Raw genomic sequence first — 50,346 nt, forward strand, 5'->3', positions numbered from 1 at the left:
GCATTTTCCTGACGCTACCCCGAAATAGACGAAATATCCCCTTTGAAATTACGATTTTATACCCTGTTAAAGATGGCTCGCAAGAAACGATTGCAAAGTTAGAATCAGTATATAATCAATACTTTAGCAATTTTAAAGTATTAATTATTGATATATCTCCAAATAGTACAGCCACCCCCTTACTGGCTGGAATTTCAGACCCTAGAGTTGCTTTTTTAAAGTTTCCTAACATAAGCGAACTAGAAGCAATAAAAATTGGTGCTAAGTCAGCAGATACTTTATTTACTATCATAGTGGATGATGGATGCTTTCCTTCTTCAGATGCTGTATTATTGAATCTAACTATTTTCCGCAAGCAGCTGGAAGCTCAATTCCAAGTAATTTCAACATTTGATGACGGTGAGGGAAAAGTTAGCTACAAAACCAGTCGTTCACCTTTGGAACCATTGTCTGGGCAATTATATAAAACAGCTACACTATTGAATATTTTAAACGAGTCGTAAAGCTCCATTTATTGTTGCCATAATTTAAAGTAATAACTATCATTAGTTAGTAGACAAACTATGTACTGTCTACTAACTTTCTTCAGTTAAAGGAATCTATTGTAGCGGATTACTTAATGATTTTCGATGATAAAATGAATGGCGAGATGATGAAAGCCCTATTCTATTAATTTAGAATAGGGCTTTCCAGTTTATATGTCTTCATTATTAGTCAGTTTCTCACGCTGATAAAATAGAATATCCTTTAAGGAAGACTCAAGAGGGATTTTGGCTGTCCAGCCTAATGCGTTTATTTTCTTAATTGGAATATGAACGCGCTCTTCTTCCTTGTTCATTACTAACGACTTTGCTCCAAATTCTATCTTAGTTAATGCTTGATAGCCGACAATCACTTCAGATAAAGAGCAACTTCTACCAGAACCTATTTCATATATTTCTCCAGACTTCCCCTTTAATAATAAAACTTCATATGCTTTAACTGCATCCCTAACATCCAAAAAGTCTCTCTGTGATTGTAAATTATTCACTTCGATTATTTTAGGTGAATCAACATGTTCCATTTCTGCTATTTTCTTTGCAAAAACTGAACAAACACCACTTGTAATTCCGGGTCCAATTAAATTCGAGGGCTTAGCAATTACAATATGCATATTATAAAGAACTTCCCATGATTGAGCGACTAAAACTTGAAGAGATTTACTTAAACTATAGGGGTGTAAAAGTGATTGAACGTTATCGGTGTCGAATTGAAGAGCGGAACCGACAATAATTGTTTTACAATTAGGATTCTCTTGACGAAGGGCTTCAATTAAATACAAAGTGGATAGGATATTTGTTTCTATTGTTTTTATAGGATCTCGCCATGATTCTTCCACACTATTCTGACCTGCTAAGTGAAGAAGATAATCTGGCTTTATCCTCTTCACCAATGAATCCACACTGCTTTTATCAGTTAGATCACATTGCTCCACACGTACTAGCTTATTCACAGGTTTTTTTCGAGTGACCGCAGTGACTTCAAAGCCAGCATTTACAAAATGACTGCACGCATGTTGACCGGTAAATCCGCTCGCTCCTGTAATTAATAATTTATTCATCACATTCAGTGCTTTCCATCCAACTTCTTAGTTCTTTCATCATTTCCATATATGTTGGAATTCGGTAATTATAATCACTTCTTGTGCTTTTGATTGTCCTATCAAGTGCAATCTTGGAATCTGCTATGATTTCAACGTCCTTTTTATTAAAAACGTTTTTAAATATGGTCAAAAGCTCATACTTTGAAACCTTTTGCACTGATCCAAGGTGATATAACCCTGTAACTTCGTTTCTAATCATGGAATGAATGACTTTTGCTAATTCTAGCGTTGTTACGCCATTCCAATATACTCTTTTATATCCTTTTATTTGCCCTGTTTGTTTCATAAACCATAGAAATAGACCAATACCATTATCTTTTTTTTCGGGGCCGATAATAGATGTTCGTATTGTTAAATGCTTATTGCTGATGATTTCTCCAAGTTGTTTAGATTGAGCGTAAAATGAAGTGCCATCAGGCTGATCAACTTCTGTGTAATCCCCTTTATTTCCTGAAAAAACACAATCTGTACTTATATGAATTAATTTTCCATTGTATCGTTCTGTCAATTTTGCTATTTGATGAGGTAAAACACTATTGACTTGAAAAGCTAGTTTAGGATATTTTTCAGCAGTTTCATTTAAAATTCCGATGCAGTTTATTGTAATTTCAGGTCTTAATTTAGCTATGACCTCTTCTAGCTTATTTGTATCTGTTACATCAAGGTATATCCCACGGCTGTCATCTGGTAGGCGTGTAGTATAGTAAACTTCATATTCATCTGTTTTTTTTTCGAAATAACCTTTAATCATATGTCCTGCCATCCCAGTTCCACCAAGAATCAGAACCTTCATTTTATATAAAACTTCCCTTCTTTAATATCTCTCGAATTTCGTCCTGGCTCATAAGGTCTCTGCTTGAATTATAGTTAACCAAATTAATAGGTTTATATTTTGAATAGTGCTCTCTTAATCCAGGGATAATAATAGGTGGCAATATAACAAAATATTCATCATCATAGGTAATTGTCATTGTACTTTCATACTCTGACAAAAGTAATTCATGGATTTTTTCCCCAGGTCTAATTCCAAGTATTTCTACTTCAACATTTTGTTTCTTCGATGCGTCAATTAAAACCTTTGCTAAATCGATAATTTTGCAGGTAGGCATTTTCATAACGAATATTTCGCCACCTAGACTTTCATGCGTTGCTTTAAAAACAAGCTTGATTGCATCTTCTAGAGTAAGGAAAAATCTAGTCATTTCCATATCAGTAATTCCAATCTTCCCTTTTTCTTGAATTTGCTTATTAAAAACGTGAATAACACTTCCATTTGTACCTAGAACATTACCTCCGCGAATACAAACAAACTTCGTATCAGTATTCAAAGTATTAGCATGAATAATGAGTTTTTCTCCCATTGCTTTAGATAAACCGTAAAAATTTGAAGGATTGGATGCTTTATCGGTTGAAATGTAGATCACCCTTTTGACATTGCTGCTCACGGCAGCATCGATGACATTCTGTGTTCCTAAAACATTCGTCTTCAATGCCTCAATAGGCTGATCCTCACATACTGGTACATGCTTTAATGCCGCTAAGTGAAAAATATATTGGACATCTTGGCAAGCCTGCATTAATATATCTTTCTCTTTAATATCGCCAATGACAAAATTCAACGCCGGATTTTGATCAAATTCCTGCTTCATTGTAAATTGATTTGATTCATTTCTGGATAGAATTCTGATTTCTTTAGGCTTAAATGTCAAGAGTTGCCGTACGAGTTCATATCCCCATGAACCTGTACCACCCGTCACTAAAATGGTTTTGTTTTCAAACAACTTTATGTCCTCCTAGTAATATTTTTATCACTACATCAGATACATTTTTATCAACATACCCTTCAGGAAATGCCCAGTTCCTTGGCAGATTACTCATGACTTTGACACAATTTAGGATTTGTGATGAATCAATCCCTGAGAGCATATTGCTACCACAATCTATTGTTTCAGGGCGCTCGGTTGTTTTCCTGATTGTCACTGCAGGAACATGAAATAAACAGCACTCTTCCTGAACTGTGCCGCTATCAGTTAACACACAATTCGCATTTTTTTCAAGCTGGACGAAATCAAAGAATCCAAATGGCTTATAAAATTCTACCAATGGATGAACATGAAGAGATGAGCTTGCTTCAATTCGTGATTTTGTCCGCGGATGAATACTACATATAATCCGCTTGTTGAATGTTTCAGCAACTTTATTTATCCCATTTATGATTTCAGCGAGCTTATCCTCATGATCAACATTTTCTGCTCGATGAATCGTTACTAAAAAGTAATTATTTTTTTCTAAAGATAATTGGTTGAGCACTGGACTACTTTCAATTGTATCCTCAAAATAAGTCAGTACTTCATAAATAGGATTACCAGAAGTAAAAACACGACTGCTTGGCAATCCTTCTTTCAAAAGATTTTCTTTACTTTGTGGAGTATATGGGAGATTAAAGCTTGAGATAGCATCGATGACTCGTCGATTTTTTTCTTCAGGAACTTCTAAATCAAAACAGCGGTTCCCTGCTTCCATATGAACAACTGGAATACTCATTCTTTCAGCTAAAATTGCACTTAAGCCACTATTTGTATCTCCGAGAACTAATACCTTGTCAGGTTTTTCTTTTATAAGAATTTTTTCTAATTCTTTATACATTGTAGATAATTGTATCCCTAAAGAATTCTGTTCATTTTTGATAGCATAATCTGGGTTCCTGACATTTAGGTCCTTAAAAAAAACGTCGCTAAGTTCAGCAGTAAAGTTTTGTCCTGTATGCACGAGAATATGCTTATCAGCTAGCCTGTCTAATTTTTTTATAATTAAACTTAATCTGATAATTTCTGGTCTTGTACCTAAAATCGTCATTATTTTCATTGTTCACACTCCTTGCTTCATGTTTTTAGAAATTTAATCATCGTGCCTTTAATTATTAAAATATGCTTGGTTTCTTTTATTGCCCTAGGCTTCTCTATTAGATTCTAATCTCTTCCAAAAATTCAACTGATGACCTATAAAATGAAAAAACACGATTGCAAACGGTTAATGACAATACGTGCACAATGAGCTTTCTATTATTCATTTATTAAGAATCTTTATCGAGAATGGCGTAACCCTTGTACTATAACTGATTAAATACATTGTTAGATGAAAGAAGACTAATGGATACTTTCATAATAAGAATGCAAAATTGACCGGTTCATTTTTAGATAATCAAATGTGAATAAAATAGAGAGGAGATGAGGATAAAAGTGTTATGTAGTAGGTTAAAGCTTAGCTGAATAAGCAAAGCAATTATGGCAAAAGTACATAAATTAACTTATTAGAATGAAAAGGACTTGTGTTATTACATTCATGGTTGTGGGGAAAATGCAAGCCATGAAAGCAGCCTGTTTGGAAAAAACTGCTTCTATATCTATTAGTGGTGATTAATATAATTAAAAAAATCACCATAGTAAATATTTTTTAATCGTCGTTTTGTATCACATTTATCACCAAGTATGTTTCTAGTTTTCCGCAAAAATAATACGGAAAATTGAGCTATAATTTCTCTATTTACTAATGTGTATTCATACAAGCACTTTAGAGCTTTAATAATAAAATATTTTATAAAAGTGAAAGGAGGATAATAATGACAAAGTTACTTGATGCAAGAACATCACAAAATGCGAGTTATGCGAATTCTATTAGTGATCCAATATCAACTACTCCAGAACTATTTGCACGTCTTTCTCTTAATGCTGCTAATGCAAATGGTATTGTACGTACTCAAATGAGCGGTACTGTAGCTGTTCAACTACCTCTTCTCCCTGTTATCTCAACTATTACTGTAACAATTGTAAGAGGTTCAAATCCTTCAGTATTAATTTATTCAGCCGAAAATGTGCTTGATACATCTATTTTAGGACCTCAAATCATATCTTTTACTGCTTCTGATTTTAATGTTCCTATTCCAGCTAACAATAACGTAGTTTATACAGTATATATACAATCTAGTATTCTAGGAACTATCAGGGTCGGTCCAGAGAGCTTCAATGCTGCCATTTACTCAGATTGATTAAAACTAAGAACCTCCTTACATGCTAAGGGGGTTTATTTTTATACTTATTTATTTAAAAAATCGCAATAATAAGGTTAGCTATGTTTTCATTAGAAAAGCGAATAAAGAAAAAGATAACAAGCTAAGAAAATTATTGTGATTTCCTCGGCTCTTTTCTTATAAATAGTTGCTTTTGTGCTAATGGTTGATTGGAGTTGCACGATAGGTCAGACCTTGGGCAGGCTCACAGCCAGCCGCGCGGAGAAGCGAACATTTAGGAGCGAAAGTCAACCGCCCCTAACTGCTAGGTAAAATAGCAACTAGGCATGCTCAAGTAGCTATTTTATCTAAAGACAAGAGTTAACAAAACATCATGAATGTTCAAAGTTTTGACAACTAAATAGATTCCTTTCTTTAAATACATATTAGAAAATGAAAAAAATTTATTGGGAGGCGCTATTATAAGGGGACATTCAATATGAAATCAAATCATGCTTTTCAACGCGTTCTTTATGCATGATAGCCAAAATCCCCCATATGGTGGCCATCGTAATGGAAATCTGATCCGCCAGTAATGATTTTTCCATATTTCTTAGCGATTTTCTTGTATCGTTTTATATCTTTTTTCTTATGTTTTCGGTGCCATACTTCAATGCCATCAAGTGGCAGCTGCATTAACTCCCTGACTATATTGTCATCACGTATCAGTGCTGGATGAGCGAGCACTGCTTGTCCACCAGCTTGATGGATTAGATTGATCGCTTGCATAGGGGACAAAAAGATTTTATCCATCGCACATGGCTTCCCATCACCAAGGTAGCGGTCAAAAACTTCTTGCTGGCTATTCGCGTAACCTTTTTCCACTACTGCTTTTGCAATATGCGGCCTGGCAATGACTCCACCTATACTATGCTTCTCGACATCTGCTTTCGAAATGACTATGCCTATTTGACAAAATTTTTCTATAATTTTATTTGCCCTGGTCATTCTATGTGTTTGGATTCGCTTCATTACTTCTTCAAGCTGTTGAGTAGCATGTACATTATAACCGAGAATATCAATGTTTCTGCCTTTATATTTTGTCGTTAGCTCTATTCCGCTTATAACTGTTATATTACACTCAATCGCTTTCAGCTTTGCTTCTGCCACTCCATCTATTGTATCATGGTCAGTTATAGCAATCACTTCTAGTCCCTTTTTTGCAGCTTTTTCAACAATTTCACTTGGTGTAAAACTCCCATCTGAAGCTGTCGTATGCAAATGAAGATCAAAAAAGTTTTGCTTAATGATTTCCCTTAAATCCATTTACCTCTCTCCTTTTTTTATTGCTATATGATATGTAAATTAATTTATTTCGCCTGTGACTTTCACATAGTTGAGAGCATATTTATAATAGAAATTATCTAATATTTTAAATATGTGATTTCCTTCTGTATGTAAAAAAGACTTTTTTCCTTATTGGAAAAAAGTCATTCACGTTCTGGCGGCCGTTTCCCCCGCTGCAGGTCTTTAATCGATAATCCAAAGTCATATTGAAGGTGGGGGTAATCCTTAAAATTCGCCCAATCTCCTCCCCATTTAAATCCTAAATCCTTAGCAATAGTAACAACTTCCATCCAATCAGGTGTGCCACTGCCATTTCCATCATACCCCATATCCCACACTAGATCGCCTTCTACCGTTAAAAGGGCAAAGTCAATTGCCAATCCGTAGTTATGATAAGACTCGCCGCCCTTTGCATGAGTAACAATATTTCCGTCAACTGATCGCCCCTTATCATACAATGCATCTTGATCATCTGCACTGCGGAAATCATCTGTAATAACGACATTTATCCCGCGTTCAGCTGCTCTTGAAATTAACTGATCGCTTTTTTCTTCTACAACCGGGTGCAATCCCGTCGGCATTGGGGCGTCCTCATCATATTGAATATTTATATATTGAAAGAATAATAGACCGATAATTAAAAAAATCAGTATAAATACGAAAAATCTGAATAACTTTACAATTTTCAAAGTATTAACCCTCTCTACGTAAAAATCTAAGGCTAGTATCTTTAGCATACCAATAAATATAACGAAAAAGCCATTCTAAAAGTTTCGTTTCGGAAATTAAATAACCGGGTATATACTAAACATCAGAACATAAGGAGTGTAAACTATGAATAAGACACAAACAGAAGCTACTAAGGATAAGTTAAAAGGAAATGTGAAAGAAAAATATGGCGCGTTAACAGGGAATGAAACGAAACAAGCTGAAGGCAAAATGGATAAAATAAAAGGAAATGTAAAAGAAAAAGTTGGAGATGCGAAAGAGGCGCTTTCTAAAGGGTTCAATGACAAATCAGAAAAGAATAAATAACTATACAAAAAAAGCTTGGTTGTTCCAAGCTTTTTCACCCATTAAAAGTTTATCTTCTTACCATGACTTTATAACCGATTAATGCACAATACTTCTATTAACAATATTACCGTTAATGCACGTTTTTATCATCTCCGCTACCAATTGCATTATTGCAGGAAATAAGCCATCAAAATTAAATCTTCATAATTTCCATCTTTGTATTTTACTTCTCTCCGTTTTATTCCTTCTCTTTCAAAGCCTGCACTTTCATAAAGTCTTAATGCACTCAAATTTTGTGACATTACCTCTAAGTTAATTTTTTCAATCATTTGATTCTGCTTACACCAATAAATTAAGCTTGAAAGCAAGGCCTTTCCAACACTTTTTGAACGATATGTTTTTGCTACACTCATTCCAAATGAACCTTGATGTTTCAATCTTTCCCGATTTCCATTACTAAAATCTAAAAAGCCGATTACTTCATCATCAACCTCTGCTAAAATAGCTAGTTTATTTTCATTATGAAAAAAATCTTCTAATCGAATTTTATTCTGATCGATCGTGAGGTTTAATTCTCCTTTTTCAAATAATAGAAAAGGAGAATCTTCTGTAATGTCTTTCGTATACAACAAAACTTTTTCAGCATCATCAGATGTGGCTGTCCTTATGGCGAACTTACGGCCATCTAGCATTCTAAAATTTTTATATACAAATTGCCCCATCACACTCACCCCTTGCGAGTAAATTAATATTCCTTATTATTTCGTGTTGGATTTTGTCAATTCCTTCTTAGCTTCATCAAAAAAAGCATTCCATGAGCGGAATGCTCTTTAGCAAAGGCTGATTTCGCATACTTTGTTGCTATTTGTCAAGGTTTTCCTATGAGTCAGCATTACATCAATATTCATAATTATTGCCATGTTTCTTCACCTTAATCGCCTGTGAAAATCAGCCGCAAAAGTTGCAATGATACTTGAAGCACAAGTGTGTACGTTGGTGAACTTACTCCCCAATGAATAAATTATTTTGCTTCAGGAACGCCGATTAGTTCTGGTACTGTTACAAATTTTGCCCCATCTTTCTTTAGTTTTGAAATGATTTTATTCAATGACTGTGCTGTGCCGGATAGATCCATTGACCAATCACCGCCATCGTGCATCAATATTATGGATCCGAAACCAACATTGCTTAGTACATTATCTGAAATAATGTCAGCACCTTGTTGTTTCCAGTCAAGAGAGTCAACATTCCAGCCAATCACCGTATTATTCTTTTCACCCAACATTTTTACCATCTCATCGTTTAATGCACCATATGGGGAACGAAAAAGACGTGGTTTAAATCCTGTGATACCCATGATCACTTGCTCCGTCTCTGTCAATTCCCAATGCAACCTTCCTAAATCCTCTTTCGGTAAATTTGGGTGCCAGTATGTGTGGTTTCCAATTGCATGTCCTTCATCATGGATTCGTTTCGTTATTTCTTTATGTGCCTTTGCTCTTGAGCCTATTAGGAAAAAAGTTGCTTTCACATCATGTTTTGCTAATACGTCAAGCACCTGAGGGGTAAACCGGGTATCTGGCCCATCATCAAATGTTAGAGCTACTTGATTTTTCATAGGAGAACCGTGCAATACGACGATGTTGGGATACTCCTTTTGTAACTTATTGTTTGAAACAGGGTGGGGTTCTCGAACGTCCCTTTCTGACCCTCCCACAAGCTGTGGCTGATCATCTAAATAATCATTATCACCCTCTTGGCTGTAATTTGTTTGTTCTAGTGATTGTGGCTGGAAGTTTCTTCCTCCTTGATTTGTATTCTGACAAGCAAACAGGATGGTAAAAAGCAAGAAAATACTAATTGATGTATAAATTCGTTTTCTATTTTTCAATGCAGATAACCTCCATTCTATAGATTAAAGTATAGGTTGCTTTAATTTACCTTATTTATCCTAAAAGACCGAAAAAAACTGTTTAGAATTCAGCCATTTGACGTTTGAAAGAAAAAAAAGAACCTTCTCTTAAAAAAGTTCCCTTCCGTTCTTAATATAAAAGTGTATTGTCATGGTGAATATAGGCTAGCTTCAGGAAAACGCGGTGATCTTAGCTTCGATGTGAGAACTATTGGAATTTCAATAGTTCTCACATCTTTTACATGTAATCAATGTAAAAATAATTTAAAAGTTTGAGCATTACCGGTGTTTTGTTAAATTAACTTACCCGATTTTGGATTAGTCAAATATGCTTTAATAATCATACTAGTTTATAAGAAATGTGAGCTTAAAGTAAGTTGTTTTCAGGAATTTTTCTCCTTTTTTTATTCCTACCGTCTTAAGAAACCCATTTTGTTAGATTACAAACCGAAAATGTTTAAGTTAAGCAAATTTACTCTAGAGGAGAAAATACTAGCGGTTTATTGAGAATGTTTTCTTATCCTAGGTTGCTGCATTTGTATGTGTAGAGTTGAACATAGGTACGATAATATCAATAGACCATTTTAGAATTTATAAAATTCCGGTTCACCTATACACCATTTTAGTTCTAGTTTCATCATCTATGAATATTTCCGATAAACCACGTCTCCTATCAAAGACTATGAATCTCATATTCAATCGTTAAAAATGGAAGCGAAAATATCCACATTTGATGTGTTGCTTTAAGTGTTCCTTTCCCCGTCTCTCTTATTTGAAACAGTTCCTCTAACGGCAAACGAAAATGATGGCTGCTTTTCCATGAAAGATAAATCCCGGCATCAGATTCGCTGCTGCTTGGCTTGCTCGTGAGTTCAAGCTCCGAACCTACCTGTTTGACTTCTAAAATCCCAGTCATCGTGGAAAATGGTAGGGGTAGAGCAATATTCATGAAAGTCCTGTTATTTTTGCAATGCCAGGAGTAGATAGCAACAAAAGCAATGTCGTCATCAATCTTCCTTATCCAAGCCCGTGGAGATGGTCTGCCATCGCGAAGTTCTGCAATAGAAATAAGGTCTCCGTTCATTTCAACCCTCTGCGCCGATAATGGCAAATTAATTTGCTGCATTCTTTTGCTGTACATCCGATAAATTGCAGCGAACGGCTTAAACCATAATTTCCACTTCACTTCTGCAAACAAGCGATAATTCAATGTATGCTCATAAAAGTCAGCTATTGCTTTAGGAAGACTTGCGGTTACTTCTGGCTCGTATTGACTTATCCGGTCGACTAAGCCTTGATGCACCGTGTCATCTTTAAAAGGCTTTATTATTCGCTCACCAATGGTTCCTTTTCCTCGAATGGCGCTAATTGGCATCCCCTCATTGTTATCTGCTGGCAGAGGTAAAGAAAGCGCCCACCCAATCACACCGATGAGTGCAAAGATAATACAATTGAAAAATCCATGAAACTGAAGCATGAATGGGATGCTCAAAGAGAAATCGCTCCATCTTTGGCCGAGCGCATACAGAAGAGAAAACAAAATCGTTATTCCTAAAGAACCGAATGAAGTGACAATGAGTATTTTTTGCAATGTATTTGAAAATGGTGCTTTTATCGATAAAATGATTACCCCATAAATACCTAATAAATAAAAAATGACAGATAAGATTTCTATCCATACGGAAAAAGTGATTCCTAATGCAAGCAGAATCGGAGCAAATAAAATGATCATTCCAATATACAGGTATCCTTCTGATTTATACACTCTTCCTAATAATCCGGCAAAGACAGGGAGTAAGAAGGCTGAATAATGAAAATGTATGCTTGTTAGCCAAGTAATGATTGGCGAGAACCCTGTATCAATATCAACAATATGAGCAAAATACCACATACCTCCGATCGCGAGGTACACCATGCCTGCATCAATCATAAATTCTTCAAAATAAATAAATCCCCGCTTTAAAAATCGAGTCACTCCATAATAGGCAACAATCATTGTATACAATAAATAAATCCCTGCTAATATTATGGTCATTACCTGACTTTGCGTAAAGTAAAGCAGAAGAACAGACACTAACGCAGGAATGATAAACAGAGGAAAATATTTAGAAAACCAATCTTCTTTTTTCTTTATATATAGCAATAAGATTGGAATATACAACATTTGTGCAGCAGTTAACAATAATAAAAAGTTGTTGGGCTTCGCAATTGCAATAGCGACAATAAATAGTAAAACATAAAAAAGAATCCACTTTTGCTGTTTACTCATATGTAAATTCTCCTTCATAAGCAAAGATTAATCCGATGATAGGGTTTTTAACGTGAACATTAATATGAAACTGCTTAGATTCTTCAATATACTTCTCTCTAACTTCAGCGATACCCTGAAACCACCTTGGCATAGGGATTTCCAGCTTCCCTAAGACTAGCCGTTGTTTACCGGAAGAAATCAATAGTGAACCATCGTCCATCACATAAAAATGCAAATCAGAATAAATGACAGCAGGATCACCTAAATAATCCTGGACTATACCACTAGCATCATTTAAGCTCATCGTGGCATTAAAGTATCTTGCTTTTCCATGAAAGTAAAAAATTCGTTCCCAATAGATATCATTTCCCGTATTTATAGATCGATTGGTTATTTGAAATGGAATATCCACACCTTGCTCCGGGAATAACAGTTTTCTTCTTATACCTAAATATAATAACGGCTTTAACCAGGATGCTCCGTGAATGATTTTTCTCATTTTCCCTTTTGCTATAAAAGTTTGTTGAATAAATGAATACCTTTTTTGAAGCATTGGATGGAGATGTTTGAAATCTTCACCTAACGCGCTTTTATAAATTGACATCGGCTATTTCCTCTTTCTTCTGCAATTTCTCGCTGACGGAAGTTCTTTATGAAGAAAAAACCCAATAATTGATAAAACCATTAAACTTAAATTGAAAGTTAGAGGATTAAATGGCGCTTGCAATGCTTGTGGATCAGCCGTAATAGCGACAATTGCTAACAAAGGAAATAATAATGCCATGGCAAAGAACAGCAGTCTTTTGCGGCTGAAAATTAGCAAGCATACCCCAAAAAATATCTCCAATCCCCCTGCAATCTGTACAAGTCTGTAGCCTGTCTCATTGCTTAATGGTATTAAATCTGTAATCATCGTAATTTCCTTAGGGTGCATAAAAATAAGCTTTGGAACGAGACCATGATAAATCCAAATAAAGCAGAAGAAAAATGTAATCAACCAGCTACAAAAAAACCTCATGTATTGTGAACGCGGACTTTCGCTATTTTCCAGCCATCTCCGCAGCACGTCAAAGCTTAACGCCGTTCCCCAGCCCATTAACGGTCTAATTAAAATCCGGTCAATTAGTGAACCGAATTTTCCAAATGGTACTTCATAATCATATTGTGTCATAAAGTTTACATGCTCATCTTGAGGCTCATATTTCCAATATCCTTTGCCTTCCTTTATAGGAGACGATTTCATGTTTGTTCCAAAATGTAGAGAGGACGTCCTAGCACCATTTTTTCCATTATGGTCACCGGCTGAAATTCCCCACCCCTTTATTTTAAACGGTGGCAGTACGGTCCGTTCATAAGTAAAATGCTGCGGCTCTCCTTCTGCCTTAGGTAAATACTTTATTGAAGAAAAGCGAATATCCCACTGCTCATGCTTCGAAGGCGTTTGCGTTGTTTCCCATACTTGATCTAAAGAACTATGAATATTTATTTCTACGTAAATTGGTTTAGCTTCCATCCATTCACCTCAGGATAGTAATAGATTCCATTCTATTATACATTTTATACGATGAACTTTCTTCACTTTTTGGAGGTCATCGTAATCATTCTCTAAAATAAACAAGAGTATACCTGACCTCATTTAAGGTTAAGCATACTCTTTACTCTTTCTGTATTAATGGCGATTTGCTAAGAAAGTGTTGCTTTAAATAACGAAAGTTTTTGAGTTGGACCTAAAAGTGCGAGACTCCCTCAGGAGCGGAAATGAACCACGCTGCACGACTTGAGTTTACAAAAACAGCCTTATGAATTAAATCACGCCATCTTGTTTCAGTTCATTAAGCTCCTTCTGACTCATTCCTAATTGAGCCGCCAAAATTTCCTCCGTATGCTCCCCTAATAATGGCGGTGCATATTTACTCGTAATATTTAAACCTGAATGCCGCAAGGGGCTTCTCGTCATTTTCACCTCTCCAGCTAGAGGATGTTCTAACCTTTCCACAGTGTTACGGGCAACAACTTGCGGATGTTCGATCGCTTGGTGAATCGTATTTACCTTCCCGGCTGGAATGCCATACTCTGAAAATAGCGCAAGCCAGCGATCAGCATCTTTTGTACGCATAATAGTCGCAATCTTCGCTACTAATTCGGCTTTATTTTTCAATCTTGAATCATTCGTTCTATACTTTTCATCTTCCGCCCATTCAGGATGATTAACTAAATTGCATAAGTGTTTAAATAAGCGATCATTGCCGACACAGAGCATTAAAGGCTGATCTGCACATTGAAAAACTTGATAAGGAACCACATTATTGTGCTGGTTTCCCATTCTCTTAGACAGCATTCCCGCATTTAAATACCCGCTTGAAATATTTGCCATGCTGCTAATTTGAACATCTAATAACGATAAGTCAATGTGCTGGCCAACACCATTTGCATCCCGCATTCTTAAAGCAGCCATAATACTGATTGCGACATATTTCGATGTTAGGATATCTGCAATCGGAATTCCAACTTTAGTTGCTTCATCTCCCGGCTGTCCAGTAACATCCATTAATCCGCTTAAAGCTTGAATCACCGGGTCGAAACCCGGCTCCTTACTGAAAGGGCCGGTTTGACCATAACCTGTGACTGAACAAAGAATAATTCTTTCATTTACTTCTTTTAAATGGTTAAAAGATAACCCTAATTTATTTAATGTCCCTGTTTTAAAATTTTCAATAACTACATCAGCCTTCTCTACAAGCCGAAGAAATATTGACCTTCCTTTATCGCTCTTTAGATTAATTGTAATCGATCGTTTGTTTCGATTAGCAGAAAAATAGTATGCGCTCTCTCCATTGATAAAAGGACCCCAATCTCTCATGCTGTCTGTGCCATCCGGTGACTCCACTCTGACTACATCTGCTCCTAAATCGGCGAGAATCATCGAACCCGCTGGGGCAGCATAAACTCGGGATAAATCCAGTACTGTTAGATCTTCAAGTGGTTGTTTCATATTCGTGTCTCTCCCAGTTTTTATTATCAAATTCTCTCAATTAAAATTTGGTTTTCGTTTTTCTATTACCGAGCGAACGCCTTCTTGATAATCATCTAATTCAGTCGCAATGGCCATCGAGGACGATATCATATCTAATGAAGCCCTTAAGCTCATCGTTTGATTTTGATAAACAGCCCGCTTAATCAAGCGGATAGATGCTTGCGGACCTTCGGCTATTTTCTTCACATAGTTTTCCGTAAATGTCTCCAATTCGTCCTCAGGAACAACATAAGTTAGTAGCCCCTTTTCCTTTGCTTCAGAAGCTGTCAGCGCTTTCCCGGTCCATAGCATATCCAACGCTTGATCTATGCCTGCTAGTCGCGGCAGAAAATATGCACCTCCATCACCAGGGACAAGACCAACTTTTACATAGCTTTCTGCAACGATTGCATCCTCACTTGCTATGCGAATATCACACATTAGTGCCATATCTAACCCTGCACCAAATGCCGCACCATGTAATTGAGCAATAACTGGCTTATCTATTTCTTCTAGTAGCAATGGGACACGCTGTACTTTTTTCCAAAGTGAATTTTTGCGTGCCAGCCCGGTTGAAACACGATCTTCTTCAGAATAATAAAATCCTTTTCCGGCAGCCATCTCCTTTATGTCTCCACCAGAACAAAAGCTTTTTCCATTTCCTTTAACAATTACTGCCCGAATCTCATCTGTATCACGAATGGTTTGCAATGCATCAATCCATAGATCAATCATTTCCTCACTAAATGCATTCATCGCTTTTGGACGATTTAAAATAATCTTTGCTATATCATTCTCTACTGTAAAAAGTAAATCTGCCATCATTGTCACTCCTATTCTTCTACTTTAGTAAACTGCTTATCATTGGTTAATATTTCCCACAAAGAAGAATCTTTATCTTTCATAATGAGTTTCGTCAACTTTTTGCCCCAATAAGCTTCATTGCCGGCTTCGTCGCGCCAAGACCATAATCTTCTCGTCATATGATGCAGCATATGTTCATAGGTCATACCAATCGCGCCGTGCAATTGGTGGGCAGCCATAGCAATGACACCTGCCGATTCACTTAATTTCATTTTCGCCAGCGGTATTTCCTTTTCATACCGCCCACCTTGAAGTGCATAAATTGCCGAATTCGCAGCTGTTAAACAAGCGGTCGTCTCACCAGTCAATACGGCAATATGCTGCTGAATACTTTGAAACCGATGAAGTGAACGGCCGAATTGCTGGCGCTCATTCGCATAAAATAGACTGAGGGCTAATACCTTTTCTGCTGCGCCGGCAATCATTGCCGATTTTGCCAGCGCAAGTAAATGTATTGATTTTTCAGATATATCAATACAGTTTACTTCTCGCAAAGACAAACCGTTTGCCAAAATATTAGGAAAAATCACATGATCTCTCGGCTCTGCAGCAAGATTTTTTCCTTTTATTATCTTGGCATTATCCAATGGCACGAACGCTATTACATCCTTTTCATTCGACTTGCCAAGCAGAAGGATATGTTTTGCCGCACTCGCCCAAGGAACATCCTTTGCTTCACCTGCAATAGAGTAGCCATCCCCTGTCATCTTGAACGAAATATTATCATCTTTTTGAATGGAAAATGTAACGGGTTCATTACTGAATGTAAAGCCCAATTCTGTCCCTAGCCATTTTGCGATCAAGGTTTCAGCCAGCGGCAAAGGTAAACCATATTTTCCAGCAAGCTTTAAAATATTGAAAGCATCAATAAAGTCACCGCCTGCACCGCCTTTATTCTCGGGAAGCGCGATAGAAGACAAACCTGATTCTGCGATAATATTCCATAAATCAATGGCAAAATTGCCGTCCTCTGCATCATCTAGTAATTGCTTTGTACAATTATCTTTAAATATTCTATTTGATGATTCTATAATCATGTCCAGCATATCACTCATTGCGACACAACCCCTTTCGCGACAATCCCTCTTAGTATTTCTGTTGTTCCGCCCCGCAAAGTAAATCCTGGACCGTGAAGGATAGATTGAGCCATGAATCGATTGATAAGTTCCGCCGATTCTATTGAAGGTAATTGCGATAATAGTAATCTAGCTTTTTCTGCGATACTGGTCTCAAATTTAGTTCCTAACTCTTTCACAAGTGCAGCAGCCATATTGACATCATGGCCTTCTTCTAAATATTTTGCTACACCCATAGACATATTGCGTAAAGTCCATAGTTCTGGAAGTAATGATACCGCTTCCCTCATACCCTCTTCATCATCATTCTCACGCAAAATTTTAATCAATTCATCCAATAACGGATAGGTGCTTAATATTCTTTCCGGGCCGCTTCTTTCATAAGCTAATTCGGCCATCCCTTGCTTCCACCCATTACCTTCAATACCAATGAGACGATTATCCGGAACGAAGACGTTTTCAAAAAAGACTTCATTAAAATGATGCTGGCCGGTTAAAAACTGAATCGGCCTGACTGTTAAACCTTCAGCTTTCATATTCACAACAAGCTGGCTCATCCCAGCATGCCGATTATTTGGATCAAATGGTGAAGTGCGGCAAAGTACAATCATATAGTGCGATAAATGTGCGCCACTCGTCCAAATCTTCGATCCGTTTAACAGCCAGCCGCCATCTGTACGCTCTGCTTTTGTTTTTATAGCTGCTAAATCTGAACCAGCGTTTGGCTCACTTAAACCAATGGAAAAAAAACATTCCCCTTTTGTAATCATTGGAAGAAAGAAGTTCTTTTGTTCCTCTGTTCCAAATTTTAAAAATAACGGTCCGGTTTGGCGATCAGCGAACCAATGTGCAGCCACCGGCGCTCCAGCAGTTAATAATTCTTCAGTAAGAATATATCTTTCAAGCGCACTTCTTTCTCTCCCGCCATATTTCTTCGGCCATGTCATGCCAATCCAGCCTTTTTGACCCAATTTTCGCGAAAAGTCAACAGATTCTCCACTAAGCCATGAATCGCATCTTGACTCAAAAGCTCCACGTTTTTTTTCTTCAATTAAGAATTCACGTACCGTATTACGAAACTCCGTTTGCTCAGCTGTAAACTTTACAACTGGCAGCTCTAATTTAATCATGCGCTACACCTCATTAATTACCGTTATCCGATAGTTATTATCTATATGTAATATTATAAGGGAGTAACCATTTTAGTGTCAATTCTAAATTTTTAGAATTTTTAATCCAAAATAAATGCTTTAACAATAAAAAAAGGCAATGTCATTTTTCACATTGCCTCTTACTCTATTAATCTCATATTTTTAAAATGCTGTTTTTGCTCCTAAATAGCGAGAGTCCCAATAGTCTAATGTCATATCAGAAATGGTCACTCCATTAGATGTGCCAGCATGGATAAATTTGTTATTTCCTAAATAAATTCCCGCATGTGATGGACCTGCTTTATATGTTTCAAAAAAGACAATATCACCTTTACTTGGTGAACTTACTGACTTAGTGGCATTCCAAATGGTTTCAACCGTTCTAGGTATAGAAATACCAATGTTGTTGAAAACAAAATTTAAATAGCCGCTACAATCAAAACCTGCTGGTGTACTTCCACCCCAAACATAAGCTACTCCTATGTATTTCTTCGCTTCATTAATTAGCGCATCCACTTTACCTGAAGGATTAACGATTTCCGATGGAGGTGTTTGTGTACTCCCAGAAATAGTAAGCTTTTGGCCAGGATAAATCATGTCTGATTTTAATTGATTTAAAGATTTTAATTGTGATACAGATAATTTATAGCGAGAGGCAATTCCCCATAAACTATCGCCTGATTTGACTGTGTAAATGCTTTCATTATTTTGCGGTGGTGCTGGATTAGATTCACTCCCTTGCAACTTTAATGTTTGTCCTGGGTAGATCATGTCGCTCTTTAAACCGTTCATGTTTTTCAAATTAATCACAGACAGACCATTTTTCGTTGCAATACTCCATAAGCTATCGCCTTTTTTCACGGTATAAGTTTTTCCACTTACTGTCGTGTTCTGCTTAGGATTGGCTAATGTAAGTGTTTGTCCAGTATAAATGACGGAACTGGTTAATTGATTCCATTCCATTAATTGATTAATCGATAGATGATATGTATTGGATATCTTCCATAAAGAGTCTCCAGCTTGCACCTTATATGTATTTGATTGCGCCCCTACTTCAGCATAACTGGCAGCAAATAAGCCAGCAGCAGCCGCAACTGAAATCAGTTGTTTTCTCAAGTTATAACACTCCCTTTTTAATAGCTACTCAGTTTATGTTAGTAGGGTTAACTGCAAATTCAAACACTGTAAATCATGGTTTATTTGTTATCATTATCCATATTGATTCTATTTATATTATATTTTGGATTTATTATCCATTAAACAAATTACCTTAGACCTAATATTTACGTGATTATCCTATTTTCAACTGTCTTTTTGCCTTAAATATATGAATGTTTTGTTCACTTTTTATATAAAAGGTTCTATTGATTTAGTTTCTCTTTTTTCAAAGTTAAATTGGTTAGAACCACCTACCTGTTTGCTGATAATAAAGCCCCTACGGCTCCGCTATACTTTCCTCGCTCTAAAAATATTGCTTCATATCCAAACATATTAGAAAACTCCGCCAGCCGGGTTTGAAAATAATCATGTCGAGAAACACCACTGCCTGAAAATACGATTGTACTAAGTGAATGCTTCTCTATTAGCAACATAGCTAATAACATTAAATTCTCCGCAATCATATTCGTCAAAGCAGCTGCTTTATCACTGGCGCCTCCTTGAACAAAAATTGCCTTCCCAAAATTACTTGCGGTTAAATTGCCATCAATTGGAGAACTAGAGGATTCATATATGTCTTTAACCAATACATCAATTTCTTCTTTGCTACCATCCCCAGCTAAGTCTGCCAATTGTGCGAATGTTGATTTTCCAGTCAATAATTTTCCAAGCCCTATAAAAGTGCCTCCGCCTAATCCTGTACCTAACACTCTCTCACTCTTTCCATTTTTATGAATGAAAAATGAAGTGCCTGTACCGACATTCATTAAGAGATACTCAGATCTTTGTTTCCCTTCTTCTTTCAATAAGTAATTTGCTCCGGCACAGATAACAGAAAATTCATCGACTATTTTTGCTTCTGCCATTTTCTGCTTTAAAGCTTCAGCCCTCCCGCCAGTTAAGATAAATTGAGCAGGAGAATGAAAAATTTGCAGCCATTGCAGGAGTTCTTTTTCCTTACTTATAGGATAGTACTTATAATGTAAATATCCTTTTTCTTCATAAACAACTTTTATTAATGTACCGCCTGCATCTATTCCTACTCTAGCCATGTACTCTCATTCCCTTCTTATTAAAAATGGTACTAAAATAAGCGTAAATAAAATAAGGGCAACCACCTCCAGGGCTGCAATATATATAGGGTAAGGTCCTAAATAATCCAAAATTGATCCATTGACAGGCTTGTATGACAAAAACATATAATTCCCTCCTGTGCATTTGTTTACCATCATTGCAAGGAAGGAACAGACATTTAGAAATATGAAAGAAAGCAGCATCCCCTTTATAGTTGGCCGGTATTGTTTCACAAAAACATAGTATAAGCAAATCCATATGATGAGCATATGGGTTATAAAGAATTGATAATAGCGGAAATGTGGAAAGCCAAGAAATAATTCAGGTGTGAAAATGGCCATTGTAGCGCCAATCACTCCGATAAAGTAGACCATTTGAAAGACTTTTTCAGAACCAGTCATCAATAAGACAAGACATAATATTAAGCTTACAGAGCAAAGATGCAATGGAAGAGCGAATGCGATATCCCAAGCACCGCCTGTATACAGCCAAATATGATAAAGCAGCTCCAGTACGAATAAAACTGTAAAAAGAAAATATCTTATCTCTGTATGAAAGGAACGTAATGATATTCTACATTTATAAATAAAGATGATTCCACATAGAAACAATCCAATCATGATGAAATGTGAGAATGAGAAAATAATAAACGGATACTCTTCATATTGGTGATTAAAGGAAATCATACATAAGCTCCAACCTTTTATGTTTTCATATTATATTGGCTATCATCGCTGGCAAAGCCTGCTTTTTTAGATGAGCATAATAAAGCGCGATAAGTAAAGCTACTTATCGCGCTTAAGGCTGTTGACAAACATTCGCTTTAATCGTTGCTTCGCCTCAAGTGGGCAGCGTTAAAAGCACGGCTGATTCGCGTTATCCTTATTCCTCGCTTACCCTTACAAGCTGCTTGCCGAGATTATCTCCGCGGAAAAGTCCGATAAATGCATCAGGAGCATTCTCTAAACCTTCTATGATATTTTCGCGATATTTGATTGAGCCCTCACTCACCCATTTACCGAGCTGTTCATACCCTTCATTATGCTGATCCATGTAATCTCCAACAATAAAGCCCTTCATTAAGGCACTTTTTTGAATGAGCTGTCCTTGTATTCTTGGACCTTTATCTGCTGATTGAAGATTGTAGGCTGATATTTGGCCGCATACGACAATCCTCGCTTGATAATTAATGCGCCACAGCACTTCATCAGAAATATGCCCGCCGACATTATCAAAATATACATCGACTCCGTCAGGACAATATTCTTTTAGCTTTTTCCTAATATCATCTGTTTTATAATTAATCACATGATCGAAGGCCAATTCATCTTTTAAGTAGGCGCATTTTTCCTCAGTACCCGCGATACCAACTACATGACAGCCTTTAATTTTCGCAATTTGGCCAACTGTAGAACCAACCGCTCCAGCTGCTCCGGAAACAACGACTGTTTCACCTTTCTTAGGCTTGCCAATATCAAGTAATCCGAAATAAGCAGTTAATCCTGGCATTCCAACCACACCAATTCCTGTGGAAATAGGTGCCAAATCAGGGTCAATCTTTCTAATATTTGCGCCATCTGACACAGAGTGATCTGCCCAGTTTAGTCTACCTTCTACGATATCCCCAGGCTGGAAATCTTCATGGTTGGACTCGATAACTTTACCAATCACGCCTCCTGTTAATACTTCACCCAGTTCAAATGGATCTACATATGTTTTTACCCCGCGCATTCTACCGCGCATATAAGGGTCGACGGATAAATAAATCGTCCGGATTAATACTTCACCTGTCCCAATTTCAGGAACTGCTGCTGTCGTAAGCTTGAAATTCTCTGGTTTAGGCATTCCCTCCGGCCTGCTGACTAAGAGTATACTTCTGTTTTCCATACTGTATTCCTCCTTGTTATAGCGTACTGCCTCCATCCACACTTAAAACTGTGCCTGTCACAAAATCACTTGCTGAAGAGGCTAAATAAATAGCTGCACCCTTAAGCATATGTTCATCACCGATTTTTCTCAAAGGAATGGTTTTTAAGACTGCCTCTTCATCCTTTTTAAGAATGCCGGCAGACATTTTCGTTCTGAACATTCCGGGAGCAATGGCATTAACATAAATATGATGCCGCGCCCATTTCATGGCTAAATCTTTAGTAAAGTGAATAACAGCTGCTTTACTCGTTGTGTACCCGATAGTATTCGTTACTTCCGGTTCACGGACGGTTAATCCAGCGGCAGAAGCAATATTAATAATTTTCCCTTGCTTCCTTGCAATCATATGCTTGCCGACCGCCTGACTTAATAGAAAAGTGCCAGTTACATTGACATCGATTACTTTTTTCCATGCTCCTAATGGCATTTCTTCAACTGGCGCGCCCCATGTCGCACCGCTATTATTCACAAGAATATCAATCTTGCCAAAATCATGAATGACCTTCTCGACTACTGATAAAACGCTAGTTTCACTTGTTACATTCAATTCATAGCCAATGGCTTTCACTCCGTATTTATTAGAAAGAGTGTCAGCAACTTCATCGCAATTCGCCTTTTTGCGCGAACAAAGCGCCAGCTGACAACCTCGTTCGGCGTATATCTCTGCGATTTGCTCTCCAAGACCTCGTCCTCCGCCGGTGATAAGGGCTACCTTATCCTTCAAGTCAAATAACTCGTGAAAATTCATCTTTCACCTCTTTTAGCGAAGAATCTTTTGGTGACGGGCAATGATGTTTTCCTGCGCTTGTTCGTATTGTTTTTTCAGTTCATCAGTTATTTCTGCGATGGATTGAACTTCGGTTATCGAGCCAATGCCTTGACCAGCGCCCCACACATCCCGCCAAGCTTTGACTTTTGTATTGTTTAAATCTCCGAAGTTCATTTCTTTCTTTTTCACTAAATTAGCAGGATCTAAACCTGAATTTATTATACTAGGGATGAGATAATTGGCATTTACTCCACTAAATGCATCCGTGTAAATAATGTCATCAATGCTGGAATCAATAATCATTTTTTTATATTCATCCTGTGCGAGACTTTCCTTTGACGGTATAAAACGGGTACCCATATACGCAATATCTGCACCAAGTATTTCGGCTGCTAGTATATCTTCCCCTTTTGACATTCCTCCTGCAAGCATAACTGGACCGTCAAAAAATTCTCGTACTTCATGAACAAAAGCAATTGGGTTGTAAGTGCCCGCGTGTCCGCCAGCTCCGCTTGAAACAAGGACGAGCCCGTCTGCTCCTTTTTCTAAAGCCTTCTTGGCAAACTTTACATTAATTACATCAGAAATAACCATTCCACCATATTTATGTACGATTTCTGCAACTGGACCTGGGTCACCTAATGACGTAATGACGATTGGGGGTTCATATTTTTCTATTAGCTGCAAATCTTCAATATATCTTTTGTTCGAACGATGTGTAATAAAATTTATGCCCCAAGGCGCTGCTTTTTTGTCCGGATGGTCATTATTGTATTCTGCAAGCTCATGATTAATCTGTCCCATCCACTCTTTCAGAATTTCTTCAGTACGTGCATTTAGTGCAGGAAATGTTCCAATAATGCCGGCTTTGCATGAATGGATAACCAATTCAGGATTGCTAATTAAAAACATCGGTGCGACCATCACCGGCAAGCTCAAAGATTCTTTCATAGTTTTAAAATCATATTTTTCCATTTAAAAAACCTCCTAAACTGTTATGAGAGAGGCTGGGTTAAGGAACAAACCCAATCTCTCCCTTCTTTTCTTTAATCTACTTCTTTCAAAACGATTTCTCCATCTTCGACTGTCGCCATTCTAATTAAATTCACAAAGCCTCCGTCATCCTCAACACTCGGAATCTCGTAAACTTTCTTATCCTCAGGCAGCTGATCAAGCCCAGCTTGAATATGTTCTCTAATCAGTTTTGCATCTTCAACATTTCCAGCCGCCTTCATCGCTTCTACTAAAACATAAGTCGCTAAATAATGATAGCCAGCCTCTGAACCAGGGTCTTTGTTGTACAGCTCCCTATACTTATCAATAAACTCAGCTGTGCCTGGGTATTCCGTATGGATAAGCGGAGTCACTCCGACTGCACCTTCCAAAACGTCATAAGACTGGGTTACATTTTTCATTTCATCTAATTTCGCCTGATCCATAATGATGAAACCGCCATCAAATCCCAACTCCCTTGCCTGCATAGCAACTTTTGCAGTCGGTTCAGATGCACCACCGATAAATAATACATCTGGATCTTGTTTTAACGCATTAGTTAGAATAGTGAAAAAATCGGTATCTTTAGAAAAATCAATCGAAGCTTGGTGTACTACTTCTCCGCCATTCTCTTCCCAATAAGGGATGATTGCTTCAGCCCAGTCCTTCCCGTATTGCGTAACTGGAGGAAGAGCTGCCATTTTCTTCCCAAACCTATCCATCGCATATGTTGAAAATGGTTCAATATAACCTGCATAACTTGGCGGTATTCTGACCGTCAATTTATTGCCCCGCTCTGTAATATCAGGTTCACTGGAATAAGCTACAATCAAAAAGTTATCCATTTCGTTAAAAACCTGCAATGCCGCAATCCCCCCGCTATGTGGAGAAAATATAATCGGAGTTTTATTTTCCTGTACAAGCCTTTTTCCATTTGAAGCTGTTTCATTTGGCATATATTTATCATCAAGAGAAACCAGGTTTAATTTATATTTCTCTCCCTCTACCTCAAATCCCTCTTTATTTATTTCATCTACAGCCATCTTTAAACCATTAAGCGTATTTTCACCGTAAAATGCTGCAGCACCGCTTAAAGGACCGCTATATCCTATATTTACAACCTTTTCCTCTCCTGATCCACCGCTTGATTGTGAACAAGCCGCCATCATTACTACTGCAAATGCTAAGCTGATAATGAATAAAAATTTTACCTTTCTCATCGGTCTTACCTCCTATTAAAATAGTGGAGGCGGCAAAATGTCCGCCAAGTCTTCATTATCCAATTTTTCTTTAAGCGCCAATATATGCTTTTCTAACTTCTTCATTAGAAAATAGCTCTGCAGATGAACCATGAACGACTATTTTTCCATTCTCATAAACATAGCCTTTATCAGCAATACTCAAAGCCGCATTCGCATTTTGCTCTGCCAATAAAATCGTTGTTCCTTCGCGATTGATATGTTCAATGCTTTTAAACATTTGTTCAACAATTAATGGTGCCAAACCAATGGACGGCTCATCAAGGAGCATGAGCTTTGGTTTGGCCATCAGCGCCCGTCCTATTGCAAGCATTTGCTGCTGCCCTCCACTGAGTGAGCCTGCGGCATCTTCCCTTTTATCGTAAAGGATTGGGAAGAGTTCATTTACTTCCTTCAATGATTGTTTAATTTGACCTTTATTTCTACGGTGCACATAAGCCCCCATCATCAAATTTTGCTGAACGCTCATTTGCGGAAATAGCTTTCTGTCTTCAGCACATTGTACGATGCCAAGCTCGACAATTTTATCAGGCTGCTTTCCGCCAATTTGTTCATCATTAAAAATAATTTCACCAGCCGCTGGTTTTAACAGACCGCTGATCGTTTTGAATGTTGTTGATTTCCCCGCTCCATTCGCACCAAGCAGGACGACAATTTCACCTTTGATCACTTCAATATTAACTTCCTTAATACTTGTATACTTTCCATATTTCGCTGTAAGTCCCATTATGCTAAGCACTGGCACTCCCTCCTCCTAAATAAGCTTTGATCACTTCCTCATTGTTTTTTATTTCTTCTGGTGTTCCTTCCGCAATTTTTTCGCCATAATTTAATACCATAATTTGATCCGCCAAACTCATAATCATTTGCATTTTATGTTCGATTAAACAAACAGTCAGGCCCTTCTCTGCCATCTTCTTAATTAAGAGAGCCAGCTCTTCCGTTTCATCCGGATTCACACCTGCAGTTGGTTCATCCAGAAATACAATTTCTGGTTCAGTTGCAAGTGCCAATGCAAAAGCAACCCGCTTCTTTTCTTCTTGGCTAATGTTCGCGACAAGCTGATCACTGACATTTGATAATCCGGTAAAATCCAATACCTCCAATGCCTTTTCTTTGCAAGTTTCTTCTTCTCTTTTTAGTCTTTTCGTCCTGAAAATCGCATCAAAAAGATTTGACTTCGTGCGCAGGCGATGGCCAACCACGACATTATCGAAAACGGTAGCCCTTTCAAATAAATTTGTGGTTTGAAAGGTTCGCGCTAAACCCAGTTCGGCAATTTTATTGGCAGGATACTTAGTAATCTCTTCCCCTTTATAAAATATCTGTCCCTCTGTAGGCGGATGAATGCCGGTAATTAAGTTAAAAAAAGTCGATTTCCCCGCTCCATTTGGTCCAATAATTGCGTTTACTTTTCCTTGCTGTATAGAAAAGCTAACATCCTTCACTGCAACATTGCCTCCAAATTTTTTCGTTAATTGACTTGTTTGCAAAATCATCCACTAGCCCTCCTTCACCTGATCCTTCGGAATTGTCATCCGTTTTTTTGTTTTCCAATTGGAATAGTGGAGCAAAATAAAGCCAACAATTCCTCGCGGAGAAAAAATGATAAGCAATGTCAGGAGAGGACCGAATATGAGCATTCGATAATCTTGCAAAAATTGCAAATTTTGCGATAATATCAAAATCAGGAATGTTCCAACTATCGGCCCTGCAAGTGTGCCGATTCCTCCAACGATCATATAGGTGAGCAAATCAAACGTAATGGTAGTATAAGCGATTTCAGGCCCGATAAACCGGATAAAACCCGCATACATAGCTCCTGCCAATCCAGCGAAAAACGTTGAAAGCACAAATGAAAGAAGCTTATTCTTCTTAGTAGAAATCCCCAGCGATAATGCCAGTTCCTCACTGTTTCTTATCGCTATAAACGTTCTGCCTGTCAATGAATGAACAATGCGATAAATAATTAGGACCACAAGCAAAAAGATTACGAGCGTAAGATAATACTGTGCTATTGGCGTTGTAAATGTAATAGGACCGATTGGTTCTGGAGCAGGTATACCGATAAGCCCGCGTACTCCTTCAGTCAGGCTTTCCCATTTGTCTATCACCAAATAGATAATATATCCTACACATAAAGTATAGATGGCAAAGAAATGTTCCTTTGTTCTTAATGCGAACAAACCAATTACGAGACCTATTGCCATTGTTATTAAAGGCGCCAGCAAAAACGAAAGCCAAAAGCCTAACCCGCCCTTAACAGTCAGCAAACCTAATCCATACGCACCTATCGCAAAAAAACCACCGTGAGCCAGGGATAAATATCCTGTAAAACCAGCTAATAGATTTAAACCGTAAACAGCAATTGTCCATATAAAAGCAAGTGTTAAAATATGCAAATAATATTGGTTTTGATTAATGAATGGAAATACAACGGCTAGTAATATTAAAATTAAAATAATGTTTCGCTTGTTTAATAGTTTCATCATCTAAGCGCCTCCCTTTGAAAAAATCCCTTGAGGTTTTGCTGATAAGATGATGATAAGTAACACAAATGCGATAATATCTTTATAATCACTGGAAATATATGTCGCCCCTATACTTTCGGTAAAACCTAAAATGTAGCCGCCAAGGATAGCGCCTGGAATGCTCCCCATCCCTCCGATAATAATAATGACAAATGCTTTTAATATGACTAGATGTCCCATTCCTGGAAAAACGAGATTAATAGGAGAAGTTAATGATGCACCAATAGCCGCTAAAGCACCAGCTATGAAAAAGGTAAGAATAGCCACTTTATTTGTATTAATCCCTACAAGTGCTGCTCCCTCTCGATTTTGAGCCATAGCAATGATAGTTGAACCGATAAAAGTCTTCTTTAAAAACCAATATAGAAAAATCATTACGGCTATCGCAGCAGCCACAATAATTATTCGCTGTAATGTTAAGGTAAGGCCGAATACATTCACCACTTCGCCAAAAGGAGTTGGCATTTGCCTGTAATCCGCCCCCCATAATAATTGGGCGAGCGCCTCTAAAAACAACAAAATACCAATTGCTGCCACTTTATCTTGAATCGGCGGTGAATCACGTAAAGGGTGAAAAACAAGCCTCTCCATTAAAACGCTTAATAAGCCAACTACAATGATAGAAACTACGATAGCCAATACATAATGAAGACCTGCATTCGTCATCATCATCAATGTAATATAGCCGCCAACCATATATAATGCGCCGTGAGCAAAATTTGGAATATGCAATATTCCATAAACTAAAGTTAAACCTAAAGCGACGAGACTATATACACTCCCAATCGTTAAACCATTAAAAAGCTGCTGCAGCAATAATTCCATTCCCATATCCCCCCCTTAATACCTACTTGAGATCTGATTAAACTTCACTATGCTTAACTGCCCTCTGCTCTTCCTCCTCCTTTAGTTGCCTCCAGAGAATTTTTCCGCTGCTAGTCATTGGAAACTTCGCTCTAAATTCGATTACTCTAGGATATTTATAAGCTGCCATTTGGTTTTTCGACCATTCTATTATTTCAGCTTCATCAATTTTTCCTTCATATTCAGGATTCAAAATGACAAATGCTTTTACTGCTTCACCTTTTCTTTCATCAGGTATTCCTACTACACAAGCTTGCTGTACAGCTGGGTGCCTATAAAGATACGATTCCACCTCTGTCGGCCATACTTTATAGCCGGCAGAATTAATCATTCTCTTCACGCGGTCAACTATAAAAAAGTATCCTTCTTCATCGCATCTTCCCATGTCCCCTGTACGGAAAAACCTTTTGCCATCAAGCATAATAAAAGCGCTTTCATTCTCGTCTTCACGATTATAATATCCTGTCATCACTTGATGTCCATGTACAACAATCTCTCCTACTTCATTCATTCCGAGCTCCTTCATTGTTGCAGGATCAATAATTCTCGCATCGACATCAAAAAATGGAATACCAAGACATTGCATTTTAGGCCGCTCTACAGGGTTAGAGTGAGTTTGAGCAATTGTTTCCGATAAGCCGTATCCTTCTAAAAATGTTAACCCTGTCAATTTTTCCAGCTTTTCTCCAACAGCTTCTGGAAGAGTAGCACCGCCTCCAGATATACCAATCAGTGATGATATCTTATTTGCTTCTAATTGCGGATTAGAAATAAAGTCTATAATCATCGTACTAATTGCTATCCAGTTCGTACACTTTTGCCTATTGATTAACTCGAGAGCTGTCTGCCGGTTCCACCTTGTCATAATGACCATCGTACCGCCTGTATAAATTGGTACATGCATGCTTTGCACCATTCCTGTCACATGAAAAAACGGCAGTGTCGATAAATGAACATTGCTTGCAGATACTCTTCCCCAAACTGCACCGCCGGCTACATTCGCTTGAACTGTGCTATTCGTGTGCATACAACCTTTAGGTAAGCCTGTTGTACCTGATGTGTATGGCAAAACAATCAAATCATCAGGCGAAGAATCAAACGGATTTGGCCTTTCTTTTACGTTTAAGCAATCTCTCCATAAATGGTGAGAAGGATCTTTCCATGTTTGTGGCTGTGCGCTTACTTCTGCTGGCAATTCAAGTTCATAACCATCATCGATATAGTCTGAGTAGGAGGCAATAAGGAGGTTTTCCAAAGTTGTTGATTGGACTAGAGGCTGAATATTAGCGTAAAGTTCCTGTCCGATAATCGCCGTGCTAATTTGGCAATCTTTCATATAAAATTCCAGTTCATGAGACAAAAGCATCGGATTGATTGGCACAACAACTGCACCAGATCTTATAATGGCATAGTAGCTAATAATAAACTGAGGTGAATTTTGCATCAATAGTAAAACCTTTTCTTCCTTCTTCACTTTTAGCACGTTCTGCAGATAACCTGCCAAACTATTAACTTCCGTTAATAACTCTGAATAGGTCATACTCTTTCCATAATAGTAAATAGCTTTCTGATTTGGATAACGTGCGGCAGACATTTCTAAATTACTAAAAATTGATGATTCCGGAACAACAAGCTTTTTTGGCAGCTTCGGCCAATGCTCAAAATGGCGATTTTGCATGGAATACCCTCCTTAGTTTTGCCGATGAAATTTATTTCAACACGTGTATTGAAGTGAGATTCCCAATGAGGAGGGGTATCCCCCCCATCTAATAGAAAGATTTTACTTACTGTCCGAATTTTGGTGTTCTTTTTTCCTTAAACGCTTGAACTCCTTCAAGATGATCATTTGTAGTAACCATCGTTGCTTGTGTAATTCGTTCTTGCTCAAGCACTTCTTCAAGAGTAGAGCCGAAGGATTGATTTGCTATTTTTTTAATAAAGCCATATGAAAGAGAAGGTCCTTCTGCTAATTTTTGCGCATATGCTTCTACTTTCTGTGCAAAAAGCTCTTTAGCGTAAATTTGATTAACTATGCCGAGCTTATAGGCCTCATCAACCGACAGCGGCTCCGCATGAAAGAACAATTCTTTTGCCTTGTTTAAACCGATTAATCTCGGAAGATGATACAATCCTCCGCCATCAGAAATTAATCCAACTTTAGAAAAGCTCAAAATAAACTTGGAATCCTCTTCAGCCAAAATCAAGTCGCACGCTAACGCGAGATTGAACCCAGCTCCAGCAGCATATCCGTGCACAGCAGCAATGATTGGCTTTTCCAGCTTCGACATTTGAACAATCAGCTCGTTAAGCTTTCCAATATGTTCATAAGTTCCTAGTGGCGAACCGCTGCCCATCCGTTTAACATCTCCGCCTGCACTGAATGCTCTGCCTGCACCTTTTAAAACAACGACTTTTATGTTTGCATCTTCTTTCGCCTTTGTTAAAGATTCCTTTAAACCTTCAATGATAACTGGACTGAAGGAGTTTAAGCTTTCTGGCCTGTTTAATGTTAACGTCATAACCCCTGTCTTTACTTCTACCAATAAGTCGCTCGCAATTGATTCCATTCCATTCCACTCCTCTTATTAATTTTTATTGTTTTACAAACTTAATAGTTATTTACCAAATAGGTGGTATGATAGATTTCTCCCCAAGATGGTCGCTTTTTCGCGGTGCGGCGGCCTTTTCTGTGTTACAGTCTGTGTTGTCTCACCTATCCCGCTGCTCAAGCAGGAGGATCGCACTTTTAGCTCCAATCAACCTCCTACAATTTTGTTTTAATTTTCTATAATCACCATTCCATCTTTATTAACGATTGCTGAAATATTATACTTATCCTTTGTCGCAACAAAGGCGATTTCATCCTCTAATCCATTTTGAAGCAGCATTTGCCCCACCCTTGATTTCCTTAACAGTTCCTCTCCACTTTCGGCTGCCCCGATATAAAATTGATGTGCAGCTATTGCTGAATCAGTGAGCTCCCATTGATTGCGGGAGTGACTTAATAAACAATCGATATAATATCCAACCCCGTAAAAATCTTCGACATTAAATGCGCCAGATGAACCAGAACAAACTAGGACAACTGTTTCATCTGATTGTTCTTCAAGAACTTTCCTAGCTGAGTAGTCCGCATTTAATAATGAAGCCACAAATACTTTTTTCGCTTCAACTGCATTTCTAATCGCGACTGTTCCGTTCGTTGTTGATAAAATGACAGTCTTATTTTTTACTGCTTCCTTTAATTCTTGTGGATGTGGAGACAAAAAGCCTTCTATCGTTAATCCCTGATATTCTCCGACGAGCAAAAATGAGTCGATTTCTCTTGCTTCTGCCTCTCGCAATGCTTCCTCGCCATTTAATACCGGAAGCACTTCCTTCGCACCGTTCTTAAGTACAGAAGTAATAACAGAGGTAGCCATTAAAATGTCAAAGACAACTACAATTTTTTGGTTATTCAGCTTATGTTTATTCAAGGCTTCTTTATTTAAAATCACGTGCAGCTTTCCCATTTTTGCACCTCATAACCGTACTTAATACTGATTATTTTCTGATGTTTGCAAAGCATGATGAATTAAGTTCTTCACATACACATTTAACCCGGCAAATCTTTCGTCAGCAGTCTGCCCTTTTTTCCAGCGGTAATATATTTGCTGGCAAATAACCGCTAATTTAAAATAAGAGAATGTTAAATAAAAATGAATATTCGTTACATCTCTTCCGCTTTTCCTCGCATACGCCTCAATAAATTCCTGCCTCGTCATAAATCCATCCATCGCTGTTAACGGGGGATCGCCAAGCCCTCTTTTCAGCAAATCGGGATCTTCAGGCTCATTCCAATAGCTTAAAGCCACACCTAAATCTGCAAGAGGATCGCCGACAGTTGTCATTTCCCAGTCAAACAAGCCAACCATTTTTGTAAAGTCTTCATTGAACATCGAATTATTCAGCTTAAAATCATAGTGGATGATTGCAGGTTCCTGAGACTGTGGAATGTGATCTGTCAGCCAACTTTTAAGCTGATCAACACCTGAAATCTCTTCTGTCTTCGCTTTCTCATATCGTTTAAGCCAGCCATGGACTTGACGTTCCAAAAATCCATCCGGCTTCGTCATTTCAGTTAGCCTAGTTGCTTTATAATCTATTTGATGAAGCTGAACTAAAGAATCAACCATATTTTCAGAGATTTGCAAACAAATCTCTTTCGTAGGCGTTACACCATCAGGGAATCGTGTATCTAAGACGACACCCTTTTTCCTTTCCATAATAAAGAAAGGTGCACCAATGATGCGCGCATCAGAAAATGCAATTGGCTTTGGCGCTGGTGAAAAAAATGGATGAATCTCTTGTAATATTGTAAATTCACGTTTCATATCATGCGCTTTTGGAGGGACAGGTCCAAGCGGCGGTCTCCGCAATACCGCCTCCCATTCTCCGAGCCTTAGTTGATAGGTCAAGTTAGATTTTCCGGCACTAAATTGTTCAATCGTAAGAGGCAGTTCTGATAATCCATCAATATTATCCCTTAAAAAGGCTTCGATTTTTTTTAGATCAAGCTCTTCCCCATGTCGAATTGGAATTGTATCAGAACTCATCTTATTCCTCCTGTATCCTAATGATTATTGTTTTACTGGAATATAGCGCTCAAGATTATGTTTTAATTTTTCCGGTATTTGTATCGATTTTTGCTCTTCAAAATTAAAACTAACCGTTACACAAACAGCTTTAGCTATGATTTTACCGCTGCTCTTTTCAGTTAAAACATGGCTCAAGCTGAAGCTTTTATTGCCGATATCATTCACTTCAGTCGTTACATGAAGAATTTGGCCGGCATATGCCGGTTGAATATATTCACATTTGATTGAAGCAAGTATCATACTGAATTCGGGATTTCTTTCAGGAAAGATATGATTAAAAAACTTTGTTCTTGCTTCTTCAAAATAGAGAAAATAACTTGTATTATTCACATGACCAGCTGCATCTGTTTCACTAAATCTAACAAATACGTCAATTTCATAGGATGAAGACATATACAACTCTCCCAACCTGATTATTCATTGCTTATTCCATTAAGAATCATTTCTAAATAGAGTTCAGAGAGTTCAGTGTCTGATACTTCTCCTTCTGGTTTAAACCAATAATAATTGCGGTTTAACATTCCTAATACACCAAAAGCTATAATATCTGTCCGTATATTATCCTTAAATTCCCCGCTTATTTTACCTTCTTCTAAAATTTGCTGGAAAATTAAACGAAATTCCTTCCGCTTTTGTTTAATTTGATTCATTTGTTCTTCCGTCAGATGACGCATTTCCCGAAAAACGATGCGGGCATCCTTCCCTTGAGTATCAATTTTACTATTGATTAAATAGATAATTTTATAGAGTTTCTCTTTATAGGTTACGCTGTTATCTTTGAAAATCTTTTGCTGTTCCTCTAATAGTCCTTCTAGGTAAGCTAAATGAATGTCGCGCAATACTTCTTGCTTACTATTAAAATAGTAATAAAATGTTCCTTTAGTCACCCCGAGTTTATCAACAATATCTTGAATGGATGTTTCTTTAAACCCTTTAGAGTCGAATAAGTGTATGCTTTCTTTCAGTATTTTCCTCTTCATATCTTGCGCCTCCTCAATGCAGATGGCATCCATTTTCTGTTGTTCATTGTTGATAAACCGCGGGCTTTAGGCTGATTCTCTTTCAATAACAACCGCAATGCCTTGCCCTCCGCCAATACAGGCAGTAATTAAACCGTATTTTCCATTTGCACGCTTTAGCTCATAAACAGCTTTGGTTATTAGAATTGCGCCAGTCGCACCAAGTGGATGCCCATGTGCAATTGCACCGCCATTCCTATTTAATTTATCCTGATCAAAATTCAGCTCCCTATCACAAGCAATTACTTGAGAGGCAAAAGCTTCATTCAATTCTATTAAGTCCATATCCTCGAGTGTCAGCTTCGATTTCTCCAACAATTTCTTTATGGCTGGCACAGGACCGATTCCCATAATATTTGGATCGACACCAGAAACGGCTGATTCTCGAATAACAGCCAATGGTTTTAATCCAAGACTCTCTGCCTTTTCCCGCGACATAACGACAAGCGCGGAAGCAGCGTCATTTAGCCCAGAGCTATTCCCTGCTGTAACGGAACCATTTTTTACAAATGCTGCCGGCAGCTTATTTAAAGCTTCCATTGTAGTTTGAGGACGAGGATGCTCATCTCGAGAAAAAGATACCGGTTCTCCCTTTCTTACCGGGATAGCAATTGGTACGATTTGCTCTTCAAACCGGCCCTCTTCCATTGCAGCTGCCATTCTTTGTTGGCTGCGAAGAGCAAAGTCATCCTGTTCTTTTCTAGTAATCTGATATTTTTCCACTAAATTTTCTGCCGTGATACCCATAGGAGGATCACCGATTTCTGCTGGTGACAGCTGTGACTTTCGAAATTTTGGGAGACCAGGACTATAAGCTTTCTCAGGCCGTTCCATTAAATAAGGAGCTCGGCTCATACTTTCCGTACCTCCCGCTATATACACATCCCCTGCACCAGCTTGAATGGCTTGTGCGGCTAGGACAACTGCATTTATTCCAGATCCGCATTGTCGATCAATTGTCAGACCAGGCAGGTTCAGCGATAATCCCGCTTGCAACGCAGTCAATCTTGTAATATTTCCTCCGCCGCTAAGCACGTTGCCAAATATGACATCATCAATCTCATCGGCATTTACTTTTGCCCTTTTTACCGCTTCCTTTATTACTTCAGCTCCGAAAACATGGGCAGGAACAGTTGCTAACGCTCCACCCTGCCTTGCTATCGGAGTTCTAACAGCAGATACAATAACAGCATCTCTATTCATTGAACTTTCCTCCTTTGTTAGTTGGCAACCGATCCTCCATCTACCACAATCGTCTCACCTGTCACAAAGTCAGATGCGGCTGATGCCAAGAAGAGCGCAACCCCTTTCAGGTCAGTATCTGATCCAAACTTGCGCAATGGTGTCCCTTGCAGAAACTTATCTCTGCTTTTTTCTATGAGGACTTTCGACATTTTTGTAGGGAAGAAGCCAGGAGCAATCGCATTTACATAGACACCGCGCGGGCCCCATTTTACTGCCAGGTCCTTCGTAAAGGAGATGACTCCTCCCTTGCTGGCGTTATATCCTATCGCATCCATCACTTCAGGATTTGACCCTTTTAGGCCTGCTACTGATGCAATATTAATAATCTTGCCATATTGCTGTTCGAGCATGACTTTACCTGCTGCCTGTGACATTAAGAAAGTGCCAAAAACATTTACATTTAATACTTTTTGAAATGCTTCGATCGGCATTTCCTCTGCGGGAGCGCCCCATGTAGCTCCGCTATTATTAACTAAAATATCAATTCTTCCAAATTTTTCAAGCGTTTCATTTACTACTGCATTCACATCGTCTTGATTAGTGATATCGCACTGTAGTGATAATGTCTTTACACCCATAGTATTTAACTTTTCACTTACAACATCACAGTTCTCTTTCTTTCTTGAACAAAGGACGACGTTCGCCCCTGCTTCAGCAAACCCTACGGCAATTTGCTCTCCTAGGCCGCGGCCTCCACCAGTTACAATCGCAGTCTTTCCTGTCAAATCAAACAGTTCTTTCACATGCATGAAGCGTCCACCTCCACATAATTATTGATATTTTTTCAATTCCTGTCTGGCTATTGCTCTTTTATGCACTTCATCCGGACCATCTGCTAACCTTAAAGTTCTGATATTTGCCCAGCTAGCTGCAAGTGGATAATCCTGGCTTACTCCTGCTGCTCCAAGTGCCTGGATTGCATGATCAATTATCTGTAAAGCCATATTCGGTGCAACTACTTTAATCATCGCAATTTCTGTTTTTGCTGCTTTATTACCAACCGTATCCATCATGTAAGCCGCTTTAAGCGTTAAAAGGCGCGATTGCTCAATATTGATTCTCGCTTCAGCAATCCACTCTTGGATTACACCTTGTTCAGCGAGTTTTTTCCCAAATGCTGTTCTTTCCTGAACACGCTTGCAGAGAATTCCCAACGCTCTCTCTGCTGCGCCGATCGTCCGCATGCAATGATGAATTCTGCCCGGTCCTAGCCTTCCTTGAGCAATTTCGAACCCTCTTCCTTCACCTAAAAGCATATTAGAAGCAGGAACTCTTACGTTTTTAAATTCAATCTCGGCATGGCCATGTGGCGCATGGTCATAACCAAACACTTGCAATGTTCGCTTAATTGTGACACCTGGTGTATCTAGCGGAACAAGAATCATTGATTGCTGTTGATGCTTTGGTGCATGAGGATCGTTTTTCCCCATGACGATGGCAATCTTACATCTTGGATCTCCAGCTCCTGAAGACCACCATTTTGTACCATTTATGATATACTCATCAGCATCACGAATAATACTTGCTTCGATATTCGTTGCATCAGAAGAAGCGACATTTGGTTCAGTCATTGAAAAACATGACCGAATCTCTCCATCCAAAAGCGGACGAAGCCATTTATCTTTATGCTCCTCACTGCCATAACGAACGAGCACTTCCATATTGCCTGTATCTGGTGCAGCGCAATTAAAAACTTCAGGGGCAATGCTTGATCTTCCCATCAGCTCACATAAAGGGGCATACTCCAAGTTGGTTAATCCTCCACCATACTCGCTTTCTGGCAAAAATAAATTCCAGAGCCCTGCGTCTTTTGCTTTTTGCTTTAACTCCTCAATAATTGGAGGATAAGAAGAGAACCGATCGTGACGATCAAGCTGCTCGCTGAAAATTTCCTCGTTTGGAAAAATATGTTCATCCATAAAATCACTAATTTTTTTTCGGTAGTTTTCCACCTTTTCTGAATACTCAAAATTCAAATCCAACACTTCCTTCCTTGTTTCATTCAACTTTGTTTATGCATATTTGCTGAATTTCACCTTTCCTTTTAATACAGGCTGACCTTTTTGATTGATCGCGTGAACTGCAAAATAAATGCTGTCATTTTCTTCACGTTCAGCCGACGCCCTAAGCGTTATGACATCATCAATAAATACCATTCCTGAAAAGCGAATTTGATAGTCTTCTATAAGCCCTTCATCATAATACGGTGTAAAAAGCTTAGCCAAATTCCCCATAGTCCACATTCCATGAGCGATAATACCAGGCAATCCTGCTTTTGCCGCTTCTGCATCGACCGTATGGATCGGATTGAAATCTCCTGAAGCACCAGAGTATTTAATTAAATCCATTCGTGAGACTGGATCGAGTATTACTTCTAACCTTTCACCAATATTAATCTCTGATAATGTTTTCATACTTTCATCGCCTTCCTGACAGCTTCAGTAATAATCGTCACTGCTTCCTCTGTAAAAATTAGCTTTCCATCGCTATCTTCACCATATCGTTTCACTGACAAAAAGCCCATCAATCCATTACTGCCTGTTTTTTCATAATAATCCTGCACTTCTGTCCAGCAATAAATATCCTCCCCAACAACTAATGGCCTGGTGTAATGGTATTTTTGCTCGCCATGTATCAATCCTTTTGACGGAAGATTTAAGCCATCGATTTTACCGGCATCGAATATTCTTGGAAAAGTTGGCGGCGCGATATTATTTCCGTACCTAGAATTCCTGCCCACTTCCTCATCGATAAAAATCGGATGTGGATCGCCGATGGACTCAGCGAACCGCTTGACAAGGCCTCGCTCGACAGTATTTTTCACTTTTTCAGATACACTGCCTTTAAAATGTTCGTACATACTATTCACCTCTTGAATTAATTTTTTGGACCGCCGGCAACATAGATTACTTGACCGCTTACAAATGATGATTTTTCATCTGCAAAGAAAGCCACAGCATTTGCAATATCAGAAGGCTGGCCGCTTCTGGCAACTGGAATTGCACTAATTGCACCTTGAACAAAATCCTCAAAAGGAATGCCAACACGGGCTGCAGTGGCCTTAGTCATTTCCGTTTCGATAAATCCTGGAGCGACAGAGTTTGCTGTTATTCCATATTTTCCAAGTTCAATCGCAAGTGTCTTTGTCAACCCTTGCAAACCTGCTTTAGCTGTAGCGTAATTTGATTGGCCGCGGTTTCCTAACGCAGAGGTTGAGGAAATGCTGATAATCCGCCCGTATTTTTGTTCGACCATATATTTTTGTGCTGCACGCGCAGCATTAAATGATCCTTTCAAATGAACATCCATTACAAGCTGCCAGTCCTCATCTGTCATTTTAAACAACAAATTGTCTCTAATAACACCCGCATTATTTACTAATATATCTAGAGTGCCAAATTGTTTAATAGTTTCAGCCATAGCTGCTTCCACTTCTTCCTTCTCAGTCACACTAGCCTTTTTAACAAGAATGTTATAGCCTTTATCTTTAAATTCCGTCTCTGTTTCCTGAAGCGCTTCATCGTTAATATCGATAATGGAAATCTTCGCCCCCTCTTCTGCTAATTGCAATGCGACGCCCTTACCTATTCCTCTGCTGCCGCCAGTAATAAAAGCTGTTCTCCCTGCAAATCTTGCACTCATTAGAACTCCTCCTAGGAATTAAAAATTTTACGGTTTTTTATAATTGCTGACCTAGCTTTACATGCCCTTTAATTAGGTTTCTGGAAATAATTAATCTTTGAATTTCATCTGTTCCATCGTAAATTCTCCATAATCTCGCTTCACGGTACCACCTTTCAATTGGTAGCTCTCTCGTATAGCCCATTCCTCCATGTATTTGCATCACCCGATCTACGACTCGATTGCCCATATTGGATCCATAAAGCTTTGCCATTGAGGCATAGTGGCGGTTATCTTCTCCCTGATCCAGTGTAAAAGCGGCATTCAAAACAAGCCATTTTGCAGCTTCTATCTCTACTGCTGAATCAGCGATTTGCCATTGAATTGCCTGTCTTTCCGCAATCGGCTTTCCGAATGTTTCTCTTTCTTTCGCATAATCAATCGCCATTTGCAATAATCGCTCAGCGGCCCCAACTGCACGGGCGCCGACAATCCAACGGGCGAACCCAATCCATTCAAGTCCGAGATTATATCCTCCATGCAATTCTCCTAAAATATTTTCCTCTGGAACTCTAACATTATCAAACACAAGTCCAGCAGGCCCCCATTCACCCATTGTGTGAATAAACTCTGACTTCCACCCCATCTCTCTGTCCGCTATAAAGCACGTGACACCTTGACGGCCCTTTGAGCTTTTATGGAGTTCTTTATCTGTAATCGCGATGACCATTACAAAGTCCGCTTCGTTTCCGCCAGTAATAAATGTTTTTTCCCCATTTAAAACCCATTCATTTCCGTCCTTGACAGCTGTCATCTTAATATTTTGCGTATCTGATCCTGCACTCGGCTCAGTCATTGCAAAACACGATTTCTTTTCTCCATTAATGGTAGGAATTAAATAGTTTCTTTTCTGTTCTTCATTCCCGTAATAAAGAATATTGTCAGCAGAGCCGCCAAAATTAAACGGCACAAAAGTTTTTGAAACTTCCATGGACACAATCGCCTGCATCATCTGACCAAGATTGGCTCCTCCATATTCTTCCGGTGTATTAATGCCCCAGAACCCTGCTTCCTTTGCCTTGAGCTGCAGATTACTTTGAATTTCTTTTGACAAGCTCGGCCTTCCTTCTCGTTCGTTTCGCAAAACATCATTTTCAAGCGGAATTAATTCTTTTTCTACAAATTTTCTGATTGTTTGCTGGACCATTTTTTGCTCTTCTGTTAGTCGTAAATACATAAATAACAGCTCCTTTTATTTAATAATACTAACCAGTTAGTATGTTAATGATAGTTATATTTGTAACTGTTCCTTTAAACTTCGTTTTAGGATTTTTCCAACTGCAGTTTTCGGAAATTCTTGCAAAAACTCTACAGCGTGCGGAACTTTGTATACAGCTAATTGATCTCTGCAATACTGAATCAGTTCTTCTTCAGATAACTGTTCATTCTCCTTTAACACCACAAATGCCTTGACTGTTTCTCCTCGATACGGATCAGGAACGCCAACCACTGCAGCTTCAAGCACTTTTGGATGAGCGTACAAAATGTCCTCCACTTCAATAGGATATACATTGTAGCCGCTTGCAATAATTAATTCCTTTTTTCTGCCAATAATATAAAAATACCCGTCACTATCCATCTTCGCGAGATCACCTGTATAAAGCCAGCCATTTCGTAAGGCATGCTCAGTTTCTTCAGGCAATTTCCAATAACCTTTCATTACTTGTGGCCCTTTTACGATTAACTCTCCTACTTCACCGACAGTCATTTCAGCTGTACCCGTTGCTGCATCCACAATTCTCGCATCTGTATTTGGTATTGGAATGCCGATACTGCCAGCTTTTTGCAATCCATTAATTGGATTTCTATGTGTAACAGGAGAAGCTTCTGACAGCCCAAACCCTTCAGCAACCTTTGTTCCGCTAGTTTCGTTGAACTGCTTTAGCACTTCTGCTGGCAATGGGGCTGAACCGCTGCTGCAAGTCTTCAAACAACTAAGATTAAAAGGTCTTACTTTAAAATAATTTAACAAGGCGATATACATTGTAGGTACGCCGGGAAAAATAGAAGGCTTTGTTTGTTCTATGATATTTACAACTTCTTCCGGTTGAAATCTAGGAATAAGTATTAAATTCCCTCCTATATAAAAGGTCAGGTTCATGCAGCTAGTCATGCCATATACATGAAATAATGGTGAAATTGACAGCACCCTTTCTTCACCTAACACTGTTCTGGATACAGCTGTTGCATAGCTTTGCAATGTATTAGATACAAGATTATAATGTGTGAGCATTGCCCCCTTTGCCCGTCCAGTCGTACCGCCTGTATATTGTAGGACTGCGATATCCTCCCGGGGGTTTATTGAGACAGCAGGTGCTTTTAATCCTCTCTCCTGAATAAGCTCATCAAATTTGGAACCGCTTTCAAAAGATACAGAAATAACTTCATTTAATAAGGTTTCTCCCTGTATCTCCTCAACTGTTGCTAGCATTTGTTCCAACACAATCATGACAGTTGCCCCGGAATCATTTAATACATGCATAAGCTCTGATGACTTGTATAAAGGATTGATTTGTACAATTGTTGCTCCACACGCCAGTGCAGCATAATATGCAATAGGATATTGAGGACAGTTAGGCAGCATGAGCGCTACCCTGACTCCCTTTTTAACACCGAGATTGTATAATGAACCGGCTGCGCTATCAATCATTTGGTCTAGCTGCTTATAAGTATATGTCTTTTGCTGAAAGGTTATAGCGGTATGATTGGCATATTTATGTGCAGATTGCTTGAAGAGTTCTAGAAGAGTAATGTCTGGGATGTCGATTTCTCTTGGATTTCCTTCAGCAACATGTTTGTACCAAGGTCTTTCCATAGATAAATCACAACCTTTTTGGATAATAGAAACTGACCGATCAGTATGTTCAGAATATTCAATAATTATAATAACAAACTTTTATCCCTTTGCCAACTACTTTCTAATAATTGACTATTTTTTTTGCAGTGATTTCCTAATTTCAATATCATCAATGATCGAAGATACAATATGAAGCGTATCCCATTCACCATTAGATAGCTGGATCATGCCATATTTCTTCGGAAAAAGTCTTTCTTTAATTTCCTGAACTGAACCACCCTCGTTATAAAGTTTCTCTACCTTTTCATATAGATTTTCTAAGTAATCTATCTTCCTTTTTATTTGTACCTTACCATTTGCATGATAGCCTGAATGTGCACAAAACATAGATTGAAAATCATATGTCAGCAGCTTCTTTAATGATTGAATAATCACAGGTATTGATTCTGTGTCCATTGCAATTCTTGTATGAGGATCGACATAAAGATCGCCTGAAAACATCATACCTCTTTCTTTATTAAACAGGGCGATATGATCGTCAGCATGACCAGGAGTATAAATGACTTCCCATGTGTAATGATTAGAACTTATTGTACTTCCTAGAGGTAAGGCATGAAATGCCTCCCGTGTCCCCCATGTGTTCTGCCTGTATTTTGGATAAGGAGTGTGTTGCGCGCATATCTCTACTCCTTTTGAATGTACAAATACCGGCAGCTTCATTTCTTCAGCAAACCACGGGCAATTACCTGAATGGTCTTCATGACTATGCGTCAAAACGACTTTGTTAAGTGAAAGAGATTCATAAAAAGGGACAAGCTCTGTTTGTAAATTTTTCGGACCTGTATCAACTACTATTCCATCAACAATAAATGAATAAATCGTTCTCACAACTTTCCCGTTTCTCTCCAGACCTCCTTCCGCACAAATAACCCCATCATGTTTATAAATTGTTAGCATATAACTCATCCTTTTTTTCTTGATTATCATCAATAAACTTTAAGATACTATAAATTGTATGAACAACTGGTGTAGCTAAATTCATTTCATTTGCTTGTTTGACTAAATAGCCGCACATTGATTCTACTTCCATCCTCTTGCCTTTTAAACGGTCCTGAAGCATGGAAGTTTGATGTGTTCTCGCAAATTCCGCCCTCGAAAATATCTTATTCATCGCTTTCTCAATATCTACTTTTATCCCTTTACAGTTAGCAACCATGACCGCTTCTTTGCATATTTCTTCCGCTGTTTTCTTCAATTGCTGATTATCAAGGATTTCTCCTACTTTGGCACCTGTTATTGCAGTTAACGGATTAAAGGTGATATTCCATAAAAACTTACTCCATTTTGTTTCTAATATATTTTCAGCATGTCTTGCATCTATGCTGGCATTAGAAAATAGTTGAACAATCATTTCACAGCTGGCCTTTGCACTTTGTGCAAGCTCCCCAACCATAAGATAAAATGAACTGCTTTGCCGCACTGTGCCGGGAGTATCAATCGCCGCTTGAACATATGTAGCAGCTGATAACACCCGGTTTTCACCAAATATCTTTATTAAATATTCTTCATTATCCACACCATTTTGCATTGTTAATATTTTTGCTTCTTTGTTGAGAATAGCAGCCAATTTATTTGCCATTTCAATGGTGTCTATTGCCTTTACGCAAAAAAGCACAATATCTGAGTCGGCTAAATCTAATATGTCAATAGTAAAATGTCCAGTGACTGCAATTTTCTCCTCGCCTTTTATAATCGTTAATCCGCTTTCCTTTAACGTATGATAATGATCCCCTCTTGCCAAAAAAGTGACATCATTATTATTTGCTGCAAGCAAACCTCCAAAAAAACTTCCTACTGCACCGGCACCAGCCACACCTATCTTCATTTCCATCCCCCTTTTTTCTACACGTCTTTTCCATGAGATTACATGATTGACTTTTGAGCTTCTCTGCTCCTTCCCACACAATCACTGATGCTCATCTAGATTCTTAATAGAGCGTCCTTTTGTGTCATGACGATTCATCCTTTTAATGCTATGCTGCTATTCTAATAATAAGTTAATAAAAAACAGAAAATTCTTTAAATGCATTCTACTCTTAACGATAGATTTCAGCAAACAGTATATTTATTACTAAATCAACAAACGGAATAAGTTAAAATTCAATAGAATGAGCCCGGCACAATACCGGACTCATTCTACGGTGCGTCTATCCTTTTGGGGTCACTTCAGGGCGAAGCGACGAAGCGGCATGACGCTCGAACCGCTTGAAAGCGAGCGGTAAGCCTCGGAAAATCTCAAATCATTCATCTTAATTTCTGGATGCTCGCTCTTTAGCAGGTCGCAGAGAAGTCACACTTCTTTTATCCAATCAGTTTTGGGTCTATTGTCACGATATAATGAAGAAATATTTAATCTTCACTGTCCAGCCAAAGATTTTCGACATGCCGTTTTTGCTGTTTTTTATTTATTTTCCGATATTCTTTTGATTTAAAAATAATATTAAAATCATAATCTGGCGGATATAATTCATCTCTTTTAATATTTAATTTTAAACGCTTATGGTTGATCGCCTTCTTTTCATTCTTTATTTGAATAATATATTCTCCATTTGCATCTGGCCCTTTATAAACAATTCCGCTCTCCGCAGTTTCAGTAATGATTACATGATCACCTTGGTCTAATTGAAGTATCACCGGCTTTGTTTGCGTCTTCTTGGCTGTCTTCCGTGCATATTTATTAATACTTATTTGCTTATCATAGTAAGGAAGCTTTAATTGAGCATGATCAATTGTGCTCTCAAATGGAGCAGCCTTCTTATAAGTGATTTGGTGCGCTTTTTCAATCAGTTTTGGATGGAGTCCAAGCTTCATCGCAATTGCAAATGCCTGACTTTTTCCACTCTGGCCAAATAAGAGACGATAGGTTGGCTGCAATGATTCAACATCAAATTCCATTGTTGCATTAAGAAATCCGTCTTTCTTGTCAGCAAACTCCTTCATTTCACTATAATGGGTTGTTGCAAATATCGTTGCTCCTTTTAAGAAAAGCTGCTCCAGAATTACAATTGCCAACGCCATCCCTTCACCTGGATCTGTTCCAGACCCGAGCTCATCTAATAATACAAGTGATCGATCATTAGTTGCGCGCAAAATTTCGATAATATTTACTAGCCTGGAACTGAATGTACTTAAATTCTGTTCAATACTCTGTCCATCGCCTATATCAAGGTAGACATTTTGAAAGATAGCAATACTGCTGCCAGATGCAGCTGGAATTGGCAGTCCTGATTGTGCCATTAAGGTTAATAGGCCGACCGTTTTCAACGTCACAGTTTTTCCACCTGTATTTGGTCCAGTAATTACAAGTGCCCTATGATGTTCTCCAAACGTAATTGACAATGGAACTGCTTTTGCGCCCAGCATTGGATGACGAGCTTCTTTAAGCTCTAGAAAATAATCTTCATTTAACAGAGGGATACTTGCTTCAATTTTTCTGCTATAGGCAGCTTTAGCAAATAAAACATCATAATGGTGAAAAGTATCAATGGCAATCAAAATCATCTGCTCATTCGTTAACAGGCCTGCAGTCAACTCATAAAGGATGCGTTCAACCTCTTGCTCTTCACTTATTTTCATCAACTCTATTTCACCTTGTATGGCCTGAAGCTCAATTGGTTCGATAAACAGAGTTGCGCCGGAAGCAGAGGTATCCAATACCGTTCCTTGTATTTTATTGCGGAATTCTCTTTTTACTGCAAGAGCGAACCTGCCGTTTCTCTCTGAAACTACTGTCTCCTGTAACATGCTGCTGTATCGTTTAGACTTAACAATCTGTTTTGATTTTTCCTTCAGCTTATCTAATAAGATTGATAACTGCCGTCGCAAATACGCTAAGCTGCTTGACGCATGATCATCCACTTGTCCATGCCTAATGGCCCCGTTTATTTTTGCTTCAACATCGCTTAAATCCCCAATTGATTCAGCATAAAGGCTTACATGCGGCGCGACATAGCTTTTATCTTTCATAAATTGTTTAAGTTTCAGACAGTGCTGAAGGAATGAGAGTACATACATAAATTGATCTGCACGGATATGCATACCTTTCTTTGCCTGATTAATCAGAAACTCCATTTCATCAAGTGTATGAATCGGAATGCTGCTACTAATTTTAAGAATCTCTATTGCCTCTTTAACTTCCTCCAGCATTCCTTCTATTTTTCTTTTGTTTTGCTGCGGTTGAATGGATTTAATTGATTCCTTTCCCTTCGAGGTTTTTGCAAATTCCGAAATATCTTCTAGAATTTCTTGAAAACCGAGCACATCAAATGTTTGCTTATTCATTGATTCTTCCTCCTTAAATTATCTTCTGTAATTTTTTTCCATAAAAAAACCGCCATGAACAATAAGCTCATGACGGTAAGAAGAACATGCTGACAATTTTTGCGCACACTTAAATACGCAAAAAAGCTATGACAAAACATGCCATAGCTTGACAGACTCTTCTATGCTATGATGCTTGTTCTTAACAATTCTTGAAAATGCGCATAATAAATAGAACTAGCTTCATGCCAGTTTTTGCATAATCAAGACCGTATCAAGTTAACGGTTAGTTAAGAACACTCACACTCATAAAAAAATCTCCTTTTTTAGGGAAAAATAATTCTCTTTTTACAATAAAGTGTTTTTATATAAATGTCAATAGGTAACTAAGTCAGTCACCGGCAGTACCTACTTTTTCGCTATAACGTTCTCTTAGTTGATATTTTAGTATTTTTCCTGAAGTGTTGCGCGGCAATTGATCCATTTCGTAAAAAATTCGGGGGATTTTATAGCTAGCAAGTTCTTCACGGCAAAATTCCTGCAAATCATTAAAATCAATCTTGTTCCCTTCTTTTGCTACAACGACAGCAGAAACAGTTTCACCCCACACTTCATGAGGTATTCCAATGACAGCCGCCTCTAGTATATTAGGATGTTTATATAAGACTTGTTCGACTTCTGTTGAATATACATTTTCACCGCCAGAAATAATCATATCTTTTTTGCGGTCAACTAGCGTGATAAATCCTTCGTTATCAATGGTTGCCAAATCTCCAGTATAAAGCCAGCCATTCTTCAATACTTTGCTCGTCTCCTCCGGATTTTTATAATAACCCTTCATCACAGACTCGCTTTTTAATATAAACTCCCCTACCTCGCCGGGCATTACATCTTCCCCGTTGACGTTGACCACCTTCGCATCGTTGCGGTAATCTGCTTTCCCTGATGCACCGAGCTTTGTCTTATGATATTCCGGTATTAAAAAAACACCGCCGGGTCCGCCTTCCGTTTGCCCGCACATATTAAAAAATTGATCTGTTCCAAACATCTCCATGGACTGTGTTAATACCGAAACCGGCATTGGCGCTGCTCCATAACCGCAGCGGCGCACACTTGATAGGTCATATTCCTTTCGATTTGGCACCTGCAATAAAAAGTTATACATTGTAGGAACAGCGAAAAACAAACTAACCTTGTACTTATCTATATCTTTTAAAGTTTGAACAGGATTGAAATCTTGACTGATTATCTGAGTACAACCAAGCATTGTACCCGGTACAAGAAATAAATTTAGTTGAGCACAATGGAATAGTGGTGCTAAATGTATTAGCTTATCTTCCGTTCCCATCTTAAACATAATTGTCGTTCCAAGAGCTACATGCAGGACACGGTGATGATCCAAGACAACGCCCTTTGGCTTGCCAGTTGTCCCAGACGTGTACATAATCTCGGCATCATCAGACTCCAGCACTTCCACATTCGGATTATTTATATTGCTGCTCAAAAATTCAACTAACAGCTTCTGATTTCCTACCTTATTTATTCCTGTAACAATTTGCAGTCGAACATTCGGGCTCCCATCAACCGCTTTAGCGACAGTTTCCTTAAGCTCACCATCAGCAAAGACAATCGTAGAATCGGAGTGATTGATAATGAAGCTTGCCTCTTTTGCTGTTAAGCGAAAGTTAACAGGCACCGCTACTGCCCCCGCTTTTAAAATGGCATAATAAACAAAAGCAAATTGCGCAGAATTTTTCATCATTAACGCGATTTTATCACCTTTTTTCACGCCATCATTGACTAGGGCATTGGCAATCCGGTTGACCTCCTGATTGTATTGTTCATACGTAAAAACATCATCCTCAAAAATGATCGCCGTTTTGCCAGCATTATTACACGCATTTCTTTCTAAGCCTTCGATTAAATTCATTGACCATCCTCCATTTACAATTATTTAAATTATCGCTAAAATGATCGCGTTTTCATTTATTTAAATATTATCAATTTTTAGACTATTAATCAATATTATTTAACTTAAGAAAAAAGCTGACTAAACTATTAGCAGCTGGAGGTGCAAATATTCACAGTTACTTTGAATTTATGATACAAATTGCTAATTTAACATAATCTCATTATGTAAACTGAATTTTCAATTCAGAACAATGATTGACACTACAATCTGTTGCAAATATCTTTGGTATAATAAAAGCTTGAGGATAGAATCCTCAAGCTTAATTCAGTCGACTATTTTTTTTGCAGGTGAATCCTTTTTCAGTTTAAAATCAAATTCTCTTGCATTTTCATAACCTGGATCTAAGTAACTGGATTTCTCATCACTTTTTGAAGCAATTTTGAAATCATCAAAAGAAGCATATTCTTCCTCCATCCATACCCAAATGCTGGTTTTACCTTTTTCTTTATGAAAGACATTTTTTTGTAGTTTATTATCTTTGTTGCTTATAAAATAGTTGGCGATAAATAAGCCGGATGGCCCTGCAGTCAAAATATTTTTTTCAATCAAATTGTTTTTTGTATCATGCTGTAATAACAGCTCTCCTCCATCTAATCCTTTTGTATCATTTTGATATAAAATATTATGAGAGATTGTAGAATTCTTCGTTCCTCCACGATTTTCATCATAACCGCCAAGCGCTATTCCTGTGTAAAAGTTATGATAAATCATATTGTTTATTATGCTAATATTATCAGCATACCTATTAGCATGCTCCGATGTTGCTTCAATCCCAATATCGCATTTATAGATAGTATTGTTATCAATCGTAATATTTTTCCCACCATCTACATAAATTCCGGCAGCAGAGTAATCTTCCCCGTAAGCATGATTGCCGTATGAAGTTATTTCATACACTTTATTATTATTCACAACTCCATTTCGCACATAGTCAGCTTTTTTATTATTAGAAGTACCCTCATAGCCAATTAAATCTATACCAATATTATCATTTTGGCGAACGAGATTATTTTCCACCTTAAAGCCGTCAATATTGCCGTTTAGTACAAGCGATTCACTAGATCCAAGTTTTAAATTTTCAACCGTATTATTTAAAATGTTGATATCTTTCATCGGGCCAGTGCCGTATACTGCGATTCCGTGAGCATTTCCATCATCTGCATCGGTTTCAATTCGTTTCACATGATTATTTTCTAAAGTAATATGGCTACTCGACCCTGTTACATAAATCCCCATGACTGTTTCATCAGTTAAATTGGTCGTTAAATCCATCATTGTTAATCCACTTATCGTTACATAATTTTTATTATCTATCGTAACTAAGGATGTATCCCCTTCAGCACTCTTGGCATCCTTACCGCTAAGAATAACCTGATCATTTTTATAGGGTTTAAAAATAATAGGTTTAGATTTAGTACCACTATGTTTAATGACAAGCTTTTCATCGTAGGTACCTTTTCGAATGAATACGGTAGTCCCCGCCTTAGCTTCTAAAGCGGCTTTTTTTATCGTGCGAAATGGCTTTGATTTTGTACCATCATTTTGATCATTTCCATTAACAGCAACGTATATAGTCTTATCCTGTTCGGCTTTAGAAATATTTAATGAAATAACGACCGTGATAGCAGCTGCGGCCAAGAGGATAATAATCATTTTCTTCATTTCATCATTCCTTATTAAAATCTAATTCATAATTTTCATCATATACTGAGGTATATGAAAATACTATTCTGATATCAAATCCAAGTGATTCTTTTTCAATTGCCAGCTTTGGACAGCTCTATAACAAATCTGCCCATTCGTATTATAAGGTCAATCA

At 38.1% G+C, this 50,346-nt stretch carries 48 protein-coding genes; 3 read left to right on the forward strand and 45 right to left on the reverse strand.

The window, feature by feature from the left end; translation table 11 throughout:
- Positions 1–503 (forward strand): glycosyltransferase family 2 protein (locus CWS20_RS28275; RefSeq protein ID WP_158237039.1); only part of this gene is annotated, 503 nt, incomplete at its 5' end.
- Positions 504–694: 191 nt separating this feature from the next.
- Here the strand turns inward: CWS20_RS28275 and CWS20_RS25600 are convergent.
- From CWS20_RS25600 to wecB, 4 genes are read right to left on the reverse strand one after another with little or no spacing between them, the layout of a single operon-like run.
- A complete protein-coding gene (locus CWS20_RS25600; RefSeq protein ID WP_066197802.1) occupies positions 695–1,600 on the reverse strand; it encodes an NAD-dependent epimerase/dehydratase family protein in 906 nt (301 codons plus the stop codon).
- Positions 1,593–2,435 (reverse strand): dTDP-4-dehydrorhamnose reductase family protein, encoded by an 843-nt coding sequence (locus CWS20_RS25605; RefSeq protein WP_101226427.1) that lies wholly within the window; start codon positions 2,433–2,435, stop codon positions 1,593–1,595. The genes CWS20_RS25600 and CWS20_RS25605 overlap by 8 nt, the downstream gene beginning before the upstream one ends.
- Position 2,436: 1 nt before the next feature.
- Complete coding sequence (locus CWS20_RS25610) at positions 2,437–3,423, reverse strand: polysaccharide biosynthesis protein (RefSeq protein WP_066197797.1); 987 nt, start codon at positions 3,421–3,423, stop codon at positions 2,437–2,439.
- A complete protein-coding gene (gene wecB / locus CWS20_RS25615; protein ID WP_066197789.1) occupies positions 3,416–4,507 on the reverse strand; it encodes a non-hydrolyzing UDP-N-acetylglucosamine 2-epimerase in 1,092 nt (363 codons plus the stop codon). The genes CWS20_RS25610 and wecB overlap by 8 nt, the downstream gene beginning before the upstream one ends.
- A 754-nt stretch (positions 4,508–5,261) precedes the next feature.
- On the opposite strand from wecB, the gene CWS20_RS25620 reads away from it, so the two are divergent.
- Complete coding sequence (locus CWS20_RS25620) at positions 5,262–5,687, forward strand: hypothetical protein (RefSeq protein ID WP_066197783.1); 426 nt, start codon at positions 5,262–5,264, stop codon at positions 5,685–5,687.
- 492 nt (positions 5,688–6,179) lie between these two features.
- Here CWS20_RS25620 and CWS20_RS25625 read toward each other — a convergent pair whose 3' ends face one another.
- Together CWS20_RS25625 and CWS20_RS25630 are read right to left on the reverse strand one after the other, a co-directional pair.
- Positions 6,180–6,974 (reverse strand): PHP domain-containing protein, encoded by a 795-nt coding sequence (locus CWS20_RS25625; protein ID WP_066197780.1) that lies wholly within the window; start codon positions 6,972–6,974, stop codon positions 6,180–6,182.
- A gap of 164 nt (positions 6,975–7,138) precedes the next feature.
- Positions 7,139–7,576 (reverse strand): M15 family metallopeptidase, encoded by a 438-nt coding sequence (locus tag CWS20_RS25630; protein ID WP_411814301.1) that lies wholly within the window; start codon positions 7,574–7,576, stop codon positions 7,139–7,141.
- 253 nt (positions 7,577–7,829) lie between these two features.
- On the opposite strand from CWS20_RS25630, the gene CWS20_RS25635 reads away from it, so the two are divergent.
- Complete coding sequence (locus CWS20_RS25635; protein WP_066197772.1) at positions 7,830–8,030, forward strand: CsbD family protein; 201 nt, start codon at positions 7,830–7,832, stop codon at positions 8,028–8,030.
- 149 nt (positions 8,031–8,179) lie between these two features.
- Here CWS20_RS25635 and CWS20_RS25640 read toward each other — a convergent pair whose 3' ends face one another.
- The 39 genes from CWS20_RS25640 to CWS20_RS25830 form a co-directional block, all read right to left on the reverse strand.
- Complete coding sequence (locus CWS20_RS25640) at positions 8,180–8,734, reverse strand: GNAT family N-acetyltransferase (protein ID WP_066197770.1); 555 nt, start codon at positions 8,732–8,734, stop codon at positions 8,180–8,182.
- Positions 8,735–9,033: 299 nt separating this feature from the next.
- A complete protein-coding gene (locus CWS20_RS25645; protein WP_066197768.1) occupies positions 9,034–9,903 on the reverse strand; it encodes a polysaccharide deacetylase family protein in 870 nt (289 codons plus the stop codon).
- Positions 9,904–10,597: 694 nt separating this feature from the next.
- Positions 10,598–12,193 (reverse strand): YndJ family protein, encoded by a 1,596-nt coding sequence (locus tag CWS20_RS25650; protein WP_158237040.1) that lies wholly within the window; start codon positions 12,191–12,193, stop codon positions 10,598–10,600.
- On the reverse strand, positions 12,186–12,779 hold the full coding sequence (locus tag CWS20_RS25655; RefSeq protein WP_066197761.1) for a DUF4166 domain-containing protein: 594 nt from the start codon (positions 12,777–12,779) through the stop codon (positions 12,186–12,188). Before CWS20_RS25655 ends, CWS20_RS25650 begins: the two co-directional genes overlap by 8 nt.
- A gap of 3 nt (positions 12,780–12,782) precedes the next feature.
- Positions 12,783–13,688 (reverse strand): DoxX-like family protein, encoded by a 906-nt coding sequence (locus tag CWS20_RS25660; protein WP_101226429.1) that lies wholly within the window; start codon positions 13,686–13,688, stop codon positions 12,783–12,785.
- A 291-nt stretch (positions 13,689–13,979) separates the two neighbouring features.
- Positions 13,980–15,167: a CaiB/BaiF CoA transferase family protein gene (locus tag CWS20_RS25665; protein ID WP_066197756.1), complete on the reverse strand. Its 1,188-nt coding sequence runs from the start codon at positions 15,165–15,167 to the stop codon at positions 13,980–13,982.
- Positions 15,168–15,203: 36 nt separating this feature from the next.
- Positions 15,204–16,013, reverse strand: a complete 810-nt coding sequence (locus CWS20_RS25670; RefSeq protein WP_241504267.1) for an enoyl-CoA hydratase/isomerase family protein — start codon at positions 16,011–16,013, stop codon at positions 15,204–15,206.
- A gap of 8 nt (positions 16,014–16,021) precedes the next feature.
- Positions 16,022–17,107, reverse strand: a complete 1,086-nt coding sequence (locus tag CWS20_RS25675) for an acyl-CoA dehydrogenase family protein (protein ID WP_066197751.1) — start codon at positions 17,105–17,107, stop codon at positions 16,022–16,024.
- Positions 17,104–18,258: an acyl-CoA dehydrogenase family protein gene (locus CWS20_RS25680; protein WP_066197748.1), complete on the reverse strand. Its 1,155-nt coding sequence runs from the start codon at positions 18,256–18,258 to the stop codon at positions 17,104–17,106. The genes CWS20_RS25675 and CWS20_RS25680 overlap by 4 nt, the downstream gene beginning before the upstream one ends.
- A 183-nt stretch (positions 18,259–18,441) precedes the next feature.
- The gene (locus CWS20_RS25685; protein ID WP_066197745.1) at positions 18,442–19,395 is read right to left on the reverse strand and encodes a C40 family peptidase; all 954 of its coding nucleotides are present in this window, start codon (positions 19,393–19,395) and stop codon (positions 18,442–18,444) included.
- A 293-nt stretch (positions 19,396–19,688) separates the two neighbouring features.
- Positions 19,689–20,489, reverse strand: coding sequence for a type II pantothenate kinase (coaW, locus tag CWS20_RS25690; protein WP_066197743.1), 801 nt, complete (start codon positions 20,487–20,489; stop codon positions 19,689–19,691).
- Between the two features lie 6 nt (positions 20,490–20,495).
- Complete coding sequence (locus CWS20_RS25695; protein WP_066197740.1) at positions 20,496–21,197, reverse strand: YwaF family protein; 702 nt, start codon at positions 21,195–21,197, stop codon at positions 20,496–20,498.
- 196 nt (positions 21,198–21,393) lie between these two features.
- On the reverse strand, positions 21,394–22,398 hold the full coding sequence (gene curA, locus CWS20_RS25700; protein WP_066197737.1) for an NADPH-dependent curcumin/dihydrocurcumin reductase: 1,005 nt from the start codon (positions 22,396–22,398) through the stop codon (positions 21,394–21,396).
- Positions 22,399–22,414: 16 nt separating this feature from the next.
- A complete protein-coding gene (locus tag CWS20_RS25705; RefSeq protein ID WP_066197735.1) occupies positions 22,415–23,188 on the reverse strand; it encodes an SDR family oxidoreductase in 774 nt (257 codons plus the stop codon).
- A 12-nt stretch (positions 23,189–23,200) separates the two neighbouring features.
- A complete protein-coding gene (locus CWS20_RS25710; protein ID WP_066197732.1) occupies positions 23,201–24,184 on the reverse strand; it encodes an NAD(P)H-dependent flavin oxidoreductase in 984 nt (327 codons plus the stop codon).
- Positions 24,185–24,255: 71 nt separating this feature from the next.
- A complete protein-coding gene (locus CWS20_RS25715) occupies positions 24,256–25,422 on the reverse strand; it encodes an ABC transporter substrate-binding protein (protein WP_066197730.1) in 1,167 nt (388 codons plus the stop codon).
- Between the two features lie 70 nt (positions 25,423–25,492).
- Entirely contained in the window at positions 25,493–26,200 is a 708-nt protein-coding gene (locus CWS20_RS25720) for an ABC transporter ATP-binding protein (protein WP_066197726.1), read from the reverse strand.
- Positions 26,193–26,960, reverse strand: coding sequence for an ABC transporter ATP-binding protein (locus tag CWS20_RS25725; protein ID WP_066197722.1), 768 nt, complete (start codon positions 26,958–26,960; stop codon positions 26,193–26,195). Before CWS20_RS25725 ends, CWS20_RS25720 begins: the two co-directional genes overlap by 8 nt.
- A gap of 3 nt (positions 26,961–26,963) precedes the next feature.
- Positions 26,964–27,953: a branched-chain amino acid ABC transporter permease gene (locus CWS20_RS25730; RefSeq protein WP_066197719.1), complete on the reverse strand. Its 990-nt coding sequence runs from the start codon at positions 27,951–27,953 to the stop codon at positions 26,964–26,966.
- A complete protein-coding gene (locus CWS20_RS25735) occupies positions 27,954–28,817 on the reverse strand; it encodes a branched-chain amino acid ABC transporter permease (protein ID WP_066201592.1) in 864 nt (287 codons plus the stop codon).
- Positions 28,818–28,854: 37 nt separating this feature from the next.
- A complete protein-coding gene (locus CWS20_RS25740) occupies positions 28,855–30,534 on the reverse strand; it encodes a long-chain fatty acid--CoA ligase (RefSeq protein ID WP_066197716.1) in 1,680 nt (559 codons plus the stop codon).
- A gap of 106 nt (positions 30,535–30,640) precedes the next feature.
- Entirely contained in the window at positions 30,641–31,423 is a 783-nt protein-coding gene (locus tag CWS20_RS25745; protein ID WP_066197714.1) for an enoyl-CoA hydratase/isomerase family protein, read from the reverse strand.
- Positions 31,424–31,633: 210 nt separating this feature from the next.
- Positions 31,634–32,368: a 2-phosphosulfolactate phosphatase gene (locus CWS20_RS25750; protein ID WP_066197712.1), complete on the reverse strand. Its 735-nt coding sequence runs from the start codon at positions 32,366–32,368 to the stop codon at positions 31,634–31,636.
- Positions 32,369–32,389: 21 nt separating this feature from the next.
- A complete protein-coding gene (locus CWS20_RS25755) occupies positions 32,390–33,451 on the reverse strand; it encodes a phosphotransferase family protein (protein WP_066197707.1) in 1,062 nt (353 codons plus the stop codon).
- 24 nt (positions 33,452–33,475) lie between these two features.
- Entirely contained in the window at positions 33,476–33,886 is a 411-nt protein-coding gene (locus CWS20_RS25760; protein ID WP_066197704.1) for an acyl-CoA thioesterase, read from the reverse strand.
- A gap of 20 nt (positions 33,887–33,906) precedes the next feature.
- Complete coding sequence (locus CWS20_RS25765; protein ID WP_066197701.1) at positions 33,907–34,473, reverse strand: TetR/AcrR family transcriptional regulator; 567 nt, start codon at positions 34,471–34,473, stop codon at positions 33,907–33,909.
- A gap of 66 nt (positions 34,474–34,539) precedes the next feature.
- Positions 34,540–35,715 carry a thiolase family protein gene (locus CWS20_RS25770; protein WP_066197698.1) on the reverse strand — a complete coding sequence of 392 codons (1,176 nt, stop codon included), beginning with the start codon at positions 35,713–35,715 and terminating at the stop codon, positions 34,540–34,542.
- A gap of 17 nt (positions 35,716–35,732) precedes the next feature.
- Positions 35,733–36,506: an SDR family oxidoreductase gene (locus CWS20_RS25775; protein ID WP_066197696.1), complete on the reverse strand. Its 774-nt coding sequence runs from the start codon at positions 36,504–36,506 to the stop codon at positions 35,733–35,735.
- 21 nt (positions 36,507–36,527) lie between these two features.
- Positions 36,528–37,733, reverse strand: a complete 1,206-nt coding sequence (locus tag CWS20_RS25780) for an acyl-CoA dehydrogenase (RefSeq protein WP_066201590.1) — start codon at positions 37,731–37,733, stop codon at positions 36,528–36,530.
- Between the two features lie 36 nt (positions 37,734–37,769).
- Complete coding sequence (locus tag CWS20_RS25785) at positions 37,770–38,171, reverse strand: MaoC/PaaZ C-terminal domain-containing protein (RefSeq protein WP_066197693.1); 402 nt, start codon at positions 38,169–38,171, stop codon at positions 37,770–37,772.
- Positions 38,168–38,617 (reverse strand): MaoC family dehydratase N-terminal domain-containing protein, encoded by a 450-nt coding sequence (locus tag CWS20_RS25790; protein WP_066197684.1) that lies wholly within the window; start codon positions 38,615–38,617, stop codon positions 38,168–38,170. Before CWS20_RS25790 ends, CWS20_RS25785 begins: the two co-directional genes overlap by 4 nt.
- Positions 38,618–38,634: 17 nt before the next feature.
- Positions 38,635–39,399: a 3-oxoacyl-ACP reductase FabG gene (gene fabG, locus CWS20_RS25795; RefSeq protein ID WP_066197682.1), complete on the reverse strand. Its 765-nt coding sequence runs from the start codon at positions 39,397–39,399 to the stop codon at positions 38,635–38,637.
- Between the two features lie 37 nt (positions 39,400–39,436).
- On the reverse strand, positions 39,437–40,615 hold the full coding sequence (locus tag CWS20_RS25800) for an acyl-CoA dehydrogenase family protein (protein ID WP_066197679.1): 1,179 nt from the start codon (positions 40,613–40,615) through the stop codon (positions 39,437–39,439).
- A 54-nt stretch (positions 40,616–40,669) separates the two neighbouring features.
- The gene (locus tag CWS20_RS25805) at positions 40,670–42,253 is read right to left on the reverse strand and encodes a long-chain-fatty-acid--CoA ligase (RefSeq protein WP_066197677.1); all 1,584 of its coding nucleotides are present in this window, start codon (positions 42,251–42,253) and stop codon (positions 40,670–40,672) included.
- Positions 42,254–42,367: 114 nt separating this feature from the next.
- A complete protein-coding gene (locus CWS20_RS25810; RefSeq protein WP_066197673.1) occupies positions 42,368–43,192 on the reverse strand; it encodes an MBL fold metallo-hydrolase in 825 nt (274 codons plus the stop codon).
- Positions 43,176–44,120 (reverse strand): ketopantoate reductase family protein, encoded by a 945-nt coding sequence (locus CWS20_RS25815; RefSeq protein ID WP_066197670.1) that lies wholly within the window; start codon positions 44,118–44,120, stop codon positions 43,176–43,178. The genes CWS20_RS25810 and CWS20_RS25815 overlap by 17 nt, the downstream gene beginning before the upstream one ends.
- Before the next feature lie 524 nt (positions 44,121–44,644).
- A complete protein-coding gene (locus CWS20_RS25820; RefSeq protein WP_066197667.1) occupies positions 44,645–46,576 on the reverse strand; it encodes an endonuclease MutS2 in 1,932 nt (643 codons plus the stop codon).
- Positions 46,577–46,946: 370 nt separating this feature from the next.
- Complete coding sequence (locus tag CWS20_RS25825; protein ID WP_066197663.1) at positions 46,947–48,485, reverse strand: class I adenylate-forming enzyme family protein; 1,539 nt, start codon at positions 48,483–48,485, stop codon at positions 46,947–46,949.
- A 306-nt stretch (positions 48,486–48,791) separates the two neighbouring features.
- Positions 48,792–50,189, reverse strand: coding sequence for a right-handed parallel beta-helix repeat-containing protein (locus tag CWS20_RS25830; protein ID WP_066197660.1), 1,398 nt, complete (start codon positions 50,187–50,189; stop codon positions 48,792–48,794).
- Positions 50,190–50,346: the final 157 nt, after the last annotated feature.

It is taken from the genome of Cytobacillus horneckiae (assembly GCF_002835735.1).
Classification (GTDB): Bacteria; Bacillota; Bacilli; order Bacillales; family Cytobacillaceae; genus Cytobacillus; species Cytobacillus horneckiae.

Bases quoted from the DNA above. Each gene is read 5' to 3' on its own strand.
- CWS20_RS25600 (WP_066197802.1), bottom strand. From the start codon at position 1,600: ATGAATAAATTATTAATTACAGGAGCGAGCGGATTTACCGGTCAACAT.
- CWS20_RS25605 (WP_101226427.1), bottom strand. From the start codon at position 2,435: ATGAAGGTTCTGATTCTTGGTGGAACTGGGATGGCAGGACATATGATT.
- wecB (WP_066197789.1), bottom strand. From the start codon at position 4,507: ATGAAAATAATGACGATTTTAGGTACAAGACCAGAAATTATCAGATTA.
- CWS20_RS25620 (WP_066197783.1), top strand. From the start codon at position 5,262: ATGACAAAGTTACTTGATGCAAGAACATCACAAAATGCGAGTTATGCG.
- CWS20_RS25625 (WP_066197780.1), bottom strand. From the start codon at position 6,974: ATGGATTTAAGGGAAATCATTAAGCAAAACTTTTTTGATCTTCATTTG.
- CWS20_RS25630 (WP_411814301.1), bottom strand. From the start codon at position 7,576: ATGCCGACGGGATTGCACCCGGTTGTAGAAGAAAAAAGCGATCAGTTA.
- CWS20_RS25635 (WP_066197772.1), top strand. From the start codon at position 7,830: ATGAATAAGACACAAACAGAAGCTACTAAGGATAAGTTAAAAGGAAAT.
- CWS20_RS25640 (WP_066197770.1), bottom strand. From the start codon at position 8,734: ATGGGGCAATTTGTATATAAAAATTTTAGAATGCTAGATGGCCGTAAG.
- CWS20_RS25650 (WP_158237040.1), bottom strand. From the start codon at position 12,193: ATGAGTAAACAGCAAAAGTGGATTCTTTTTTATGTTTTACTATTTATT.
- CWS20_RS25655 (WP_066197761.1), bottom strand. From the start codon at position 12,779: ATGTCAATTTATAAAAGCGCGTTAGGTGAAGATTTCAAACATCTCCAT.
- CWS20_RS25660 (WP_101226429.1), bottom strand. From the start codon at position 13,688: ATGGAAGCTAAACCAATTTACGTAGAAATAAATATTCATAGTTCTTTA.
- CWS20_RS25665 (WP_066197756.1), bottom strand. From the start codon at position 15,167: ATGAAACAACCACTTGAAGATCTAACAGTACTGGATTTATCCCGAGTT.
- CWS20_RS25670 (WP_241504267.1), bottom strand. From the start codon at position 16,013: ATGATGGCAGATTTACTTTTTACAGTAGAGAATGATATAGCAAAGATT.
- CWS20_RS25675 (WP_066197751.1), bottom strand. From the start codon at position 17,107: ATGAGTGATATGCTGGACATGATTATAGAATCATCAAATAGAATATTT.
- CWS20_RS25680 (WP_066197748.1), bottom strand. From the start codon at position 18,258: ATGATTAAATTAGAGCTGCCAGTTGTAAAGTTTACAGCTGAGCAAACG.
- coaW (WP_066197743.1), bottom strand. From the start codon at position 20,489: ATGGCTAGAGTAGGAATAGATGCAGGCGGTACATTAATAAAAGTTGTT.
- CWS20_RS25695 (WP_066197740.1), bottom strand. From the start codon at position 21,197: ATGATTTCCTTTAATCACCAATATGAAGAGTATCCGTTTATTATTTTC.
- curA (WP_066197737.1), bottom strand. From the start codon at position 22,398: ATGGAAAACAGAAGTATACTCTTAGTCAGCAGGCCGGAGGGAATGCCT.
- CWS20_RS25705 (WP_066197735.1), bottom strand. From the start codon at position 23,188: ATGAATTTTCACGAGTTATTTGACTTGAAGGATAAGGTAGCCCTTATC.
- CWS20_RS25710 (WP_066197732.1), bottom strand. From the start codon at position 24,184: ATGGAAAAATATGATTTTAAAACTATGAAAGAATCTTTGAGCTTGCCG.
- CWS20_RS25715 (WP_066197730.1), bottom strand. From the start codon at position 25,422: ATGAGAAAGGTAAAATTTTTATTCATTATCAGCTTAGCATTTGCAGTA.
- CWS20_RS25725 (WP_066197722.1), bottom strand. From the start codon at position 26,960: ATGATTTTGCAAACAAGTCAATTAACGAAAAAATTTGGAGGCAATGTT.
- CWS20_RS25730 (WP_066197719.1), bottom strand. From the start codon at position 27,953: ATGATGAAACTATTAAACAAGCGAAACATTATTTTAATTTTAATATTA.
- CWS20_RS25735 (WP_066201592.1), bottom strand. From the start codon at position 28,817: ATGGAATTATTGCTGCAGCAGCTTTTTAATGGTTTAACGATTGGGAGT.
- CWS20_RS25740 (WP_066197716.1), bottom strand. From the start codon at position 30,534: ATGCAAAATCGCCATTTTGAGCATTGGCCGAAGCTGCCAAAAAAGCTT.
- CWS20_RS25745 (WP_066197714.1), bottom strand. From the start codon at position 31,423: ATGGAATCAATTGCGAGCGACTTATTGGTAGAAGTAAAGACAGGGGTT.
- CWS20_RS25750 (WP_066197712.1), bottom strand. From the start codon at position 32,368: ATGGGAAAGCTGCACGTGATTTTAAATAAAGAAGCCTTGAATAAACAT.
- CWS20_RS25755 (WP_066197707.1), bottom strand. From the start codon at position 33,451: ATGAGTTCTGATACAATTCCAATTCGACATGGGGAAGAGCTTGATCTA.
- CWS20_RS25760 (WP_066197704.1), bottom strand. From the start codon at position 33,886: ATGTCTTCATCCTATGAAATTGACGTATTTGTTAGATTTAGTGAAACA.
- CWS20_RS25765 (WP_066197701.1), bottom strand. From the start codon at position 34,473: ATGAAGAGGAAAATACTGAAAGAAAGCATACACTTATTCGACTCTAAA.
- CWS20_RS25770 (WP_066197698.1), bottom strand. From the start codon at position 35,715: ATGAATAGAGATGCTGTTATTGTATCTGCTGTTAGAACTCCGATAGCA.
- CWS20_RS25775 (WP_066197696.1), bottom strand. From the start codon at position 36,506: ATGCATGTGAAAGAACTGTTTGATTTGACAGGAAAGACTGCGATTGTA.
- CWS20_RS25785 (WP_066197693.1), bottom strand. From the start codon at position 38,171: ATGAAAACATTATCAGAGATTAATATTGGTGAAAGGTTAGAAGTAATA.
- CWS20_RS25790 (WP_066197684.1), bottom strand. From the start codon at position 38,617: ATGTACGAACATTTTAAAGGCAGTGTATCTGAAAAAGTGAAAAATACT.
- fabG (WP_066197682.1), bottom strand. From the start codon at position 39,399: ATGAGTGCAAGATTTGCAGGGAGAACAGCTTTTATTACTGGCGGCAGC.
- CWS20_RS25800 (WP_066197679.1), bottom strand. From the start codon at position 40,615: ATGTATTTACGACTAACAGAAGAGCAAAAAATGGTCCAGCAAACAATC.
- CWS20_RS25805 (WP_066197677.1), bottom strand. From the start codon at position 42,253: ATGGAAAGACCTTGGTACAAACATGTTGCTGAAGGAAATCCAAGAGAA.
- CWS20_RS25810 (WP_066197673.1), bottom strand. From the start codon at position 43,192: ATGCTAACAATTTATAAACATGATGGGGTTATTTGTGCGGAAGGAGGT.
- CWS20_RS25815 (WP_066197670.1), bottom strand. From the start codon at position 44,120: ATGAAGATAGGTGTGGCTGGTGCCGGTGCAGTAGGAAGTTTTTTTGGA.
- CWS20_RS25820 (WP_066197667.1), bottom strand. From the start codon at position 46,576: ATGAATAAGCAAACATTTGATGTGCTCGGTTTTCAAGAAATTCTAGAA.
- CWS20_RS25825 (WP_066197663.1), bottom strand. From the start codon at position 48,485: ATGAATTTAATCGAAGGCTTAGAAAGAAATGCGTGTAATAATGCTGGC.
- CWS20_RS25830 (WP_066197660.1), bottom strand. From the start codon at position 50,189: ATGAAGAAAATGATTATTATCCTCTTGGCCGCAGCTGCTATCACGGTC.